The organism is Agrobacterium sp. ES01, assembly GCF_050320885.1.
Classification (GTDB): domain Bacteria; phylum Pseudomonadota; class Alphaproteobacteria; order Rhizobiales; family Rhizobiaceae; genus Allorhizobium.
The window spans coordinates 113651-169565 of record NZ_JBNQTH010000002.1 but is presented as its reverse complement, the minus strand read 5'-3'; the positions used below and the strand labels follow the sequence as shown (position 1 = coordinate 169565).

Sequence of the window (55915 nt, the reverse complement as noted above, 5' to 3'; positions counted from 1 at the left end):
AGCGTCTGGAACAGCGCACCCGCTACGATATCGAGATGATGGAGGCAACCGGTGCCTGCGCCGGCATCGAGAACTATTCGCGTTACTTGACCGGCCGCGCCCCCGGCGAGCCGCCGCCAACCTTGTTCGAATACATCCCCGACAACGCCCTGCTCTTCATCGACGAGAGCCATGTCTCCGTCTCCCAGATCGGCGGCATGTATCGCGGCGACTTCAGGCGTAAGGCAACGCTTGCCGAATACGGCTTCCGCCTGCCGTCCTGCATGGACAACCGGCCCTTGCGCTTCGAGGAATGGGACGCCATGCGCCCGCAGACGGTTGCCGTCTCGGCCACGCCCGGCAGCTGGGAGCTGGAAGAATCCGGCGGCGTCTTTGCCGAACAGGTGATCCGCCCGACCGGCCTGATCGATCCGCCGGTCGAGGTGCGCGCCGCCAAGACCCAGGTCGACGACGTGCTGGGCGAAATCCGCGACACCGCGGCCAAGGGCTACCGCACGCTGTGCACCGTGCTCACCAAGCGCATGGCCGAGGACTTGACCGAATACCTGCATGAACAGGGCGTGCGCGTGCGCTACATGCATTCCGACATCGACACGCTGGAGCGCATCGAGATCATCCGCGACCTGCGCCTCGGCGCCTTCGACGTGCTGGTCGGCATCAACTTGCTGCGCGAGGGTCTCGACATCCCCGAATGCGGCTTCGTTGCCATTCTCGATGCCGACAAGGAAGGGTTTCTGCGCTCGGAAACCTCGCTGGTGCAGACCATCGGCCGTGCGGCGCGTAATGTCGACGGCAAGGTCATCCTCTATGCCGACAAGATCACCGGCTCCATGCAGCGCGCCATGGACGAGACCGCGCGCCGGCGCGAAAAGCAGATGGCCTTCAACACCGAACACGGCATCACGCCGGAATCGGTCAAGGCCCGCATTTCCGACATTCTCGATTCGGTCTACGAGCGCGACCATGTCCGTGCCGACATTTCCGGGGCCAGCGGGGCCAAGGGCTTTGCCGATGGCGGCCATCTGGTCGGCAACAATCTGCAGACCCATCTCAACGCGCTGGAAAAGGACATGCGCGACGCCGCAGCCGATCTCGACTTCGAAAAGGCCGCGCGCCTGCGCGACGAGATCAAGCGCCTCAAGGCCGCCGAACTGGCCGCCATGGACGATCCCATGGCCAGGCAGGAGGCCAAGGCAGTGGAGAGCGGTGGAGGAAGCCGCAAGGCCGCCGCAAGCGCAACGAACGCCCTCCCCCCTGTGGGGAAGGTTGGCGAGGGGTCTGTCGACCAACCCCGCATCTCCCTGTCCGGCCGCTCCAAGAGCGGCAAGCCGCAGGCCTCGTCCTCCTATTTCGCCAAGCCCTCGCTCGACGATATGGGACCGGGCACCGACATGGCCAAACCCGCCGGCAAAAGCCTGTTCCGGAAAAACGATCTCGACGAAATGACCGTCGGCCGCACGGAAAAGCCGGTCACCGGCAAGGTCCCGGACAAGCCGGCAGGCACAACCAGCGCCCTCCCCCCTGCGGGCAGGGTTGGCGAGGGGCAGCCCGACGACCCGCGCCCGCTGGTGCGCGGCAAGGTGGGCACAGGCTCCTATGAGGACGAGGGCGACGCCAGGCGGCAGAAGCGCAGCAAGGGCAAGACCGGCCGGCCGGGACGGTGAGCCCCACGCGATACCGCCTCTCCCTTTGTGGGAGAGGTTACAAAATCAAGGTCTTGGCGCAGCCAGGTCTTGGATTTTGTTGGTGAGGGGGCAGGTCACGCCCGCCTCACATCCCCCTCACCTGCGATTTCTAGCACTTGGCTGCGCCAAGACGCAGAAATCGCTTCCTCTCCCACAAGGGGAGAGGTGAACGCCATCCACGTCACCATCCCCTCCTCTCCCCTTGTGGGAGAGGATAGTTCGCCCCAAGAGGCAAAGCTGATTGGCATGGCGAACTTGGTGAGGGGGCAAAGCGTCCTCCACCCACCATCTTGACGACAGTCGCCAAGCGCCCATAATCGATGCGACCGGAGGTCAGGCTATGAACCAAATTACCGTCGTCATCCCCGAGGAAACCGCCGCTCGCCTTGACCGGCTGGCAGAAAAGCTCGCGCGCAGCAGCGACAGTGTCGCCGCCGATGCGATCCGGGATTTTGTCGCACGCGAAGAATGGCAACTGGAAGAGATCGAGGCCGGCCTTGCCGAAGCCGAAAGAGGCGATTTCGCCTCCGATGACGAGGTGCATGCCGTTCTCGCGCGCTGCGGGGCCGACACCCGCGGCGCATGATGCCACGGATGCGCTATACAAAGCGTGCCCTTTCCCGTTTGCGCCAGATCGGCGAATGGATCGAAAAGGATAATCCCTCGGCAGCCCAACGACCCGCGCCCGCAGGTGCGCGGCAAGGTCGGCACGGGCTCCTACGAGGACCCTGCTGACGGCAAGCGCAAGGCAAGGACGAAGGGGAAGACGGGACGACCGGGGCGGTAGGTTATCTCCCCCTTTGCGGGGGAGAACAGAATTTCAGCATCTTAGCACAGCTAAGTGCTAGAAATTCCAAGAGAGGGGCATCCACGGCCACAAGGCAAGCCCCCGTAACGCTGCTCTCTGATATCCTGAGCTACATGACCGCCACGTGGCGCAACCGTACCCGCAGCGTGAGACGGCTGTTGCGCTGGGCGTAATAGATGAACTTGCGTTCAGGACATGCGCGAGAGTCGGCGGCGGGCTAGTGCAACACGATCGACAAAAGCTGACATGACATGGGTGTAGCGGGATTGATAGCAATTCATAAAAAGCAAAATGGGACTATCGCCCTTGCATCAAAGACTGCAACCGCAATAAGTGTTGCAGGCGAAGCGAAGTGCAACCCGTGGATAGACGTGAAACATGGACTTTGAACGAGAAATTGACGATTTACTTCCGAAGCACCGACGACTAACGGCCTCGGTTGAGAGCATACTCAAGAATTTAATTGAGCAAAATAAAATAGACTACCTGTCTGTTTCGGGCCGAACAAAAACAAAAGAAAGCATAACCGACAAAATAAAGCGAAAAAACTACAAGGATCCAGCGAAACAAATTACAGATATATCTGGAATTCGAATAATCCTTTTTGTTGAATCAGACATAAAATCTGTATCAGAAATCATAAGAAATTCATTTTCGATAGACGAATTGAACAGCAGCAACAAAGATGAAAAACTTTCTCTAGATCGAGTGGGCTATAGATCCGTTCACTTTGTCTGCGACATCGGAAATAATAGATCCGCCCTTCCAGAGTTTGAAGGGCTTGATAGCTTAAAGTTCGAGATACAGATCAGAACCGTGCTTCAGCACGCGTGGGCTGAATTGGCACACGACCGATCTTACAAGTTTCGCGGTAAACTTCCAAGTAGTATTCAGCGCAGCTTATATCTTCACGCCGGATTGCTTGAGATCGCGGATAAAGGATTTAGCGAATTAGCAACCGAGATCGATGATTATACTCAGAGCGTGAACCGAAGCTACCAGGCTGGAAACCTGGACATCGAGATCAACTCCATTAGTTTGACAGAGTTTATTGAAGGGTGGGTCCGACAAAATGACTATCCACTGGAAGAAATATCTGAGAACGTTAACGCACCGATTGCCGAGCTCGTCAAAGAATTGAATAATTTTGGGATCAATACTATATCCGATTTAAACAAAATAATTCCGGAAAAATTTGTAGAGATTTCGAAAAAGCTTAACTATAGGACTAATATATTTGGTTTCATTAGAACTATAATGATAATTAATGATGTTAATAAAATTATGAGTCAGAAAAATGTTAACTGGACTATATTTGATCCGAACGACTACGACGACGAGATGAGGTTTCTTAAGGCGCTATCATCCCCCGACAATTTTAAAGAAATTGAAAGAATAATGACTCAGGAAATGTATAGATTTGACGATGGCGAGGGTACATTCGATCAGCATGACCAAGATATTTAAGCGTGAACATTCGCCAAAGCGATGGGATGTCTCCCCCCAAGCGGGGGAGGACGGAAAATCGAAGGCTTGAGGTCCGCGTAAGCCGCCTAAACTTCAGATTTTCCCGGAGAGGGGCACGGTTCCGTAGGCACCCACGTCACCATGCCCCCCTCTTGCGAAATCTGAGGTTTGGCCCTGATCCGGCCAATTCCTCTCACAGCCTTCGCGCGGCGTCGCGCTCAGGCCTCCGTTCGCTGAATCGATTCACCGTATCGATTTCTGGCCTTCGGCCAGCGCTCGGGATTGGGGGAAGTCTCAAACCCCGGGTGCGCCAGGGTCAAGGGCGTCAGCGATCATGGTGTGCCCCCCCCCTAAAAACCCACGGGTTTTTACCCCCAACCCGTTGGACGTTTCTGCCAGATTTCCCAATGATTTCAACGCAGCCACCCCTAATTTTTCCACACCCGTAAAACCCGTGCGATAATGGCTCCGTTCCGCCATCGGATACACTGACAGGCGTGTCAGCGAGGCGGGGCCGGCGCTCGGGATCGGGGGAAGACGCATGTCCCGGTCTGCGAGGGTCCAGGGCGTGAGGGCCACGGCGGCGGGTGCAACACCGTCGTCCTTTAAAATCCGGCGGGCGACCGACAATCGCTAGAAAAGCCGCCGGACGAGGCATCGGGTGGAGCCGGTGTCAGCCCGCACCGAAGTTGCCCGGGACAAAAACCGCCGAACGGGGCGCCGAAAGGTGCCATTTATAATGTTCTATCGAGGCAGCTTCCGGCGCCCCGTCCGCCTCTCAAGCGAGAGGCCAGAACAGCAGACCATCCACCGGAGGGTTTTCGCCCGGCCGGCCGTTCGGCGTCGCCGGTCAACCGCACTCGCAAACGGGACTGGCAAACAGGACTGACAAACAGGACTGGCAAACAGAAGTGGCAAACAGGAGGAGCAAACAGATGTGTCTGGCAGCGCGGCGCGACAGCAGTCCCCATTCTCCCCCGCCTGGCGTGTCAGCCGAGCATGCTTTCCAGCACGGCGACGATCATGGCGTGGTCCTCGGCGCTGGCCAGACACGAAACGGTGATGGCGGCAACGACGCCCACGCCCCTCACCCGCACCGGGAAACTGCCGCCGTGATCGGCATAGTCGATCGGGTCGAGGCCGATCCCGGGGCCGAGGCTGCGGTCCTTGCGGGCGTTTTCCAGACCGACGGCATAGGAGGAGCGGTGGAAATGGAAGACCACATTGGATTTGCGCCGCGCCCACAGATCGTTGGCGGGGGCGGCACCGGCCAGGGCTGCGTGAAAGAGGGTGCGGTCGGGCGTGCGGATGTCGATCACCACGGGGGCCTTGGCCCTGCGGGCGGCATCGACCAGCCGGCAGCCGATCTCGAAGGCGGCGGCCTCGTCGAAGCCGTCGAAGACCAGCCTTGCCTCCTCGGCGGCCACCTTGCGTTCCAGGTCGGTTGCTTGCGTCATGATCTCGTCTCTCCCGCGCCGATCGGTTGTCCACCGCATCCTAGACCGGACCGGCGCCTTGGCGAAGAGGCTTTGTCCGGCGCCAGACAGTGTGATCGGCGCTTGCCGCGATCTCGTGTGCAAAATAGTGGGAGAGGCGTAATTTTCCATTCACCTTATCGCGGCAAAAGAACAAGCTGCAAGGGCTGCCTGAGGCGAATCGAAAGCGCGGGCGGCAAGGTCAAACGGGAGACATGCATGGCACTGATCGGTTTCAAGAACACCCACAACCAGGATGTTTACATCAATCCGGATCAAGTGCTTTACATCACCACCTTCGAGGAAGGCGTGTCGATCATCACCTTTGCCGTGGCCGGTGCCGGCGGCAAGCCGGCCGCCATCTATGTGCGCGGCAGTGTCGAGCTGGTGCGCGCGCGCATGGAAGGCAAGGTCAAGCCGAAATCGGCAAGCGAGGCCTGAGGCGAAGGCCCGGCGCCCGGCTCGGTCCGGCCAACCGCCCTACTCCGCCGCCTTGGCCTCGTCGGCGGCATCCAGTTCGTAGGAATAGCCCTGCAGCATGGTATAGGCCTGCTCGATCACCTCGATCTGGGTCTCGGCCTGCTTGATGGCATCGGAAATGGATTGCGAGCGGGCGCGCAGCATCGAGCCCAGCACATCGGTTTCCGGCTTGCGGCCCAGGCGGTCCATGTGCTTGCGCACCCGGGCCCGGTGGCGTTCCAGTTCCAGAATGTGGAAGCGGCTTTTCAGGATGTCGTCCGACAGCTTGCGGCGCATGGCGGCCACCGGATCGAAGCTGCCGGGTTCGCGCTCGTCGAGAATGAAGTCGTTGACCAGCGTCTCGATCATCATCAGGCCCTTGAGGTCCTTGGGATCGGCCAGCTGCGGATCGTAACCGGTGTCGTCATAGACGCGGCGGCGCACCGGATCCTTGAGCAGGTCGAAGGCCGTCTGCAGGCGCGCAAACTGTTCGGCATCGCCACCCGAATCGGGATGGGCCGTCTTGGCCGCCTTGCGATAGGCCGATTTGATCGCCTGTTCATTGGCGTCGCGCTCGATGCCGAGCATTTCGTAAGGGTCGATCACGCCGTTTTCCGTCATTCGTCAGTCCGTCCTGCAGCCCGCCCCAGACCTACCGCCCGGCGCCCTTCGCTTCAAGACGCCAAAGCGGTTTTCACCGACCAATCGCGTCCGCTCATTCACTCGGCCACGCACGGGGCGAAAATAAGATGCTCCCGGTCTGCGGTACCCGGCCGGGCGGCATGGACATGGGCATTGGCATGAGCATCGGCATGGGCATGCCGCTTGCGCAGCCTGCACGGGATTTGCGCGTAACGCATGCGAAAGCATCCCATGGTTGCAGTCTCATCGGGGTACACTTTTGTCGAGGCGCAACCTCAACGGAGCAAACACTCAAGGAGAACCGACATGACCGCATCGCCAGCGAAACCCATGGACTACCGTGTCAGTGCACGCCACATCGCCAGGTGCCGGGGGCGTCGACCGCCGTTCCTGTTCGTCAACATGACCGCCAACCTGCCCGAGAATTTCCAGGAGATCGTGGCCATTGACGACATCGACTATCTGAGCCAGGCGGTCGCCTTGACGGCGCTGTTCAACGACGCCATCGACACGGTGTCTGGCCGCTTCGACCAGGGCAAGGCGCGCACTCTGATCGCCAATTACAACGCCGCCCTTCCCATCACGGACAAGCGCTATCAGATCGGCATTTTCAACGTCTACCAGTCGACGCTCAGCCAGACCAATGCGCTGGTCTCGGGCATGATCAGCCGCATTGTCGAGGTGCTCAAGCAGGCGGTGGGCGTTGCCCTTGGCACGGCAACGGTCGAACAGATGACCGGGGCGATCACCGACGCCTTCACCGATCTGGAGACGCAATCGGGCGATGCCTGGATCTTCTGGGAAAAGAAGACAGGCAACAAGACAACTTACAGCTACGCCATCCTGTTTGCCATCCAGGATGCCTCGACGGGGAAGATGATGTTCGCCTTGCCGATGTCGATGGAAATCGAGGTCAACCAGGAGTATGAACGCGTGCTGTTCATCACCGTCTCCGACCGGGAAACCTATTCGGTCAAGCTGGACGCCATGAAGGTCGGGCAGATCCTGTTCCCCAAATCGCCGGGCAGCAACAGCCTGCGCAACGCGCTCGCGGCGCAGACCGGTGCCAACTCCGACGAGAGTTCCGACGACGCGCCAATGGTCGATCTCACGCCGGTCACCAATGTCATCGTCAGCAACTGGGCACGCAGCACAACCTTCGCCACGGCGGCCAAGGGGCAATATTCGAAGGACGGCACACTGGTTCAGCTCTGGGCCGAGGCCCCCGACATCCAGAACGCGGTCTACGAAGAGAACCGCTATGTGCTGTGCTATCAGCGCAACGGACGGCAGGAGACCATGCCGATGATCCTGAACTCCATCCTGCCGGACGAGGGAGCGCTGTGGTTCGTCTCCCAGTAGGCCGATCGCTGCCGGCATTCATGCCATGGCGGGCTAGTGCCGGCAGTGATCCAGCTGGGCCTGAACGGTCTCTGCAACGCTGGTCAGAACGTCGATGATGGGCGGCGGCAATCGCGTCGCCGCCTCGGACAGTTTGTCTTCGGACCTGGCGGGCATTGGATCGACATGCAAATCCATACGACCGCGGCCCAGAAGCAACCAGTCGGCCGAAATATCCAGCATCAGGCAGACCCGGACCGCATTGCCCACCGTCCAGCCGCGCCCCCGGCGCCAGCGACTGATCTGGCTGGCATCGACGCCGATGCGCGCCGCGAATGCCATCTGCTTGGACGCACCGCGGCTGGCGAGCGCCATTTGAAACCGTTCCCCGATCGTGCTCATGTGCCAATTGCTCCCTCACTTGTGCAGATACAGCGGTCGGGAACATGCCAATCTGGCCGCCAGTCCACTGCATAGCGCGAGCCATGGGCGCGGGACGCCGCTCCCTTGCGGGCGCGAAGACCGGCACCGACACACCGCACAAACCCTATTCGGCAGCGACCTGCAGCTTCGGCCCTGCCGCAATATCGACGGCCGCAAAGGCGCGGGCGATCAGTTCCGGCGAAGCATCGGGCCTGGTGCTGTCATTGGAGAGGATCTGGCGAAAGCGGCGGGCGCCGGCATAGCCCTGGAACAGGCCGACCATATGCTTGGTCACATGATGCAGCCGTCCGCCGCCGGCCATCACGCTTTCGCCATAGGCCATCATGGTGTCGCGCAAGAGATCCCAGTCGGGTTCCTGCGGGGTCTTGCCGTAGAATGCTGAATCCACGCCGGTCAGCAGCGTGGCGTTGTGGTAGGCCGCCCTGCCGACCATTACGCCATCCATCACCTCCATATGTCGGGCCGCCTCGTCCAGCGTCGTTATGCCGCCGTTGATGCCGACAAAGACATCCGGGTTTGCACGCTTCATGGCATGGACCAGATCGTAATCGAGTGGCGGAATCTCCCGGTTTTCCTTGGGGCTCAACCCCTTCAGCCAGGCCTTGCGGGCATGGATCCAGATCGCATCGGCACCGGCGGAAATCACGCGGGCGAGGAAATCCGGCAGCACCGTTTGCGGGTCCTGGTCGTCAACGCCAATGCGACATTTGACCGTGACCGGCACGTCCGACACCGCCTTCATGGCTTCCACACAGGCCGCCACCACATCCGGCGTCTGCATCAGACAGGCGCCGAATGTGCCCGACTGCACCCGGTCGGAGGGGCAGCCGACATTCAGGTTGATCTCGTCATAGCCGTAATCGGCGGCAATCCGCACCGCCTCGGTGAGCTTGGCCGGATCGGAGCCACCCAGTTGCAAGGCCACCGGATGTTCTTCCGGCGAAAAGGACAACAATCTCTCGCGCGGCCCATGGATGATCGCATCCGCCACCACCATTTCGGTATAGAGCAGCGCATGCGCCGACAACTGCCGATGGAAAAACCGGCAATTCCGGTCCGTCCAGTCGATCATGGGGGCGACGGCGAAGAGTTTTTCGCCGTTAAAATACTGCTTCTTCATTGTATTGTTCTGTCGTTCCTGCCGAGCGTACACGCCGTCTTTTTTCAAGATCGGCCACTGTCTAACACAGCCGCGCCGTTGAAACCACTCATGCGCCCGGGTCGCTGCATTGCGCGGCGCATCGATGATATCGCACCGGTCGATGCCAGCCTGCCGTCATCGTCGCGCCTGCAAATCCATGACGTGAGCCCTTATCCTGCAGATTGCAAAGCGCTGTGGATTGCCTTTTGCCCAGATCGCGATAGATGTACGTACACTAATCATTACATTGGCCTATCAATATGTTCCAGGAGGATAAAATCTTGGTCAAGACATCCGCAGCCGAGGCTGCGTCTCCCTATACTGCCGAAGAAACGCGGCACCGTATTTTCTCCATCATGGCGGCATCGTCGGGCAATCTCGTCGAGTGGTTCGATTTTTACGTCTATGCCTTTACGGCGCTCTATTTCAAAAGCTCGTTCTTTCCCAACGAAGATCCGACGGTTCAATTGCTGCAGACCGCAGGCGTGTTCGCTGCAGGCTTCCTGATGCGCCCGATCGGCGGCTGGATTTTCGGCCGCGTTGCCGACCGTCTGGGACGCAAGTCTTCGATGCTGATTTCGGTGTCCATGATGTGCGGCGGATCGCTGATGATCGCGGTCTTGCCGACCTATGCCCAGATCGGGGCATTTGCGCCGTTCCTGCTTCTGGTCGCCCGGCTTATTCAGGGCCTTTCTGTGGGCGGCGAGTACGGCACGACGGCGACCTATATGTCGGAGGTGGCGCTGCGCGGTCGCCGCGGCTTCTTTGCCTCGTTCCAGTATGTGACACTGATTGGCGGGCAGTTGCTGGCTGTGCTGGTCATCGTCATCATCGAATCCCTGATGTCTTCGGAAGAGATCACCCAATGGGGCTGGCGTATTCCCTTCATCATCGGCGCTTTGGCGGCCATCGTTTCGATCTTTCTGCGCCGCAGCCTTGCCGAGACGCAGAAGGCCGAGACCCGTGCCAACAAGAATGCCGGGTCGATCACGGAACTGTTTCGCCATCACACGCCGGCATTTCTCACGGTGCTCGGTTATACCGCCGGCGGCTCGCTGATTTTCTACACCTTCACCACCTATATGCAGAAATATCTGGTCAACACCGTCCATATGCCGGTCAAGACGGCCAGCTATGTGATGACCGTGGCGCTGTTTCTGTATATGTGCATGCAGCCCGTGTTCGGCGCCCTTTCGGACCGGATCGGTCGCCGCAACAATATGCTTCTGTTCGGAGCGCTGGGTGCGCTTTGCACCTTGCCGATCCTGACAACGCTCCAGCATGTCACAAGCCCGCTTATGGCCGGCATCCTGATCGTGCTCGCGCTTGCTATCGTCAGCTTTTACACCTCGATCAGCGGGATCGTGAAAGCCGAGATGTTTCCCCCGGAAGTGCGCGCCTTGGGTGTCGGTCTGGCCTATGCCATCGGCAATGCCATCTTCGGCGGTTCGGCTGAATTCGTCGCGCTGTCGATGAAGACGGCCGGTCATGAGCAGATGTTCTACTGGTATGTCACGGCGATGATGGTCATCGCTTTCCTGGTCGCCCTGCGCCTGCCGCGTCAGGGGCGTTACCTGCACAACGATCACTGAACTGACACACTGCAAAACTGGAGCGCGGGTATCGACGATGCCCGCGCTTTTTTGCGATCCGCGTGCCGCCATCAGGTGCCGCTGACACCCCCCTTCCACCCTGTGTTTCCAGGGCCTCATCGCCGAGGCGCTTGACTCCATTGTTGCATCGCAGCAATAATTGCATTGCGGCATTTTAGCGCACTGTGGAGTATAGCCATGGCTTTCACGGAAGTTCGCAAGCGGGAATTCATCGACGAGACCTTTCGGCTGCTTTCCGGGGCGCTGGGCGCCAGCCGACTGGTGTTTTACTCCGTGGATGACAATAATAACCTGCATAATTTTGTATGTTCGCGGGTCCCCTCCGAGTTCCTGAAAATCTACATCCGTGAGATGCATGCCCACGACCCGCTGCATGTGCGCCAGATCGAGCATGAGCAAAGTCCGGTGATCAATATGATGGATGCCGGGCGCTATGCGCCCGAAAGCGAGGTGGCCCTCTACCGGCAGTTCCTCGACGTCTTCCAGGTCAGCAACACGATAGAACTGATCTTTCAGCGCGACAGCCAGATCTATGCCGGCATCAGCGTGATGTGGACGGCTGACGACACCATGCCGACGGCCAATCAGTTCCATCTGGCCGATACGCTGCATCCCTACATCTCCTTCAATCTCCAGGAGGTGCTGCCGCGGTCGAAGGCCGGCACGGCACAGAAGGCCAACGCATTGCTGCACCTGACCCAGCGCGAGGCGGAGGTTGCCAGACTGCTGTGCTGCGGCCGCACCAATGCCGATATCGCCGAATGTCTGGGGATCGGGGTTGCGACGGTCAAGACCCACCTCATCCACATCTTCGACAAGGCTGGCGTCGACAATCGGGCCGGGCTTGTGTCGCGCATGATGCAGTTCAGCTGAACCAGCAACGCCCCCAAAATCCTCATGGACGATCCGGACAATGCCTGCTGCAGTGACGCTTCGCTGCCGGCTGCAGCCCCGGCTGCCCGGCGTTTCCGGCAAAGCCCGTTTTCTTTGACGGATGTCAACCGTTCGGTGGATGGACATTATTTGGGCACGCACAAATATTGAGCTCCAAGAGTTGACGAAGCGCAGGAATGACGCCTGCGGATGTCGACGGTGAAAACCTGAAATGGAGGATCGGCCATGAACGAGAGGCCCAATGTTTCCCTGCCCCTGCAAGCCTCGCCTGCCTTTGCGCATCCGCTCGACCCGCTCACGGCAGAGGAATTGATCAAGGCCGCGTCGATCCTGCGCGCCCACTTCGATTTCGGTCCTGCTATGCTGTTCGAGACGATCGAGTTGCTGGAGCCTGCCAAGGAGGTCGTGCGCGCCTTCGTTGCCGGCATGCCCATCGAGCGCAAGGCGCGGTTCAACGTGCACAAGCGCGGCAGCACCGGCGTCTGGCGCGGCCGGTTGGATCTCGGCACGGGGACGGTCACAAAGGTCGACTTTCTGGCCGATGCCCGTCCGATGATCTCGCCGGAAGAATTCATGATGATCGAAGATGTGGCCAAAGCGGATCCGCGCTTCCAGGAGGCCATCCGCCGTCGCGGCATCGAGAACATGGCCTATGTCTGCGTAGACCCCTGGTCAGCCGGCAATTTTTCCGTGCCGGGTGAGGAGAGCAAGCGTCTGGCCCATACCTTTGTTTGGCTGCGCATGTCCGAACTCGACAATTATTATGCCCATCCTGTCGAGGGGCTGAATGTCGTGGTCGATGTCGACAAGCTCGAAGTGCTGCGGGTCGACGATCACTCTGCCGCCTCCGGCACCTTCGTTCCAGTCCCCGACACCCCGATCAACTACGATGCCGAGCTGCTCACCGATTTTCGCAAGCCGCTGAAACCCCTGGACGTGGTGCAGAGCGAGGGTCCGAGCTTCACCATCGAAGGCAACAAGCTCACCTGGGACAACTGGGATGTTCGCATCAGCTTCAACGGCCGCGAGGGTCTGGTGCTGCAACAAGTCGGCTATACCGTGGACGGCCAGCGCCGGCCGATCCTCTACCGGGTCTCCATGGCGGAAATGGTCGTGCCCTACGGCAATCCGGACGGCGTGCATTACCGCAAAAACGTGTTCGACAGCGGCGAATACGGCTTTGGCAAGCTGGTCAATTCGCTGGCGCTCGGCTGCGATTGCCTCGGCCATATCCACTATATGGACGTCGTTCTGCCCGACATGATGGGCAATCCGCGCCTGATCCCGAGTGCCATCTGCATCCATGAGGAAGATGCCGGGCTTGCCTGGAAACATTTCGACTTCCGCTCGGAGCGTACCGAGACCCGTCGCATGCGCCGCCTCGTCATCTCCTCGATCACCACGGTCGGCAATTACGAATACTGCTGCTACTGGTATTTGTTCCAGGACGGCACCATCGAATTCGAGATGAAGGCGACCGGCGTCATCAACACCGCCGCCTGCGTCCCCGGAACCGAGCAAAAATACGGAACCGAAGTCGCCCCCGGCGTGGTCGGTCACATCCACCAGCACGTCTTCTGCATGCGGCTCGACATGGAAGTCGACGGCCCCGACAACACCGTCGTCGAATGCGACACCGTCGCCCCGCCGATGGGCCCGGACAATCCCATGGGCAATGCCTTCTATGTCGAGCAGACACCGCTCACCAGCGAGCTGAAGGCGAGGCGCCGGGTCGATTTCGAAAAGTCGCGCTACTGGAAGATCACCAATCCGAACGTCAAGAACTGGGTGGGAAAGCCGACGGCCTACAAGCTGGAAACCCCCTCGGCCATCCAGCCCTATACCAATCCGCAGGGACCATCGGGCAAACGCGGGGGCTTCGTCTACAACCATCTGTGGGTCACGCCCTACGACCCCGAGGAACGCTTTCCGGCTGGTGAATACATGAACCATTCCAGCGGCGATGACGGCCTGCCGGCCTGGACTGCCAAGGACCGGTCGACCGACAATACCGATATCGTCGTCTGGCACTCCTTCGGCCTGCACCACATCCCGCGCGTCGAGGACCATCCGGTCCAGCCCTGCGTGCTGTGCGGCTTCAAGCTGATGCCGGTCGGCTTCTTCAACGGCAATCCGCTCATCAACCTGCCGCCGGAAACCAACAAGGCCAGCAAATCCAATACGCAGGGCGCGAGCTGCTGCCACAGTTGAATGCATGGCGGGCCCTGCCCGCCGCCTGTCGCGCGATACCGATCTCGCAATAATCGTCGTCATCCAACCAGAGGGTCCATACATGAAGCATAGAAACCTCTTGCAATCCTTCAGCCAGTCCCGGCGCGCCTTTCTGCGCGACACTGTCTCGATCTCGGCAGGCATCGCCGCCGCCTCCATGATGCCGGGCGCGGCCTGGGCGGCGCGCGAAAAGGAAATGAATATCTATTGCTGGGAGGGCTACAATTCAGACAAGGTGCTCGACCCGTTCCGCAAGGAATTCGACTGTAACGTCAAAGCCCAGGGGCTGATCTCCGACCCGGAAGCCGTCAACCAGTTGCGCGCCGGCGATACCAAGGTCTGGGACATCATCAACCTCAACAATGCCTGGGGCCGCCGGCAACTCTACCCGGAAAACCTGATCAAGCCCCTGGACAAGGCGAAGTTCGAGCCGCTGTGGGACATGATGATCCCGGAATTCAAGTGGCCCTATCATTGGGCCATGTCCGACGACGGCGATGCATTGCTGGGCATGATCCAGCGCTATGGTCCGTCGGGCATGCTGATCAACACCGACAAGGTGTCGGCGCAGACCCTTGCCGACGAAGGCTACGACCTGATGCTGTCGGACGACTACAAGGGCAAATATGCCGTGTTGATGTATGACGACTGGGTCATCATGCATGTGGTGATTGCCGCCGGCTTCAACCCGTTTCGCGAATTGACCGAGGCGGAAATCGGCAAATACGAGGAGGTCATGCGCAAGCTGATCAACAATGCCGCCTTCCTGTCCGACGACATGAACGCCATTGCGCTCGGAATGATCAACGGCTCGATCGAAGGCTCCTTCCCCGGCAGCGTTTATTCCGTTTCGGCAGCCCGCTACGACGGCAACCCGAACCTGCGTTGCGTCGTGCCCAACAAGGGGCCAGAGGAAATGGGCGGAAAGGCCGGCGTCTGCTGGATGGAACTGACCTCGCTCGTCAACAACCCTCAGCTATCGCCGCGCGCTGAGGATTTCCTCGAATACTGCTTCCGTCCGGAGACGGCCAAGAACGTCTCGTTTGCCGAAGGGACTTACAATCCGGTTGGACAGATGGGCGACCCCAAAGTGCTGGCGCTGTTCAACAGCGAAGAACTGGACGCCTTCCAGTATGACACACTGGCCGAAGACATGGCCAAATGTGCCGACTTCGACATCATCCCCAGCTACGCCAAGCTGCACGAGATCTTCTCGGCCGCGGTGCGCGAAAAGGCCTGAAGGGCCAGGGAGACCGGCGCTCCCGGCCTCCCGACAGTTCTCAACGTGTTCAAGAGACAGATGGGACCGCAAGATGACAGCAGCCACCGGCAATATCGACATCGCATCGGCAACGCCCGTGCCCATTCTCCAACTGCGCGCCGTCGACAAGTTCTTCGCCGAATTCCCAGCCGTCGACCGGATCAGCCTGGATATACGCGAGGGCGAGTTCTTCACCATCGTCGGCCCATCGGGCAGCGGCAAGACGACCATGGTGCGCATGCTGGTCGGCATGGACAAGCCGACCAATGGCGATATCCTCTTGCGCGGCGAACGCATCAACGACGTGCCGGCCAACAAGCGTCCGACCTGCATGGTGTTCCAGTCGCTGGCGCTGTTTCCCCATCGCACCGTCGGCCAGAACATCGAATTTCCCCTGAAGATCCGCGGTGTGAAGGCCGCAAACCGCAAGGAACGGGCACTGGAACTGATGGCGCAACTGCGCCTGCCGGAAAGCTATTACGGCAAGGGCGTGTGGCAATGCTCCGGCGGGGAACGGCAGCGCGTCGCCCTTGCCCGGGCGCTCGCCTTCGATCCCGAAATCCTGTTCTTCGACGAGCCGCTGTCGGCGCTCGACTACAAGCTGCGCAAGATCCTGGAGAAGGAACTGAAGGACATTCACCGCGAGACCGGCAAGACCTTCGTCTACATCACCCATTCGCTTGAGGAAGCCATGGTGATGTCGGACCGCATCGGGGTGATGAACAAGGGCCGTTTCGTGCAGATCGGCACGCCCAACGAGATCTACGGCAATCCCTCGACCCGCTTCGTCTCGGAATTCATGGGCGAGGTCAACATTCTCGAGGTCGGTCCCGGCCCGGACGGCACGGTGATCGACCAGGTGACCGGCGCCAGCTATCTGGCACCCCCGATCGCCGATGCTTTCGCCGGTGGCTCCCTGGTCATCCGCCCCGAGGACATTCGCTTCCTGGACGATCCAGCCGCCCCGGCGGCCAACAAGCTGGAAGGCGTGGTCTATAACGAATATCTGCTGGGATCGCGGGTGCAGTATCAGGTCCGCGTCGGCGATGCGCAGGTCTTTCTGGTCGAGAAACTGCGCGAGCAGCAGCTGGCCAGTGCCCGCGGCGGCCGCGTGACAATCGCCTGGGACGCTGCGGATTCAACCGTCTTCCCGGCCGCCCGCTTTACCAACTGATTTGAGCAGCAGAGACGAAGGACGTCGCCCATGACGGATGCAAGCGAAACGCTCAGCCACAATGCCGCTCTGCCGCGTCGGGTCTCGCGCGCCGAGGCCTGGCCTGTGCGGCTTGGCCGCGGCCTGATGAAACCCGGATTTCTGGCGGCCCTGCCCGTCGGGATTCTGCTGCTGGTGGGCTTTCTCGGCCCGCTGACGCTGGTCTTCGTGTTTGCCTTCATGCCGCCGCAGACCTTCTCCGTGCTGCAGATGCCGACGCTTGAGAATTTTCGCACCATCTTTGCCGACAGCTATTACCTGTCCTTCCTGGCCTCCCTGCAGCTGGCCGCCTCCACCGTCGCCATCCTGCTGGTCATCTGCTATCCTCTGGCGATTGCCATGGCGCGGGTCTTTACAAGCAAGGCCGGCATTCTGGCGCTGATCCTGGCCGCTCCGCTGTTCGTCGCCGACAATCTGCGGCTGATGGGATGGATGCTGTTCCTGGTCAAGGGAGGCGTCGTCTCCGGCACCCTGCAGACCTATCTCGGCATCCCCGTCGATTCCATGCTCTACACCTTCAGTGCCACGCTGTTCGGGCTGGTCTACATCAATCTGCCGATGATGCTCTTTCCGATGATCCTCGGCGTCTCCATGGTGCCGGCGACGATGCGCGAAGCGGCCTTCGATCTGGGCGCCAGCCGCTTTCAGGTGATGCGGGAAGTCGATATTCCGCTCGCCATGCCCGGCATCATGATCGGGGCGCTGATCACCTTCATCCTCGCCGCCGGTGCCATCACCGAGGCCAAGGTGCTCGGCGGAACGGCTGTGGTGATGATCGCCCAGGACATCCAGAAGGAATTCACCTTCGCGCAGAACTGGCCGAAAGGCTCGGCCCTGTCGATGCTGATGATCGTGCTGGCAGGCTCTCTGGCGCTCGCCATGTTCAAACGCGTCGATCTCGACGCCATTTTCGGCCGCAAGGGATGAGAGGATCACGCTCATGAACGATTTCAGCCGCCGCGCCAGGATCGCCTATGGCAGCGCCATGGCCGCCCTCATCCTGTTCATGTATTTGCCGATGATCACGATGGCGCTCGCCTCGTTCTCGCGGTCCAAATATTTCAGCTTTCCGGTGCCGAAATATTCCGAAAAATGGTATATCGAGGTGTTCCAGTCCCTGTCGATCCGCGATTTCTTCTGGACCTCGACGGTCGTCGCCGTGGCCGTTGCCTGCCTGTCCACGGTGCTGGCCTTCTTCGGAGCGCTGGCCTTTGCCCGCTACGACTGGAAGGGCCGACGGCTGTTCCAGAAGATCATTCTGCTGCCTATCCTTTTTCCGCAGGCTGTGCTGGGTCTGGCCTTGCTGCTGTGGTTCACCGCGCTCGGCATCACGCCCACCTGGCAGGCGACCGTGTTTGCCCATATGGTCTGGATTGCCCCGATCGCCACGCTGGTGATCGCCATCCAGGTCTATTCCTTCGATCCGGCGGTGGAAGAGGCCGCCTACGACCTGGGAGCCAGCCGCTGGCAGGTGATGCGGGAAATCACCCTGCCCCTGCTGGCTCCAGGCATCTTTTCCGGCTTCACCTTCGCGTTCCTGTTGTCCTGGGCGAATTTTCCGCTGTCGATGCTCTCATCCGGTGCCGATTCGACCATTCCCGAGTGGGTCAGCGCCAAGCTGCAGTCCGGCTATACGCCGCAGGTACCGGCGGTGGGCACTCTGACCATCCTTGCCGCCGCCGTTGTGATGGCACTGGGCTACCAGATCTCGGCGCTGATGAAGCGCCGCCAAATCAAGGCCAGCTAAAACAGATGAGCAGGGAAAACCCAGCTGACGGCGGCTCGCCACCCGCTCGCCGGAGATCGGTCGAGGCCTGCTCTTTTCATGAGAGACGTGCCGGTCGAACCGGTTCCTCATCCCGTCGCACGGCCTGACGGATCAAGAATGCGCGGCTGACGTCAAGCAATGTGAATTGCAGCTTCGAGCCCAGGCGCAATGCTTGTGACCTTGTCGACAGCGGCACGCCAGACAAAGACGCCTGCCGACAGCATGTCCGGTGCCAAGAATGCGCTATGCCGTTGCTGCGGAATACATCCATGCCGATCCGGCAAGAACCAGCGCCATGCCGACGCCGTGCGAGAACCGGTTTTTCGCCACGCCCTTTTCCATGATCATGACCAAGAAGATGAGCGTCATGGCGACGATGTTCATCGTTCCCAGAACGATCATGGTCATCATCAGCGGCCCGTTGGACCTTGCACAACAGACAGAATAGCCAATGCCTGCAGCGAATGACGCGCATGTGCTCGAGGTAAAATCAGTTGCAACAATATTCGCGGTTGCGATGCTTCGCCGGGCCTTGTGTTTGAACGGTGTCCATTGAAAAGCCCCGGCAGCGACAACCGCGCCTGCAGCCACAACACCCGTGAGCCCCGCAGTGGAGACCAGGTGGGGACCGACCTCAATGGACAAGGTCATGTCGATGGTCGCGAGCACGAGGGAAAACAGGGTCCATATAAATCCGTAACCGAAGAGGAAGCAGAAGGCCGGGGCGGCGGAACAGCCGGCCTTGAGCATCCGCCAAGCAGGCGTGGCGCAGGGCAACATCATCGCCAGCGTCATCGTTGCACCCATTCCACAGAATTGGCTCCAGAGACCCCATGAGAAAACCGGCTTTACCTCCGCGATACAGAATGACTGCCAGAGTTCGATGGGGATCCCTTTCAGCATCAGGACAAGGCCAGCGGCGAGCGCCATGCCAGGGCCGAGCAAACCCGTTTCGGACGCGGAAATGGCCGTACCGAGCATATCGGCAATTGCCAGCCACCCGAACACGACAAGACTTGCCGCCAAAAGATAGGCCGGTCGTGCGCCATGCGGAAACGAAATTGAAGGTGAAAGGCGCAAGGAAGGCATTGCGGTCGTTCCTCTCGAGGCAGATCCATCTTGATCAGGCATTGAAGTCTGCGCATGCGGCAGTGGCCCTGCAATCAACCATATGGTGGAGGCTCTGATGCGACTGCGGGCAACCGATGAATGAAGCTCCCCCTGTCCGACGACAGCTTGATCATTCGGTTCTGCGGCAACGTTCAGACTTCGAGGACGTCTGTCGGGCTTGGTGCCGGCATCCGAGAGCGGCGTTGATCGTCGAGCATGAGCGGATCATCGCGCCCTTGTTATCCTTGCCCCACAGGATGCGGTCGGGGGCCATCTGGTTTGGCTGATAGCGCTTATAACCGTTGACGGTCGGTGTCGTCAGCAGACAACTCTCCTGGGCATGCTCCAGCAGACCGCGATCCAGCCGCTCGCCTCGGCCGACAGTGTCCCATCCGCCGCCGGCATGAGCCAGCCGCTCCTCTTCGATGCGCAGGACATAGAACTCGACATCAAGGCCGCCACGACCTGGCCGCCACCGTCATCATTGCGTCCCGAGCGGCCGCTGAAAGGCCGGGCGGGCCGCAGCCTAGAGAAGACCGAGTTCGGCGAGCTCGCGTTTCAGGTCTTCGGGCATTTCGGCCAGATCGTCGCCGGATTGGCTGAGATCGCGGGGGGCGGCGTCCGGTTCCAGATAGCGCCAGCCCTGGAACGGGCGGCGGGGTGCCGGTGCGGTTTCGATCACTTCCGGGCCCAGCACCAGTTCGCAACGGTTGATACCCTGCTCGTCGGTAAAGGACTTGATGTCGAGGAACTTCTGGCGTGCCGCGACCTGGCCCTTGATGATCCAGTACAGCGAGCCGCCATCCAGCAACTCCTCCACCCGTTTGGGTACCATACGGGTGACATGGCTGCTCTGGGGTTCGAGGCCGGCAGAGACAGCAGACAGCGCGCGCTGGGCCACCCATTGCCTGAGGTCATCGATGGAATCGGCGCCAACGCAAAGCTTGATCATATGCAGTGTCATGGGAGATGCAGATACTCTCTCAGGCGGCAAGGTCAAGCGTCAGGCAGGCAAAAGACGTCGGCCGTCAACACTCGACCGCATTGACAGCCAGGCCGCCGAGCGAGGTTTCCTTGTATTTCTCGCTCATGTCATTGCCGGTCTGGCGCATGGTTTCCACGCAGGCGTCGAGGCTGACGAAATGCTCGCCATCCCCCTTCAAGGCCAAAGAGGCGGCGGTGACGGCCTTGACGGCCCCCAGCGCATTGCGCTCGATGCAGGGGACCTGAACGAGGCCACCCACGGGATCGCAGGTCATGCCGAGATGGTGTTCAAGCGCAATCTCGGCGGCGTTTTCGATCTGCTCCGGCGATCCGCCCATGACGGCGGCAAGGCCGGCAGCGGCCATGGCCGAGGCCGAGCCCACTTCGCCCTGACAGCCGACTTCCGCACCCGATATCGACGCATTGGTCTTGATGAGGCCACCCACGGCTGCAGCCGTCAGGATATAATCGCGGATACCCTCCTGATCGGCGTCGGGATGGAAATGCAGATAATAGCGGACCGTGGCCGGCACGACGCCGGCGGCGCCGTTGGTGGGGGCCGTGACGACGCGACCGCCAGCGGCGTTCTCTTCGTTTACCGCCATGGCGTAGACCGACAGCCAGTCATTGGCGAGAACCGGGTTGAGGCGATTGGAGCGCCATTCCTGTTCCAGCTTTTCGTGGATGGAGCGGGCGCGGCGGCGGACTTTCAGACCGCCCGGCAAGATGCCGTCCTGACGCAGGCCCCTGTCGATACAGCCGGTCATGGCGTCCCATATGCGGTCGATGCCGGCATTGAGCTCGTCTCGGCTCATGACCGTCTCTTCATTGGCGCGCTTCATCTGGGCGATGGTGAGGCCGGACGCGCGGGCCATGTCGAGCATTTGCCGGGCATTGGCGAAGGGATAGGGAACCTTGGTCGAAACCGCCGTCTTCCTGGCGGCCTTGGTCGCTTCAAGCTCGGTGTCGGTGACGACGAAGCCGCCGCCTATCGAATAGTAGACCGTGCTGAGAATCACGCGGCCATCGCGATCGAGGGCTGAAAAACGCATGCCATTGGCATGGCCCGGCAGCGGGTTTTTCTTGTCGAAGACCAGATCCGTGTCCGGTTGGAAGGCATAGGCTGGATGACCCGGTGGCGTCACCTGGGCCTTGCGCTCGACCTCGGCGATCATGTCATCCATCCGGTCGGGATCGATGGTGTCGGGGGCTTCGCCCATGAGACCAATGATGACCGCCCTGCCCGTTCCGTGACCGATGCCGGTATAGGCGAGCGAACCGTGCAGGCTGACCTTCAACCCTGCTACTTGAGCACCAGCCGGTCTTGGCCAGTCGTCCGAAAGGATCAGATCGAGAAACCGGTTGGCTGCCGACATCGGCCCCATGGTGTGGGAGCTCGACGGGCCAACCCCGATCTTGAACACATCGAATACGGACAGAAACATGAAATGCGGCCCCTTGCCTGCTGTTTATGGTGGAACGCTAGAGGAGTGCGCGACAAAAGCGTAGCGGCCAACCGACATTGCCTTTCAAGGCAGCGACACGCGGTGAAAAGTCACGGCGTTCGTCAGCCTGAGATGGTGATTTTCTCCCCATCTATCAACAGATTTACCAAGCTTTGCATACAAAAACGGCGCGGTCTGGGAAGGACCACGCCGTTTTTGCAATACCGGGATCGATGATTTCAGATACGACCAAACAGATAAGCCAACGCCAAGATGCCTGCAAAGCCGAGCAGCGCGCGAAACGTGATGCTCCAGCAGGACTTCTGGATGCTTTCTTCCATAATGACTCCGAATTAATTCGCTTGTTGTAAAAGCTGTCCCCCGACCGCTTTCCTGATGCTCATCTATTAAAATTCGCTGCTCTTCGCAATCGCAAAATATGGCTTATGCGTGGCTTTTCCAACATGACAGCCATGTGACTATTGCATGGAACGTCGGGATATCAAAGATTTATCGAAAATTTGAGCGAAAACCACATTTTGTCGCCGCCCCAATTTGGCCCGAGAGGTTGACGGAAATTTACCTTGTCTGCGCAATCGCCCGTGGCCTAGAGTTTTGCCAGTTTCAATTCATGCGGGCGAATCGGTGACCATTACAGACATTATTGCTCTCTTATTGTTTGCCCTGCTGTGGATGCTGTTCTCCTGGGTCACGGGCATTGCGCAGGTGCTGCCGCGCAAGAGCCTGACACAGGCGATGGCGGAGCGTCGGCGCGAATGGCTCGAGAATTCCCTGACCCGCGATCTGAAGATGATCGATACGCAAATTTTGTCCGGCCTGCAGAATGGCACCGGCTTTTTTGCATCGACCTCGATCTTCGCCATCGGTGGCTGCTTTGCGCTGCTTGGAGCGACCGATCAGGTGGATACGGTCTTTCGCGACATTCCCTTTATCAGCCATAGCAGCCGGACCGCATTCGAGCTCAAGGTGTGCGGCCTGACGGCGATGTTCGGCTATTCCTTTTTCAAGTTCGGCTGGTCCTACCGCCTGTTCAACTATTGCACGATCCTGTTTGGTGCGGTGCCGATGATGGCACAGACCCGGGTCGATATCGATCAGGCCAGAATTGCCATCGACCGGGTGATCGAGATGAATGTCATCGCCGCCAAGCATTTCAATGCCGGCCTGAGAGCGATCTTCCTGTCCATCGGCTATCTCGGCTGGTTTGCCGGGCCATACGTGTTCATGGGAACGTCAATATTCGTCTTTATCGTGCTTGTGCGCAGACAATTCTTCTCCGAAGCACGTCGAACGGCTCTATCGACAACGCTGCCATGAAAAGGCCGAATTCGCCCTCCCATTGCGCGGACTGAACCGACATCGTCGACACGCCACAACCGCATTCAACGGGAATTGACCTTGGCCGCCCCACACTCTGCCCCCACAGTCGCTGCGTCCCTGCCCAGAATTGGCGTGCTCGACACCCTGCGCGGTATCGCGCTCATTGCCATGGCGTCCTACCATTTCGGCTGGGATCTGGAGTTCTTCGGCTATCTGGATCCGGGCGCTGCCTCCCACGGGCTGATGCGGATCTATGCGCGCGGCATTGCCAGCAGCTTTCTGCTTCTGGTCGGCGTCAGCCTTGTGCTGGCCCATTACCCGAGCATTCGCTGGCGCTCGTTCTGGCGGCGTTTGGCAATGGTCGTTGTCGCGGCGGTCGCCATTACCATTGCCACATGGTTCTTCACGCCGGACGCCTTCATCTTCTTCGGCATCCTGCATTGCATCGCGGCCGCAAGTCTTGTCGGGCTGGCCTTCCTGCGCCTGCCGTGGATCGTCACGCTGGTCGTCGGTGCGGCGGCAATCCTTTTGCCATTCTATGTGCGCTCGCCTGTCTTCGACCTGCCCTATCTGAAGTGGGTCGGTCTATCGACCGTGCTGACACGCTCCAATGATTATGTGCCAATGCTGCCCTGGGCCGGCGTGGTTCTGGTCGGCATCGCCTGTGGCCGGTTGATGCTGGCGCTCGGTCTGCAACACCGCCTTGCCAGTGTGCCCGCGGGTCCCCGGATTTTGCGCTTCATCGGTCGCCACAGTCTGGCGTTCTATCTGCTGCATCAACCGGTGCTGATTGCATTGGTCTATGCGATGAGCATGGCCGTGCCGCCCGCCGCGCGCGATCCACAGCAGGACTATCTGGCAAGCTGCCATGCCAGCTGTGTTCAACAAGGCAATGACGCGACGCTATGTACCCAGTTCTGCGCCTGCACGCTCGACAGGTTGCAAAATGAGAAGCTTTTCGCGCCACTCCAGTCTGGCGCAATCCAGGCGGGTCAGAATGCGGATATCACACGTATTGCGAAAGAGTGCACCGCATCCAGCTTCCCGGGGAACTGAGCCCATGAATGCGCATCGTCTGAAGCCTTCCCGTTTTCACTGGCCGCCCTTGTTCTATGCGGCAGCGATTGCCTTGGCGTTTCTGCTTGAACGTCTTTTCAACCTGTCGATTGCACCAAGCAGCCGCGACATCTTTCTTTTGTCCGGTGGGCTCATGATCGTTCTGGCGCTTGCGCTCGAGCTCTGGTCCGTGCGGACCCTGTGGCGCCATCATACATCGGTGATGCCGTACAAGCGGGCCAACAGGCTGGTCACGGACGGACCCTATCGGCTGTCACGCAATCCGAGCTATCTCGGCTACACGATGTTGACAATCGGCATCGGTCTGGTGACCGCCAGCCCGTGGTTTCTGGTGGCTGCTCTCACGGCTGCGTTTTTCACCACGTCGATGGCGATCCGCTGCGAAGAGATGCATCTGCTGAGCCGCTTCGGCGCTGATTTCGAACATTACTGCCAACAGACGCGGCGCTGGATCTGAGACAGGCGCGTCTGTTGGACGGAAAAGAGCATCAGACCGCAAGGGGCCGAACCAGCTTTCGCTGCAGACGCTTCAACATAGTAGAGACGATCAGTTTGTGGGCCGGACCGACAGGCAGCATATAAAGTCGTCCGAAGGCATTGTGCGTGATCACGGACGAGGTGATCGTCAGTCGCCTGTCTAGGATCTGGATGCTGGTCATGACGTCGAGGTGGCGATCGCGCTCCGTCAGCACGAGCGCATTCGGCTCGACATGTTCGACCAGAAAGAAATCCAGCCTGTCGCCAATGCTGACTGTTTCCCTTGGCACACCGGAAAAGCCGCCGATCCTCTTGACGCCAAACCGCGATGCGACGGCGTCGCGGATGCGAAACGCCGTTTTCATCAAGGGCAAAGGCTCGGCGATGATGAGGTTCCACGCCTGAAGGGCCGTCATCTCGACAGGCAGATTGGCAGGCAGATTGGCAGAGCGCGTGTCGAAGAAATGAAGTGTGCCCCTGACGTCCAGAATGAAGCCATCGGCGGTCGAAATCACCGTGCGTGCCGCGACGAACAGGTCACGTGCCGACGCCGATCTCGACCAGGCGGGTGAGACAGGCTTCCTCGGCCGTATCCAGCTCGGCGAGGGTCTCTTCGATATCGCGACGCTTCTGGCGCAGATCCTCACGCTTCTGATCGATGCGCGACATCATCAATTTGAGCTGGCCGATCTCGCCCGGCGGTTCCTTGTAGACATGGACAATTTCGCGAATTTCGGCGACAGTAAAGCCGATCCGGCGACCGCGAAGGATCTCCTGCAGCAGCCGGCGATCGGCAGCGCGATACAGACGCGTTCGCCCACGGCGCTCCGGATGGAGAAGACCTTCATCCTCGTAGAAACGAAGCGTGCGAGTCGAGACGCCGAATTCGCGTGTCAGTTCGGTGATGCTGTAGTGTTTTTTCACGATAAATCCGAGTTATTTCACGTCGGATCACTGTAAAGTCATTTACGTAAAAGTCAATTTTTTCTGACGTGCACGTCAACTAATCGAGAACCACCAGGTCGCCAATCCGAGGAAGGAGAAAAAGCCGGTGATATCGGTGACGGTGGTCACGAATACGGCCGATGCGACGGCAGGATCGATTTCGAGCCTGTCGAGCAGCAGCGGGATCAGGATGCCGGCCAGGGCTGCGGCGATCATGTTGATCAGCATGGCTGCGGCGATGATGCCGCCGATATTGACGTCCTGAAACCAGAATCCGGCGATCAGACCGATCAATAGACCAAACACCATGCCGTGCAGCAGCCCCACGCCCGCCTCACGTCGCACGACGCGCCAGGCATTGTGGATGCTGAGATTACGGGTGGCAAGCGCCCGCACCGTCACGGTCATGGTCTGCGAGCCGGCATTGCCGCCCATGCCGGCGACAATGGGCATGAGGACAGCGAGCGCGACGATCTGTTGAATGGTGGCCTCGAACAGCGAGATGACCGAGGCGGCGAGGAATGCCGTCAGCAGGTTGACTGCGAGCCATGGCGCACGCGAGCGGGAAATATCGGCGATATTGTCCGACAGTTCCTCGTCACCCACACCGGCCAGACGACGGATATCCTCGTCGGCTTCTTCGTGAATCACATCGACCACGTCATCGATGGTCAGCACACCGACCAGACGACCATTCTCATCGACGACGGCCGCGGAGAGAAGGTCGTATTGTTCGAAGATCTGCGCTGCCTCTTCCTGGTCCATCTCGGCCGGGATCGGGTGGTTGGTCTCGCGCATGATCGCCTCGACCTTGACCATGCGCTTGCCGCGCAAGATGTTGTCGAGATCGACGGCTCCGAGGAGCTTGAAGGTCGGGTCGATGACAAAGATCTGCGAGAAACTGTCCGGCAGGTCCTCGTCGTCGCGCAGATAGTCGATGGTCTGGCCGATGGTCCAGAACGGTGGCACTGCGACGAATTCCGTCTGCATGCGTCGACCGGCGGAACTTTCCGGATAATCCAGCGCCCGGCTTAGCCGCACCCGCTCGGTAAAGGGCAGTTGCGCCAGAATTTCATCCCGGTCTTCCTGCTCCAGGTCTTCCAGAATGTAGACCGCGTCATCCGAATCGAGATCGCCGATGGCCGCTGCGATCTGCGAGTTCGGCATCTGGTCGACGATCTGCATGCGGATCGCTTCGTCGACCTCGGTCAGAGCGGTCAGGTCGAAATCATCGCCCAGAAGGTGGACCAGCGCATAGCGCTGATCCTGCTGGAGAGATTCGATCAGGTCACCGAGCTCGGACTCGTGCAGTCTGGCGACGTTATTGCGCAGAAAGAGTGTGTCGCGGTCGGCGATGGCTGCGCCGACCATCGTGAGAAAGTCGGATCGCACAGAGCCATCTTCATCATAGATGTCGTGGCCGCTCTCTTCTGCAGCGGTGGCGCGGAGGTCTTCGTCAACATCGCTCATCGATCCGCCCCTTCCCCGGCCTCAGCCGCATGTCTGTTTCGCCGGTCAGACAATGGCGACTGAAAACGTATTGTCAACAACTGCATAGCAATGTCATGGAGACTATGCGCATTTGCGAATGTGGCTCGTGCTAGCCCATTCGCGCCGGAAGGTCCACCCACCGGACATCAGCATAACAACCGGCGGTGCCTGGCAGTTCCCACCGCCATCACGGAAACGCAAATGAAACGCGACCTCGTCTACTTTCCCGACAACAGGCTGACAGTGCCCTGTGCGCCTGTCACCCAATTCGACGCATCGCTGAAGGCTCTTGCTGACGATCTATACGATACGATGCGGGCGGCACCGGGTGTCGGGATCACCGCTGCCCATATCGGAATTCCTCTGCGTGTGGTCGTTCTGGAGCTCCCGGAGATCGGTGGGCGGCACGATTATATCAATCCGGAGGTGCTCAGCCATTCGGTCGAGACAACGAGCCATACGGAAGGCAGCGTCTCCATGCCCGGAGCGACCGAGACGGTGACAAGGCCGGCCAGCATTCGCCTTCGATACCAGGATCTGGACGGCCAGGTTCACGAACGCGCCATGGACGGCTTTGCGGCGATCTGCATGCAACACGAGATCGACCAGCTCAACGGCATCTTCTGGCTGCAGCGACTTTCCCGGTTAAAGCGAGAGCGGCTGGTGAAGCAATGGAAGAAAAATCGATAATCTCGCTCGATTGGTGAACCTTGCGGTGGCTTGCGCGTTGTCTTTTGACTGCAATCAACGCCGAGGTCACGATTATGATCGACAAGAAAACCGAATTCACCCGCGAAGAAGATTACCGCGACTTCGAGGCGCGCGATCTCAAGGAAGGCTGGCCTTACAGCGACGAGGCGGGTGCTGTGGCGCCGGAGGTTGGCAATGGTCCCTACGGCAAGGCAGAAGCGGATTTCGACCGCGAGCGCAACGAGGGCTATCGTGTGACCGAAGTCGAGGCAGACGGTTTCCAGCCGAAGCTGAAAAACAGCGTCCTGCCGGAGACCGATCGTCGCGAAAACAGCGACCAGGTCGAATCTGAGGTCAATGCGGCGCTTGAGGAGATCCGTGAAATCGATCTGATGGGCGTCGACATCCATGTCGACCGGCATGTGGTTACGCTTCGCGGCGCCGTGGACACGGCTGAAGAGCGCCGCAAGATTGAGCTTGTAGCCCTGGGTGCCAAAGGCGTGGAGGAGGTGCGGAACCTCATCAACACGCGCGGTATCGACACCCATATTCCACAGGACAACGACTAGACTTGCCTGAGGTCTAAAATGCAAAAAACCCGGCTCGAAAGCCGGGTTTTTGGTGCGGTCGAGAAGACTCGAACTTCCACGGGTTGCCCCACAGCGACCTCAACGCTGCGCGTCTACCAATTCCGCCACGACCGCATCGTGGTAGCGCCGAATTGCTCCGGCGGGGCAGCATGTAGCAAAAGGTTTTGAACCGCACAAGGCCGGTGTGACAGATTTTTGATAAATCGTTCAAAGCCTTCCGGATGCCCTGAAGACGGAAGGTCTGCAGGTCTTGAACTTCGTTGATATTCTTGCCACTTAGGCGCAGAGGTTCCCCTATGCTGCGCACTGATCTAGCTGTTGAAATGTATGCCAATGCCGGTTCTCCGCCGATCCGCTGGAGAATATCCGAAGGGCTCGTGCCCTATGAGGAGGCGGCGGCGCAGATGGAGGCGGAAGTGGCCGCCATCGCCAATGGCGAGGCGGACGAACTGGTGTGGCTGCTGGAACATCCGCCGCTCTATACGGCCGGCACCAGCGCCAATGCGGCAGATCTCCTGACACCGGACCGATTCCCTGTTTTCGCTACGGGACGCGGCGGTGAATATACCTATCACGGTCCCGGCCAGCGTGTGGCCTATGTCATGCTCGACCTCAAACGGCGGCGTCAGGACGTGCGCGCCTTCGTGGCGGCGCTGGAAGAAGTGATCATCCGCACACTCGATTCGATGAATGTGAAGGGCGAACGCCGCGAGGACCGCGTCGGCGTCTGGGTGCGCCGCCCGGAAAAACCCGCATTGCCAGATGGCAGCATGTCAGAAGACAAGATTGCAGCGCTCGGCATCCGCTTGCGCAAATGGGTGAGCTTTCATGGGCTGTCGCTCAATGTGGATCCGGATCTAACGCATTTCACCGGCATCGTTCCCTGCGGAATCAGCGCCTATGGCGTGACCAGCCTCGTTGACCTCGGCCTGCCGGTCATGATGACGGATGTCGACATACGGCTGAAAGAGGCGTTCGAGACAGTCTTCGGGCCGGTCACAAACGAGCCCGGCCTCCCGTCGTAAGCACCTGTCACTCCGCCATCTGTTCTCCGCGATAGCCCGACAGTCGACGTTGCAATGTGTTGATCAGTCGGCCGGTTTCTTCGTGGAGTTCCTTCAGGCGCATCAGGTCCGATGCCATGGCCTCCAGCGGGGCGTCGGCGTCACTGACACCATATTCGATCGGTCCGCCGCCGGCACCGGTCATCAGCCACATGGGCGATACGCCGAGAATGCCGGCAAGGTTGACGAGGCGCGAGGGACGTGGCTCGGAGCGGTCGGTTTCCCATGCCTGAAGGGTTTCGTGCTTGACGCCCAGCTGGTTGGCCAAAGCCTTCATCTCGATACCCGCCGCATCACGCGCAGAAGACAGACGGCCGCCAAGCGTGTCGTCACCGGCATCGCTGATCAGCATCTCGTTCTGTTTCTTCCTCATTCTTTCCGTCTCCAGACATTGTCTTGTCGTTTGCGCAGGACACCAGCCGCAGCGGCGGCATTCGCACATGGCCGCCGCAACGGGATCCTGCCAAGGGCCGGCCGAACTCACGGGGAGTTGCCGGCAAGAATAGGCGATATCATAGGCAGCGGGGTCGGCAGGTGCCACCCCGAAGGCGACAGAATTTGCCGGGGGCGGAGAATCACCTGGGCCGAATCGGTGCAAAAAGACAGTTGTGGCTCGCCGTCCACAGCTTCTTCCCGTATCGGTGATATGCTCACAGACCGCTTTTCACCCAAGGACATGCCCCAGAATGAAACAGGACAGCACAGGGTTACAGGGCACAGTCCTGCAGGGCATGGTGCTCATGGGTGGCTGCATGCTGGTGCTGCCGCTGATGGATGCGATCGCCAAATATATGGCTGCCTTCGAGGGGATGTCCCCGGGACAGATCACCTTTTACCGATTCTTCTTTCAGCTTGCCTGTACGCTGCCTTTCCTGCTGGTGCTGAACGGCAGCGCGGCACTCAAAAGCAAGCGACCGGGCTTCAATCTCCTTCGCGGCGTTCTGCATGGTGCGGCCAGTCTTTTGTTTTTCATCGCGGTTAAATACATGCCGCTGGCCGATGTGTTTGCGATCTATTTCGTAGAGCCCTTCATCCTTACGGCTCTGTCTGCCCTGTTCCTTGGTGACCGTGTCGGATGGCGGCGCTGGCTTGCCATCGTCGTCGGCTTTTCCGGGGCGATGATCGTTATCCAGCCGAGCTATGAAATCTTCGGCTGGACAGCGTTTCTGCCGGTTGCCTGCGCCTTTCTCTTTGCCCTCTACATGTTTCTCAATCGGGCACTCGGCGCGGCCGACTCGCCCATGACCATGCAGACGCTGGCCGGTATTGGCGGCTCTCTTTTCATGGTGGCAGCACTTGGCATTGGCCATGGTGTGGGTGACGCAGATTTCACACCATCCCTGCCCGCATCGCTGAAGGGATTGCATCTGCTGGTGCTGCTCGGGGCAATCTCCGGCTTCATTCACCTGCTGGTGGTGAAGGCCTTCCGCATGGCACCGCTTTCGGTGCTGGCGCCCTTTCAGTATTTCGAGATCATTGCCGCGACCGTGCTTGGTTATGCACTTTTCGGTGACTTTCCCACGGCCTCCAAATGGCTGGGGATTGCCATCATCGTCGGCTCGGGTCTTTTCATCCTGTGGCGGGAACATCGCCTGGCGAAACATGGCATTTTAACGAAAGTGTCGACCAGCGGGTAACCCTTCCTCTTGGTGAAATCGAAAGGCTTCGGCGCTAGTCCTCCGCCCAGTTTCATGAAGAAACGGAGTTTTGGATGAGCGGGTCTCGCTTCTCTCACCCGGCATGTCATTTCGCCGGTGCTACAACTGATGATAACGGTGCGGTGCGCGCGGTTTGCCGCAACGCGCTACCGGGTGGTGCATGCGCCATTCGTGACCTGATGACCCTGCACGCACTCTATGCGTCCACGTCTGACAGTTCACCGCTATCGCGCCCCTATTTCACCGACGCCCTGATGCATTTCATTGCCCGCGACTGCGCGAATGGCGGGGCGATCAACGATGCCTGTGCGCGCGGCATCACGTCGTGCGTGTCGTCTTCCGGTGCCGTCAACAGCACCGATGGAATAGACCTTCTCTTCCATCTACTGGAATCAGACAGCGAGATATCGGATGACCTGCCTCAATTTGTGCTCGAGCAGATCGCGCTGGCGCTTTGTGAAGACAAAGGTGCCTATGGCGACATGCGGCCGGTCAACACCCGCAGCGTCACCCAGAACGATCTGCGTTTCATCAATCGTGTGTTCAAGGCCATCATCAAGCGCGGACGCCAGACGCTTCTTCCCGGAGAACGCGCAGTGCTGCTGCGGATTGACGATGAAGTGCCGACCGGCGCGCAGCATGCGGCCTGGACAGACCTGATGGATCTGGTGCGTCAGGTGCCCGATGACGCGGTGTCTCCCCCGGTTCGCGAAAAACAACCCTGGCTGCGGCTGGACGACCCTCGGGACAACCGGATGCGGGCCGTGGGTTGAGGGCAGACGGCGAAGGACAGAACGCCGCCCGCCCGACCATCCCTGCCCCGGCCCGAGACCAAATGCCTATAGGCACATGATTGAACCCATCCCGGATTTGTGGCTTAAACGGCTGAAAGAATTGACGGAGGGGCGGGAGCATCATGTTCAAGAAGATATTGATCGCCAATCGCGGCGAAATCGCATGCCGTGTGATCAAGACTGCCAGGCGCATGGGCATCCAGACCGTGGCCGTCTACTCCGACGCCGACCGGGACGCACTGCATGTGGAGATGGCCGACGAGGCCGTGCATATCGGTCCGTCCGCTGCCTCCGAGAGCTATCTCGTTGCCGACAAGATCATTGCCGCCTGCAAGGAGACAGGTGCCGAGGCCGTTCATCCCGGCTACGGGTTTCTGTCCGAGCGCGCCTCCTTCTGCGAAGCGCTGGAAAAGGAAGGTATCGTCTTCATCGGCCCCAAGCCCAAGGCCATCATGGCGATGGGCGACAAGATCGAGTCGAAGAAATTTGCCAATGCGGCGAATGTCTCGACGGTGCCGGGCTATCTCGGCGTCATCGAAGATGCAGCCCATGCCGAGACTATTGCCGGCGACATCGGCTATCCGGTGATGATCAAGGCTTCCGCCGGCGGTGGCGGCAAGGGCATGCGCATCGCCTGGAGCGAGGACGACGTGCGCGACGGCTTCGACCGGGCCAAGTCCGAGGCGAAGAGTTCGTTTGGCGACGACCGCGTTTTCATCGAGAAGTTCATCGTCGATCCGCGCCATATCGAAATCCAGGTCTTGGCCGACTCGCATGGCAACACGCTTTATCTGGGCGAGCGCGAGTGCTCGATCCAGCGGCGGAACCAGAAGGTGGTGGAAGAGGCCCCCTCGCCTTTTCTGGATGAGGCGACCCGCAAGGCGATGGGCGAACAGTCGGTGTCGCTGGCCAGGGCCGTGGATTACCAGAGCGCCGGCACGGTGGAGTTCATCGTCGATGCGAACCGCAATTTCTATTTCCTCGAAATGAATACGCGCCTGCAGGTGGAGCATCCGGTGACGGAACTGATCACCGGCATCGATCTTGTGGAACAGATGATCAGGGTGGCGGCCGGCGAGACATTGTCGCTCAGCCAGTCCGATATCAAGCTCAATGGCTGGGCCGTCGAAAGCCGGCTTTATGCCGAAGATCCCTATCGCAATTTTCTGCCGTCCATCGGCAGGCTGACACGCTACCGGCCGCCGGCGGAAGGGCGCAACGGCGATACGATCGTGCGCAATGACACCGGCGTTTTCGAAGGCGCGGAAATCTCGATGTTCTACGATCCGATGCTGGCCAAGCTTTGCACCTGGGCGCCGACCCGCAAGCAGGCAGTGGACGCCATGAGCGATGCGCTGGACGGATTCGTTGTCGATGGCATCGAGCACAATGTGCCGTTTCTCTCGGCCCTGATGAAGCATCCGCGCTGGCGGGAAGGCCGGATATCGACCGCCTTCATTGCCGAGGAATATCCGGACGGGTTTGCGCCCATGCTGCCGGATGAGAGTGAGAGAGCAACGCTTTCGGCCATTGCCATGACTGCGGCACTGACGGAATTGAGCCGACGCGGGAACCAGGCCGACCGGTTGCGCCAGCAGATTCCACCGCTCAAGGAGCACTGGGTCGTCAAGATCGGCGAGGCCTATGTGCCGGTTCGTCTGGCCGAGGGCTTTGTCAGCATTCCCTTTGAAATGGACATGGCCATCGACGGCGCCGATGCGATGCCGGTCACCTGCAATTGGCGTCCAGGCACCACTGTCTGGAACGGCATGGTTGGCGAGACGACGGTGACGGCGCAGATCCGTCCACTGTTGAGCGGCATGCGGATCAACTGGCAGGGTCTTTCCGTGACGGCGCAGGTGTTGACGCCGCGACAGGCGGAACTGGACGCGCTGATGCCGGTCAAGCTGCCGCCGGATACGTCCAGGCTGCTGCTCTGCCCGATGCCGGGGCTTGTGGTCTCGATCAATGTCCAGGAGGGCCAGGAGGTCAAGACTGGCGAGACGCTGGCCGTCGTGGAAGCGATGAAGATGGAAAATGTGTTGCGCGCCGAGCGTGACCTGACCATATCCAGCATCAAGGCTGCGGCCGGAGAGAGCCTCGCAGTGGATGCGGTTATCATGGAATTTCAATAAATTAACCGCTTATCTTCAATTTTAGCAAAAGCTTGAACACTCTACTAAGACGGCTGCGCTAACTCTACCCTGCGCGCTCAAATTCTGCGGGGACCAGATCGTGACCCTACCGCTCCCGGCCATAATCCTTCTTGTCGTCAATCTCGGCCTGCTCTGGCTCCTGCTTGCCGCACCGATCGGCCGTCGCACGATCCGTCGTGACCTCCGCCTGAAGGGTGACGCTTCGGCCATCTTTGCGCTGTTGAAGCCCGACGGATTTGCGCAGTGGAACCCTTCGGTTCTGCGCAGCGAGTCGGTGGGCGGCAAAGGCAACCAGACAGAGGTGTATTTCAAGCAGCCGGACCGCTATGGAAAGCCGATCACACGGACCTTTCAGTCAGCGCTTGAACAGAATACGGCAGGACCGGATCTGACGGTCGATATGGAGATCGTGGCCGATAGCGCGCTGGACCAGAGTTTCTGGAAGAATTTTCATGAGCGGCGCTCGGTGCGCGCTGTTCCGGGCGGCGCGGCGGTGACGATCGAGCAGACCGACCGTTACCGTGGCCTTGCCTTTTATCTCTACCGCTATTTCCAGCTTGGCCGCGAGGCCTCAGCGCTTCAGGCGCATGTGGAGCATCTACCCCGGCGCACCAATGGGCTGTTAGAACATCCGGGCATGCAGATCATTCTGGCATTGCTGTCGACGCTTATCCTGTGGCCATTTTTCGGGCTGAACCGGGAAGGTCTGGCGATGTCGACCATGCTGACCATGGTGATCGTGCTGCACGAGTTCGGCCACATGGCCGCCTATCGCGCCTTTGGCCATCAAACCGTGCGGATGATCTTCGTACCGCTGCTGGGCGGCATCGCCATTGGGGGCCGGCCTTATAACAGTCAGTTCGAGGTGGCGACCTGTGCCTTGATGGGACCGGGGATGTCGGCCTTCTTCGTGCCGATCCTGGCGGTGCTCGGTCAATCGGCCCATGCGGGACTGGCACCGACGGCGACCGAAGCCCCGGCCATGGCGATGCTGCTCATTCTCGGCGCCTTCAACCTGTTAAACCTCCTTCCCATGCAACGCTTCGACGGCGGGCAGGTGCTCCGCCAAATCTTCCAGTCGCGCAAGGCGCTTGCGGTTACCAGTTTTGGCATTGCGCTCGCTATCTTGTGGACCGGCTGGCGCATTGGCATGCCCACCAGCGCATTGCTGGCAGCGCTTGCCATCTTCATATTGATGAGCCTGATGGGGGCCATCGGCGCAAAGCCCCGCCATGCGCTGGAAGAAATGACGGGCGCGGAACGTTTGCTGACCGGGTTCGGGCTCTATGCGGCCGTGCTGATCCACGCCTATGCGGTGGTGACGGCCTGTGACAGCCTGTTTGGCTGAGGCAAACCCTTCCATCAGGCTTGACAGCGGCGCCGCCAGCGGCTCCAAGTCGCGGCCATGGACACGAATAATCCCCCTCTCCCCACCGGCTATTCCCGCGTGCCGCCCGGCATGCTTGCCAATGTCGTCATCTGCCTGGAAATGTTGGCAAAGCCGCCCGTCAAGGCAGACCCTCCCGGTGACAGCCTTCGTATCGAGCGCTGGGAAAACGCCGATCCGGATGGCTATCGCGATCTCTTTCGCCGGATCGGCGAGGAGTGGATGTGGATGTCGCGGCTGGTGATGGCGGACGAAGACTTGACCGCAATCCTCCATGACCCGAAGGTCGAGATCCATACAGTGATGGATGGAGAAAGACGCGTCGGGCTGCTGGAACTGGATTTCCGGCAGGACGGGGAATGTGAGCTAGCCTTTTTTGGCCTGGCGCCTGAGGCAATCGGCTCGGGAACAGGGCGCAAGCTGATGAATGCAGCCATCGACAAGGCCTGGTCCATGCCAATCAAGCGCTTCTGGGTGCATACCTGCCATTTCGACCATCCGGCCGCCCTTGCCTTTTATCAGCGCTCGGGCTTCACGCCCTATGCTTCTTATGTGGAGGTGGACGAGGATCCGCGGTTGACGGGGCAGATGCGCAAGGATGCGGCGGCCCATGTGCCACTGATCGAACCAAAGTGACCCATCCCGTAGAAACGCTGAATTGATCGCATGGTCGCACCGAATTTGCGGAATTCGACCTTGAGCAAATCACTTTTGCTGTGCCAAGGTCGCTCACAAATCTAAAGACAATCAGGAGACACCCCATGGACGTTCGCGCAGCCGTAGCCGTACAGGCGGGAAAACCGCTCGAAGTCATGACCGTTCAGCTGGAAGGCCCCAAGGCCGGCGAAGTTCTGATCGAGGTCAAGGCGACCGGCATTTGCCATACAGACGATTTCACGCTGTCGGGCGCTGACCCGGAAGGGTTGTTCCCGGCCATTCTCGGCCATGAGGGTGCTGGCATCGTGGTCGATGTCGGCCCCGGCGTCACATCGGTGAAGAAGGGCGATCACGTGATCCCGCTCTACACGCCGGAATGCCGTGAATGCTATTCCTGCACCTCGCGCAAGACCAATCTGTGCACCTCGATCCGCTCGACCCAGGGCCAGGGTGTGATGCCGGATGGCACATCGCGGTTCTCCATCGGCAAGGACAAGATCCACCATTATATGGGCTGCTCGACCTTCGCCAATTTCACCGTTCTGCCCGAAATCGCAGTCGCCAAGGTCAACCCGGACGCGCCCTTCGACAAGATCTGCTATATCGGCTGCGGTGTGACGACCGGCATCGGTGCCGTGATCAACACGGCCAAGGTGGAGATCGGCGCAACGGCGATCGTCTTCGGTCTCGGCGGCATTGGCCTCAACGTGCTGCAGGGGCTCAGGCTTGCCGGTGCCGACATGATCATCGGCGTCGACATCAACCCGGACCGCAAGGAATGGGGCGAGAAGTTCGGCATGACGCATTTCGTCAATCCGAAGGAAGTGGACGGCGACATCGTGGCTTATCTCGTCAACATGACCAAGCGTCATGGCGACCTGATCGGCGGGGCGGACTACACCTTCGACTGCACCGGCAATACAACGGTGATGCGTCAGGCACTGGAGAGCTCGCATCGCGGCTGGGGCAAGTCGGTCATCATCGGCGTGGCCGGCGCCGGACAGGAAATCTCCACCCGTCCGTTCCAGCTGGTCACCGGCCGCAACTGGATGGGCACGGCCTTCGGTGGCGCGCGCGGCCGCACGGACGTGCCGAAGATCGTCGACTGGTACATGGACGGCAAGATCCAGATCGATCCGATGATCACCCACACCATGCCGCTCGACGACATCAACAAGGGTTTCGAGCTGATGCATTCGGGCGAATCGATCCGCGGCGTGGTGGTCTATTGAGCGGCGAAAACGCCTATGACGTGGACGTGCGGGGGCTCGACGAGTTCTCCGCACGCGACCTCTATGCGCTACTGAAACTGCGCGTTGACGTGTTTGTCGTGGAGCAGGAATGCCCCTACCCCGAACTCGACGGCAAGGACGCGCTGGCGCTGCATCTGCGCCTGCTGGACGGAGGCGTCGTGATTGCGGCAGCACGCCTCTTTGCGCCCGACGAACCGAATGGCGAGGCGCGCATCGGCCGCGTGGTGGTGGCACCGACACATCGCGGCAAACGTCTGGGCGAAGCGGTGATGAGCGAGGCGCTGACGGTGTGCGAAACACGCTTTCCCGGTCACCCGATTGCGCTTGCTGCCCAAAGCCATCTGCAGAAATTCTATTTGAGTTTCGGCTTTGAGGTCGTCTCGGATGAATATCTGGAGGACGATATTCCGCATGTCGACATGCTGCGCCATGCGCCCGGCCAGCCAAAGGCGGACTGAATGATCTATGTGGATGCCGATGCCTGCCCGGTGAAGCCGGAAATTCTGAAAGTGGCCGAACGCCACGGCATCGAGGTGACGCTGGTGGCCAATTCCGGTCTTCGCCCATCGCGCGATCCGATGGTGAAGATCGTGATCGTCTCGGCTTCGTTCGATGCGGCCGATGACTGGATTGCCGAACGCGCCGGCCCCGGCGATATCGTGGTGACGGCGGATGTGCCGCTGGCGGTACGCTGCGTTGCCACTGGTGCGCTGGTGACCGGTCCGACCGGACGGCTTTTCGACGAGACCAATATCGGCATGGCCAGCGCCATGCGCGATCTCGGCGCCCATCTGCGCGAGACTGGCGAAAGCAAGGGCTATAACGCCGCCTTCTCACCCCGCGACCGCTCGGCCTTTCTGGAAATGCTGGACAGGCTGTGCCGGCGGGTAAAGACTGCGGGCTGACGCCCGGATTTGAAAAGACCACCATCGGAGGACCGCCATGCCGCTCTATTCGCTTGGAAACCTGACGCCGAAGACACCTGAAGACGAGAACTTCTGGGTGGCACCCGATGCCCATGTCATCGGACAGGTGACGATTGGGCCGGATGTCGGCATCTGGTTCGGTGCGGTTCTGCGCGGCGACAACGAACCGATCACGGTGGGTGCCGGCTCCAATATCCAGGAAGGGGCGATGGTGCATACCGATCCGGGCTGCCCTGTCTCAATCGGCAAGGACTGCACCATCGGCCATCACGCCATTATCCATGGCTGCACCATCGGCGATAATTCGCTTATTGGCATGGGTGCGACCGTCCTGAACGGCGCGAAGATCGGCCGGAACTGCCTTGTGGGCGCCAATGCACTGGTAACCGAAGGCAAGGAATTTCCCGACAACTCCCTGATCGTCGGCTCGCCGGCGCGGGTGGTGAGGATGCTGGACGGCGATGCGGCCAAGGGGCTGACGACGTCGGCGGAGAATTACGTGGCGAACTGGAAGCGGTTCAAACGGGATTTGAAGGTGGTGTGATCTTTACGGGCGGAGGCCGATTGCAATGATGAGACCTGTTTCCGTCATTTTCGCCGTGCTCGGTCTCTTCGGATTGCTTTTCTGCTGGTGGGGGCTTGAGACAAGCACAGGGCGTCGCCAGTTTGATGAGATGGCCGGCATGATTCCGCTTTTCGCCGGAGCGATCGCAGTGCCACTGCTGCTTCTGGCGGCATTGCTGTTCTATCTTTCAGCCCGACGGCGCGAATAGCTCTTTGCCACTTGGCCCATCGGCCATCTCCTCGTAGTCGGTGAGATGCCGCAACCATTTGCGCTCGATCGCGGCCTCGATGTCGATCTCATTTGCACGCAGATAGAGAACCAATTGACCAAAGAGGTCGGCCGCTTCATCCTCCAAGGCGCCGCGCCTACCGCCTGAACCATCGGCAACGGGCCTTGCCAGACCATTCAGCAATAGATGCTCGGCCGTCAGTTCACCCAGTTCTTCGGTGAGCTTCAGAAGATACCAGTCCGGCGTTCGGTCAATACCATGCACGCCTGCATAGAGTTCGCCGACGCGGCCAATCCTATCGCTCAAATCCTTGAAGGTTGAATTCACTGGCACCTCCCCCGGCTTTACTTGGGACCTTGGAGTTCAAGCATAGCGGTTCTTCTTGACGCCCATGTTTCAATACAATCGCACTTCCGACAATTCTGCTGCTCGCCGCGAGGCCGCTTTCGGCGAATAGCCTTTCAGCCGCTTGAAGGCGACGCCGAAGGCGCTTTGGGAGGCGTAGCCGAGTTCGGCTGCGACGCCGGCAATCGCTTCGCCTCGCTGGATCCGGTCTTCTGCAAGCTGCATACGCCAACGCAGCACATACTCCATCGGCGGATGGCCGATAGCGGCGCGGAAGGCCTCGGCAAACGAGGTGCGTGACATTCCCGACACCAAAGCCAGACCCTTCAGCGTCCACCGGTGCTGCGGCTCGGCATGGATGGCGTTCAGTGCCCTTGCGAGGCGCGGATCGGTCAGCGCCCCGAGCCAGTCGTTGCGACGGCTATCCCGGACCTCCTTTCCACCAAGATCCTCCCGCCTGGAAAAGGCGCGCAGCATCTGGACCAGCAGCATGTCGGCCAGATGATGGCGCAGCAGCTGCGAGCCCATGTCCGAATGCGAGAATTCGACTTCCAGCATTTCCAGGGTGCGGCGCAATCCCGATGCCGACGGCGCATCGCGGGGGATGTGCATCAAATGGGGCAAGGCATCCGTCAACAGATGCTCGTGCAGGGCACTGACCTTGAAGGCGCCGCCCAGAAGAACGACCTCATCGCCACCCCAGTGACCGATATCGGATGCGTTCCAGTCGATCACTACCGCTCCGTCCACCGGCGGCAGTGCCGGATCGCTGGCCAATACATAGGCGGGCGTCTGGGATAGAAGGAAGACGTCGCCCGCTTCCATCCGGATCGGCTGGTGATCGGGGTGGATCATCCAGCATCCACCCCGAATGACGGCGGCAAACTTGATGGCGCGCTTTTCCGGGAAGCGCAGCGACCAGTCGCCGGCCGCCTCGAGCCGCGTGCAACGTGCGCTTTCCAGATCGAGCAATTCGAAGATGGTGCTTAATGCATCAAACATGTTGCGGACGATCTCAACAATAATCTGGCCTTAGCGATATAGAGTGTCCGTGCATCTTGTCATTATCCTGAGCGAGATGAAAGGAGGTGCACATGAAAGATATGGAAAACAAGGTCATCGCCATCACCGGCGCCAGCAGTGGCATTGGCCGCGCCACGGCCTTGCGGCTGGCAGGCGCCGGCGCGAAACTGATGCTCGGCGCTCGGCGCGAAGAGCAATTGCGCGCGGTCGCAGAGGAAATTTCATCCACCGGCGGCGAGGCCCGGATATGCCGGACGGACGTGCGGGACCGGGCATCGGTCCAGGCACTCGTCGACCAGACCTGCAGCGCCTACGGGCGCATGGATGTGCTGGTCTCCAATGCCGGGGTCGGACCGATATCGCGCCTCGACGATTTGCGCGTCGAGGATTGGGAGGCGATGATCGACATCAACTTTCGCGGCGTACTTTATGGGATCGCTGCCGCGCTGCCCGTCTTTCGAAGACAGGAGAGCGGGCATTTCGTGACTGTTGTGTCGACGGCGGGCCTCCGGATCGTGCCGACCCAGTCCGTCTATGCGGCGACCAAGAATGCGGTTCGCACCGTGCTGGAGGGCCTGCGCCAGGAGGCCGGGCCGCATCTGCGCGTGACGGGGATTTCTCCGGGCTATATCCGCACAGACTTTGCCAAGGACGCGCCACTCGACGAGGCTGCACGGGCCATGGCCGACAAGGCGATGGCAGAAATGGCAATCGATCCCGACGCGATCGCTCGGGCCATTGCCTTTGCGATCGAGCAGCCTGCCGACGTCGATGTCGGCGATATCGTGATACGCCCGACGGCGCAGGCCTAGCGATAGCTGCATGAAGAGAGAGGAAGTGGCGGGCAAATACCCGCCATTTCTATTTCTGATCGGTCTCTTCAGTGCGCGTTGGCGATCCCTTCCAGTTCCGCCATCGCATCGTCGGGCAGGTCGATCTCGGCCACCGCCAAATTCTCCCGCAAGTGACCACGTGACGACGTGCCGGGGATCAGGAGGATGTTGGGCGCGCGCTTCAGCAGCCATGCGAGTGCGGTCTGCATCGGGGTGATGCCGAGGCGGGCAGCGACCGATGTCAGCGTTTCCGATTGCAGCGGCGAGAAGCCGCCGAGCGGGAAGAAGGGAACGTAGGCGGTGCCTTCCCTGGCCAGTTCGTCGATCAGGGCATCGTCGTCGCGGTGGGCCAGATTGTACTGGTTCTGTACACAGACGATATCGGTGATCTTGCGGCCGTCAGCGATCTGTCTGGCCGTGACGTTGGAGAGGCCGACATGCTTGACCAGACCCTGACGCTGGAGATCCGCCAATACGGTCAACGGTTCTTCGAGCGAGCCTTCCGCAGGACCGTGAATATCGAACATGGCGCGCAAGTTGACGACGTCGATGGCGTCCAGTCCCAGATTTTTCAAGTTGTCGTGCACGGCCTTGGTCAGTGCGTCCCTGGAAAAGGCCGGGTTCCATGAGGCATCTTCGCCGCGAGTCGCCCCGATCTTGGTGACGATGACGAGATCCTTGCTGTAGGGATGCAGCGCTTCCTTGATGATCTGATTGGTGATGTGAGGTCCGTAAAAATCGCTGGTGTCGATATGGTCGACGCCGCTTTCCACGGCCTCGCGCAGGACCGCGATGGCCTCAGCCCTGTCCTTCGGCGGACCGAAGACGCCTGGACCGGCCAGTTGCATGGCACCGTAACCCAAGCGCTTTACGGTGAGATCGGCGAGTTTGAAGGTGCCGGCTCTTGCAAGATTGGTCATGGTCTTTCTCCTTTTTTCGTCTGCAGCGGATATAGGTCACTTTCCGTTTCGCGATTAGACGATACAATCGAGACAGGCTGTCCGTTTTTCCGGACAATGAATGATGGAGAGACTGTATGGCCGGCGATGCCGACATGGGGGATATTCGCGCCTTTCTGGCCGTGGCGCGGGCCGGCGGCTTTCGCGAGGCGGCGCGGGCCGGGCCATATCGTGCGTCCGCGCTCAGCGATGCGGTGCGGCGGCTGGAGGCGCAGCTCGGCGTGCGGCTTCTCAATCGCACGACCCGAAGCGTGGTGACCACCGAGGCCGGTCGCAGCCTGATGGAGCGCGTCAGCCCGGCCTTCGGCGAAATCGAAGCGGCACTCGACCAGGTGGCAAGCCTGAGCGGACGACCGGCGGGCACGCTTCGGCTCAATGTGCCGACGAGTGTGGCGCGGCTGGTCTTGCCAAGCATCGTCTCGCCGTTTCTGGCGGCCCATCCCGATATCCGGATGGAAATCGAGACGGATGAAAGCTTCGTCGATATCGTGACGGCCGGCTGCGATGCCGGGATCCGCTATGACGAACGGCTGGAACAGGACATGATTGCGGTGCCGATCGGTCCACGCGTGCAGCGATTTGCCTGCGGCGCCTCCCCGGCCTATCTCGCAGCCCATGGGCGACCGGAGCATCCGCGCGATCTGCTGCAACACAATTGTATCCGCAATCGCTTTGCCGGACGGGCGGTGTTCGATTGGGAGTTCGAGCGTGACGGTGAGGTGATCACGGTCGATGCGCCGGGTCAGCTGATCGTGCAGGCCGGTGGAGGCTCGGATCTCGGCGTCGCGGCGGCCATCGGTGGAACGGGCATCGTGGCGCTGTTTGAGGACTGGCTGAAACCGCATTTCGATAGCGGCGCTCTTGAACCGGTGCTGGAACCCTGGTGGGAGAGCTTTTCCGGGCCGTTTCTCTATTATCCCGGTCGCCGTCTGGTGCCAGCGCCGCTCAGGGCCTTCATCGATTTCATCAAGGCGATGAAGGCCGAGGTTTGAGACTGCGTGCCGGCTACCCTCAGGCGGCACATTTCTCGCAAATACCGCGGATCTCGATGGTGGTCTTTTCCGCCTTGAAGCCCTTCGATTTGCCCCAGTCTTCCAGCCGGTGATCGAGGGCGTGGTCGTGGAATTCGATCACGTGGCCGCAATTGTTGCAGATGGCAAAGGCGACGGTGGCATGGGCGTGGGTGCAGCAATCGTCTGAGGCGTGGGCGCAGGCGATGAAGGCATTGAGGCTTTCAAGCCGGTGAACCAGACCGAATTCGAGCAGTTTTTCCAGCGCGCGATAGACCTGCAAGGGTGCGCGAAAGCCATGGTCGCGCAGCTTGTCGAGAATGGTATAGGCCGATTGCGGCTGATCCGAACGCTCCAGAACGCCAAAGACGAGCGACTGGTTCTTGGTGAGTTTCTGCGTCATTTGCTCTCCTCCTCAACGTCTCGTCTGGGTGGTGGCGGCCTCATCCAGTCGCTTACGCCCGAAGGGGATCAGGCTTGCGATGAAGAGGATGAGGGCAGCGACCACAATCGAGGGGCCAGACGGCGTGTCGTAATGCAGCGAGCCGAACAGGCCACCGACAACGGCGATTGCACCGATGACGGATGCCAGCACCGCCATGATCTCGGGCGAGGCCGAGAAGCGGCGGGCCGCAGCAGCCGGAATGATCAACAGCGAGGTGATCAGCATGATGCCGACCAGCTTCATGGCGATGGCGATGACCAGCGCCATCAACAGCATGAAAAACAGGCGCGCTCGTTCCGGCTTCAGGCCCTCGGCTTCGGCAATCTCGGCATTGACGGTGGAGGCCAGCAAAGGACGCCAGAGCACGATCATGGCGACGACCACCAGCAATCCGCCGCCCCAGACCACCGCGATATCGCTCTTGGTGACGGCCAGAATATCGCCGAACAGGAAGGCGATGAGATCGATGCGAACCCAGCTCATGAAAGCCACCATGACCAGACCGATGGCAAGGGTTGCGTGGCTGAGAATGCCGAGCAGCGCATCGGCAGACAGGGCCTGACGGCGTTGCAGCACCAGAAGCAGCAGCGACACCAGAGCCGCGACCACGAAGACCGAGAGCATCAGATTGAGCGAGAACATCAAAGACAGCGCCACGCCCAGCAACGAGGAATGGGCCATGGTATCGCCGAAATAGGCCATACGCCGCCAGATGACGAAACAGCCGAGGGGACCTGCGGTCAGTGCCAGGCCGATGCCGGCGATAATGGCGCGCACGAAGAAATCATCAAGCATGGTGGTGATCCTTGTCGGCCTTGCCGTTCATATCTGTATGGCCGTGATCGGCGTGAGGATGATCGTGGTCGCCGTGGTGATGGCCGTCGCCGGCGTGGCAGTGATCGGTGATGCTGCCATCGGCATGCTGCACGCGGCCATCGGGCAGATGGGTATGGTCGTGATTGTGATTATAGACGGCCAGGGTGCTGGCGGCCGAGGCGCCGAAGAGTTTCAGATATTCCGGGCTCTGGCTGATGGTTTCCGGCGTGCCGCGGCAGCAGATATGACCATTGAGGCAGATGACGGTATCGGCTTCGGCCATGACCACATGCAGGTCATGGGAGATCAGCAGAATACCGCATTCGGTGCGGTTGCGGATATCGGTGATCAGATCATAGAGCGCGATCTCGCCGGCATAGTCGACCCCCTGCACGGGTTCGTCCAGCACGAGCAGATCGGGCTTGCGGGCCATGGCCCGGGCCAGAAGCGCTCGCTGAAACTCGCCGCCGGACAGATGCTGCACCTCGGCCCGGGCCAGATGCGCGATGCCGACGGATTGCAGTGCGGCATCGATCTCGCGGTCGGAAATCGACACCGTCAGTGTCATCAGGCGACGCACGGTGAGCGGCATTGTCCAGTCGATGGCGAGTTTCTGCGGCACATAGCCAACCGTAAAGGGGGTGTGGCGCTCGACGCTGCCTTCGCTTGGCCTGGTGACACCAATGGCCATTTTGGCGCTGGTGGACTTGCCGGAGCCGTTGGGCCCGATGAGGGTGACGATCTCGCCGCGGCTGACGGAGAAGCCGACACCGCGCACCAGCCAGCGGCCGTTGCGGTTGACGCCGGCATTGGTAAGCGTGACCAGAGGCTTTTCTACAGGTTTGGATAACACAGACATCGACGTCCTTTTTTGCTCTTGCACAGGCTAATGGCACACGTTATAGCATAACGCAATTGATGTAATAACATTACATCTTGATCACAAGCAGGAGCCTTCATGTTTCAACGTCCCCTACCCCTTCTCGCAACCGTCGCAGCCCTTGCCCTGATGCCAGCCGCCGCCTTTGCTGCGGCACCCAAGGTGGTGACCTCGATCAAGCCGCTGAACTCGCTGGTGGCGTCTGTGATGCAGGGCGTCGGCGAGCCTTCACTGATCGTCGACGGTGCCGCCTCTCCGCACACGTACAGCCTCAAGCCATCCAATGCGCAGGCGCTGCAGGATGCGGATGTGGTCTTCTGGACCGGCCCCGGGCTTGAACTGTTTCTCGAGAAGCCTCTTGAAGCGCTGACAGACAAGGCGACCGTTTCGGAGATGGACAAGGCGCCCGGCGTGGAAACCCTGAAGTTTCGCGTGGGAGGCCCTTTTGAGGCCGATGACGATGGCGATCAGGACACGCCCGGCGGCATCGACCCGCATCTGTGGCTCGATCCCATGAACGCCAAGGCAATGGCCGCTGAAATCGAGCGTGTGCTGGTCGCAGCCGATCCAGACAATGCTGCACGCTATGAGGAAAACGCCTCGGCCTTGATGGCGTCACTCGACGCGCTCAACACCGAGATCGAGGCTGAGCTGGCACCGGTGAAGGACACGCCATTCGTGGTCTTCCACGACGCCTATCAGTATTTCGAGCATCGCTACGGGGTGAATGTGGCAGGTTCGGTGGTTGTCGAGCCGGAAGCGATGCCAGGTGCGGAGAGGCTGACCAAGATCCATGAGAAGCTGGAAACACTGGGGGCGGCCTGCGTCTTTGCCGAACCGGAATTCGAATCCAAGTTGATCAAGACGGTCATGGAAGGGACGAAGGCGAGAACCGGCACACTCGATCCGCTGGGTGCCGATCTCAAGAATGGTCCGGACCTCTATTTCGAACTGATGCGCAATATGGCAACCTCGATGAAGACCTGCCTCGAAGGCTAAGGCCCGTTCAGGCCGCCGGGCGCCGCCAAGGTTAGCCCGGCGCAAGTCCCCTCTCCTACAGATTTTGGCGGCTGGCCGGGCACTCCCGTCCGGCCGCCTGATCTATTGAAAGAGACTGCGGGGTAGCACGTATCGTGGGGACGGAATTGGCGGATGCCAGGCGCCTGTTTGAGGCCCAAAGCTACAACGAGGCCGTGGAACTGCTGGGGCCGATCATTGCCGCCACCAATGATGCAGATGCAATTCACCTTCTGGCGGAGTGCTTTGAAAAGCTCGACCTGAAAGGCGAGGCTGGCGAGGTGTTCGAGCATCTGGCGAATCTCGGTGGCGATGAGAGTGCCGAACGACGTCGCCGCGCCGCACGACTTTATGCCGAGGCCGGACGTCGCGACAAGGCGATGGCGCTGGTCGTTCAGCTTCGCCGCGATGACCCGACCGATCCGGATGCGGCGGCCATTTTCGCCGCCCTGACGGGCCTCGGCGGCAAGCCGAAAAGCGTCGATGATGTGACCAACGAGCTGATTGCCAGCGACGATCTGGCCAAGCTCAGGCAGGCCTTGCAACGCATCGGCCATGACAATCGCGATATCCGCAATCTCACGCTGTTTTCCAAGCTGGTCGACAAGGTGCCGGACGATCCCTATCTGCGCGCCTCGCTGTCGGGCTTTGCGCGGGAATTTTGCGACTATCCCATTCTTGAGCGCGAAGAGGCCTCGATGCGCGCCGCCATCGCCAAGGGCGACTTCCATTTACTGAATGCCGAGACACCGCTGCACAACCTGATGTGGTGCAGTGACGAGGCGTTGAACCGCCAGGCGCTGAATGTTGCCGAGGTTTGCGCACCACCGGGTGATGCCGGCGCTCGTCGATTGAGCATGCCGCATCAGTGGGGAGACAGGCTGCGTATCGGCTATCTCTCCAACGATCTTTGGGATGACCACGCCACGATGCGGCTGTTTCAGAGCGTTTTGACGACCCATGATCCGGCACGCTTCGATGTGACGCTGTTCTGTTACACGCGCGAACGCTTCATCGGCTTCGATTCAGGCAATCGCAAGAGCTGGGGGCGGATCGTTCGCATCGATAGCATGAGCGACGAGGAGGCCGCATTTGCGATCCGAAGCCGCGGCATCGATATTCTGGTCGATCTGAAAGGCCATACCGGCGGGTCACGCTCCGCCCTGATGAACCATCCTATTGCGCCGGTCCATGTGCAGTGGCTGGGCTTTCCGGGAAGCTGCGTTCATGTGGATTGCGACTATGCCATCGGCGATCCGATCGTGCTGCCTGAGACGTCGAAACCGCATTATCACGAAAAATTCTGCCGACTGCCCGAGACCTATCAGCCCAATGATCCGGTGTTTCGGGTCCAACCGCAACCGGTTTCGCGCGCCGAAGCTGGATTACCGGAGGGGCGCTTCGTCTTTTCCGCCTTCAATTCGCAGCGCAAGAATTCGCTGGAAGGAATGGCGCTTTGGGCAAGAGTGCTGCGTGCCAACCCGGATTCGTTGTTCTGGTTGATGGTGGATGGCGAGCATGCGCGCGCGTCCACTCTTGCGCATTTCGAAAAGCTTGGCGTATCCAGCAATCGAATCCAGTTTGCCCCGAAAATGGCCTATGCCAATCATATGGCGCGCGTTCAGGCATCGGATCTCGGCCTCGACAGTTTTCCCTATAACGGCCACACAACCACATCCGACATGTTGTGGGCCGGTCTTCCGGTGATCACCCGAAAAGGCAGCAACTTTGCCTCGCGCGTATCGGAAAGCCTTCTCCATGCGGTCGGCATGCCGGAGCTGGTGGCAGAGGATGACGACGGCTTCGTGGCACTGGCGACCAGACTTGCTCAGGACGCTGCCTCGCTGGCCGGCGTGAAGGCCAAGCTGAAGGAAAACCGCTATACGACACCGTTGTTCGATGCCGATCGCTTCTGCCGGCATCTGGAAGATGCCTATGATGTGATGGCGGCGCGGGTAAAGGCTGGCAAGGCACCTGAGCATTTCGATGTGCCGGCGCGGCCCGTTTGAACTCAGGCAAGCTTGCCCTTGCGCGACAAGAGATCCAGCAGAAGGACAGCCCCCTGCTCGCCCGGCGAAACCTTGGTCTCAAGGCTTTGCCAGACAAAATCGAAACCTTCCAGCATGGCACGACGCTGCAACGTGTCTGAGGATAGTCGTTCGGCAGCCCGCATGACATTGCCGGGGCGCAGATAGTCGTTCAGATATTCCGGCACCACGGGATAATCGGCAATCAGATTGGGCAGAGCGCCTGACCATGTCTTGATGCGGTTGCTGTAAAAGCGGATCAGCCAGTCCATCTTGTAGCAGGACACAACTGGTACGCCTGCCAGCGCCAGTTCCAGGATCACCGTGCCGGAGGCGGCAATGGCGACATCGGCGTCGGCGAATGCTTGCCACTTGGCGTCGGAGCCCACCACGATTTCCGGTTGGACGGACCAGGACCGGGCCAGTTCTTGCACCAAGGCTTCGCGACGCGGAACCGTCGGCAGGACGATGCGGGTCGGCCCGTTGCGGGCGATGAACTGGGCTGCCGCCTCGCCCATGACCGGCATCAGCGGCTTGATTTCGCTGCCGCGCGACCCCGGTAGCAACATCAGCGTCTTTCGTTGACCTGATCCTGGCAAATGGCGGGCGGCGCGGGCGGCACGTGTGTTTCGAAGGTCAATGTCTGCTGTCAGCCGGTGGCCAATGAAATGCGTTTCAGGACCGCCAAGGTCCTGCATGACCTTTGGCTCAAAAGGCAGGACGGCCAGCACCATATCGACATAAGCCAGCATGGCCGTGGCACGGTATTCTTTCCACGCCCACACGCTCGGGCAGACATAGTCGATGACCGGGAGATCCGGCAACGCCTTGCGGACTTTCTTCGCCACGCGGTGCGTGAAATCCGGACTGTCGATGATCAGCAGCAAGTCCGGCTTCTGCTCAATAATCTCGCGTGCTGTCAGCTTGATCAGGCGGATGAATTTCGGCAGGCCCGCCAGAACCTGGCTCAACCCCATGACCGAGAGTTCGGAAAAATCGAAGAGTGGCGACAAGCCCTGGTCTTCGAGGGCTTCGCCACCCACGCCGATCAGGGAAATCTCGCCCTGATATTTCTGCTTCAGCGCGGCAATCAGATCGCCGCCCAGAAGATCGCCGGAAACTTCGCCGGCAATCACAGCGATTTTGAGTGGCTTGGCGCTCATAATCCCATTCCCGGCAAGCCAAGATCAAGACCGGCGACAAAGAGGCCGGCTTCATCGGCAGCTTTCAACACGGCGTCTCTTTCGATCACAAGCGAGCGCCCCGCTTCAACCGCAATACCGGCCAGTCCCGCTTTCAGAGCATTTTCAACGGTCGAACGCCCAATGGTTGGCAGATCGGCGCGGATATCCTGCTGCGGCTTGCACAATTTGACAAGCACGCCCTTGCGGCGGGGCGAGATACGCCCGTCGGCGCGCAGGCCGGCCACGCGCTCCAGCATGGCATCGGTGCCTTCAACGCCCTCGAGTGCGACGATGCGGCCGCCAATGCTGACGGCACCCTGTCCGACATCGAGACGACCGAGCACTTCAGCTGCATCGGCCGCGCGGGCGATATCGCGCCTGTCGTCATCGCTCGGCCGGGTAGAGCCGAGGGGACCGGTCGTTGCCAGGAGATCAGGGGCGATATCATGCGCACCGACCACGGTTGCGCCTTGTGCCTCAATGAGCCCGATCACCATCTTCAGAACGGCATCGTCGCCGCCGGCACGCAGGGTGCGTAGGGTGGACGGCAATTTGAGAATGGTGGCCAGATTCACATGGATCTGGCTGAAATTGGGACGTCGCTTGACCCCGCCGGACATGACGACGCGGTCGATGCCGCGGGATTTGAGGATCGCGGCCAGGCCCTTCATGTCGCCAACGCCAATGACGGCATTGTCGAAACCGCTCCAATCCTGGGCCGCCTCATCCTTGAGGGCCATGATGAACGGATTTTCACCCGCCAACCGGGCCGCATGGGCAACGTGGAGCGGCAATTGCCCCTCCCCGGCGATGATCGCAAGGCGGCCCTTCCTTTGGTGACCGACCTCTACCATCGGGTTCTAGCTCTTGCCCCGGAAGGGAGAAGACAGTGCCCGATCGCTTTCAACCGCGATGAAGTCGAAGATCTCTATTGCTTCCTTGCAATCGGTAAACTCGTCGCGGACCGCCGCGGCATTGGCACGAATAGAGCCTTCCTCACGGAAGATCTGCTTGAAGGCCTTGCGGACGCGGTGGATGGTTGCACGCTCGATACCGGCGCGGGTCATGCCGACCACGTTCAGACCGCCGAGAATACCCGGATTGCCGTTGAGCATGCCATAGGGAATGAGGTCATAGCTGACGGCTGACAAGCCGCCGACAAAGGCATGTTTGCCGATACGGGTGAACTGGTGGACGGCAGAACCGCCACCCAGGATCACACGATCTTCGATGGTCACGTGGCCAGCCAGCATGACATTATTCGACAGGATAATATGGTCGCCAAGCTGGCAGTCATGGGCGACGTGCGAATTTGCCAGGAACAGGTTGTTGTTGCCAACGACCGTCTTGCCACCGCCCTCGACGGTGCCGGCATTCATGGTGACACCTTCGCGCATGGTGCAGTTTTCACCCACCGACAGCGTGGTTTCCTCACCATTGTGATGAACGCTCTGCGGTTCGCCGCCAATAACGGCGCAGGGGAAAATACGGGTACCTTTGCCGATGTCGGTTCGACCGGACACGACGGCATTGGACAGCAATTCTACATTATCTGCGAGAACGACCTTCGGACCGACGTAACAAAACGGGCCAATGGAGACATTCTCGCCAATCTCGGCACCATCCTCGACAAATGCCTGGGGATGGATGCGCGCGCTGGCAGCAATCTTACTCATGGATTTTCCTTGCGCATGATCATGGCGCCGATATCGGCTTCCGCGACCAATGCACCGTCGACCTTTGCGTCACAGTGGAACTTCCAGATATTACCGCGCTGCTTTTGTTTCAAGACGTGGAACTCCACGCGATCGCCGGGAACGACGGGCTTGCGGAAGCGGGCATTGTCGATCGTCATGAAGTAGACGAGATTTCCGCCCTCACCGTGCAAACGCGCGCAGATTGCGCCAGCCGTCTGTGCCATGCCTTCGACCAAAAGCACGCCCGGCATGATCGGAGATTCGGGAAAATGGCCGGTAAAGTGTGGCTCGTTCGCCGTCACGTTCTTGATGCCGACCGCAGAATTGTCGCCATCGATATCCACGATCTTGTCGACCAGCAGAAACGGATAGCGGTGCGGCAAAAGCTTCATGATTTCAAGGATATCGGCAGAGCCGAGGCTCTCCTTCTTTTCGTCAGCCATTGTCGTTCCTCTTATCTTTTGTCCGCGACTCGGACTGGCTCATGATGTTTGCCACGTCGCGAAGAAAATCCTTCATGGGTCTGGCCGGTACGCCACCAAGACGCGCACCCGGCTCGACATCTCCTATCACACCGCTCATCGCGCCGATCTGGGCCCCGTCGCCGATGGTGATATGACCGTTGACGCCGGAATGGCCGCCGATCATGACACCGTCGCCTATGCGGGTGCTGCCGGCTATGCCAACCTGACTGACAATGCCGCAATGGCGACCGATCCGGACGTTGTGACCAATCTGCACAAGATTGTCGATCTTGGTGCCCTCGCCGATCACGGTATCGTCCATCGTACCGCGATCAATCGTCGTATTGGCGCCGATCTCGACCTTGTCCTGAATGATGACACGACCGACCTGAACGATCTTCAAAAGCCCAGTCGGACTTGGCGCATAGCCGAATCCATCCTGACCGATACGGGCGCCGTTGAAGATGATCACGTCATTTCCAATCAACGCGCACTGGATCGAAACACCGGAGGCAATCGAACAGTTCCGGCCGATTTTGACCGATTGTCCGATAATAGCACCGGCGGCGATATGGCTGCCCTCGCCTATCTCCACATCTGCGCCGATCACGGCGGTCGGCTCGACGGTGACGCCGGCTTCCAGTCTCGCAGTCGGGTGAACATAGGCGCCGGGCTGGATACCGGACTGATCGTCGGCAATGCCTTTCGGTCGCATGGCTTCGGGGTGAAAAATCGCCCCGGCGCGCGCGAATGCCACATGCGGATTAGACGACAGCAAAACCGGAATATGATCGGGAATCACCGAGCGCACCGCAGGCCTGCACAGAATGGCAGATGCCCGGCAGGTTTTCAGTTCATCTCGTGAGGATCTGGACAGGATGTAGCAAACATCGCCCTCTTTCGCCCGCGCTATGGGCGAAACGGAGCGAATAAGGATGCCGTCATTGCCGGCATCCTCTAGCTCTGCATCCAGTTGGGTTGCCAACGCACCCAATCTCACCCCTGCATGGGGTGGGAAGAATATATTATGCTCCATCGAACTCTGCCCCGGAACTTGAATTGTGTTGCGGTGCGGTCCGCCAGAATTAGAACTGGTTTGCCATCGAGAAGCGGAAATTCTGGACCTTGTCGAAGGACTGCTTGACGACCGGGACCGCGTAATCGAAGCGCAGCGGGCCGAAAGGCGAATTCCAAACGATACCTGCACCTACGGATGCACGCCAATCCATACCTGTTCCTTCGGCCACATCGGTGCCGATGATCGACACGTCGTTCCCATAGAGCGTACCGGCGTCAGCAAAGACTGCACCGCGCAGACCGAAGTCCTGCGGGATCACCGGCAGTGGGAAGGATGCCTCGGCAGACGCTGTCATATAGGTCGTGCCGCCCAGCGCATCGCCATTGGTGAGGCGCGGACCGATACCACCGGTTTCGAAGCCACGGATCTCCTTGCCGCCGATCGAAAACTGATCGTAGATATTCAAGTTGCCGTCGGTCGCTGCGACATAACCTGCGCTGACTGCAACGGAGCCGATGATATCAAGCTCATCCGACAGCGACTGGAAGTAACGGGCCTTACCGTAGATCTTGTAGAAATTGGAATCCCCACCAAGACCGGCATATTCATGGGTAATGCTCGCATAGATACCTTCGCGCGGCATCACGCGGTCATCGACCGTGTTGTAGACAATCGACTGAGACACGCTGGACTGGGTGTAATCGCCACCGGCGATCAGTGCCGCATAGGTATCGGACGGCGTCGATCCATTGCTGTCGTAGCTCAGCTCTTTGTAATTGTAGCGGAATGTCGTTGCCAGATCATCAGTGATCGGCGCTGTGACACGCAGAGTGCCGCCCTGTTCTTCGTAATCGTAGTCGTCATTGCTGCTGGTCGAGCTCTTGAACAGGTCGAAGCCGGTAGCCAGACGATAGCCGAGGAAATAGGGCTCGGTGAAGGACAGGTTGTAGGTCTTGCTGTCTTCAAGGCCACCACCAACGGCGACACGGATGAACTGACCGCGACCCAGGAAGTTCTTTTCCTCAACCGAGGCTTCAAGAACGAGACCATCACCACCGGCTGAATAGCCTGCACCGATGCCGAAGGAACCTGTCGGCTGGTCCTGAACATCGACCACCACGACAACACGGTCCGGCGAACTACCAGGGGCAGTCGAGATATTGACGCCGCTGAAATAGCCGAGCGCTTCAAGACGACGCTTGGCGCGCGAGATGACTTCCTGGTTGAAAGCATCACCTTCAGCGATATCGAACTCGCGACGAATGACATAGTCACGGGTACGCGTGTTGCCCCGGATCTCGATCCGCTCGACATAGGCGCGCTCGCCCTGATCGACGAGATAGGTCACACCGATGGTATTGGTGGAGAAATCGCGATTGCCGCGCGGCACGATGCGGGCGAAGGGATAACCTTCAGCCGAGACGCGGCGCGAAATGGCTTCCATCGACTTTTGAACATCGCTGGCATCGTAGGTCGCGCCCGTCTTGGTCTCGACCAGACGCTGCAATTCAGCCGGATCCACACCTTCAACGGTCGATTCGACCGAGATATCGCCGAACCGGTAGCGCTCACCTTCATCGACGGTGATCGTGATGGTGTAATCATTGCCATCGGAATCGAGCGACACGTCGGACGACACGAGGCGGAAGTCGGCATAACCGTGGTTGTAATAGAACTGGCGCAGCGCATCTTCATCAGCGCGCAGCTTGTCCTCATTATAGACATCCTTACGGGTCAGGAAGGACAGCATATTGGAACGCTTGGTGCTGATGATGGAAGCGAGACGGCTATCGCTATAGGCATTATTGCCGACAAAATTGATCTGCGTGATCTTGGTGCGATCGCCTTCATTGACGACGAAAGCCAGATTGACGCGACCTTCAGCGACCGGAACAACCTGAGTCGTCACTTCGATATCGCTGCGGCCAATGGCGGAATAGGCTTCACGGATACGTTCGATGTCAGCGTTGATAAGGCCCTGATTGTAAGGACCGAGCGCGCGCGTCTGAACGATCGCCTGAAGCTTTTCATCCTTGATCTTGCGGTTGCCGTTGAACACGACCTGGTTGACCAGTTCGTTCTCACTGACAGTCACAACGAGCGTGCTGCCGGATACGGACATGCGGACATCGGAGAAGAAGCCAGTGGCGTAGAGACGCTTCACCGACTCATCGATGTCAGAATTCGAGAAACTTTGACCGGGCTTGATCGTTATGTTGGAGCGGACTGCATCAGCGCCAACCCGCTGCGCGCCGCGAACATCAATGCTCCTGATGACAGCTGCTTCAGCAACTGAAGCGGATGCAAGAAAGGCGATTCCGGCTCCCGACGAAACAATCCCTGCAGACAGCGCAACCGCCGACACCGCGTTCAAAAATGTTGAACCAGCCTTCATGAGTACTTCTTACCTTTTTCCCGTTGTCCCGCAGTCATAAATCCCCGACTCCGGCCCGTCAGTCGTTTTTACCCGGTTTCACCCTACAAGCAAGTGTGGGGGTTAAATTCTGTTTACTTCGTTTGTTTCCGTGTCTCAATGGCCACTACGACTTTGAAACATCGTAAACAAATCGTATCTGAAATAGCAAGGAGCCCCCTAGCCAATCAGCCTCGAAATGTCGTTCCAGGTGGCAAAGACCATCAGCGACAGAATCATCGCAAGACCGATCCGGAACGCGATCTCCTGCGCTCCCGCGCCCACCGGCTTGCCTCGCAATGCTTCAAGCGCATACAGCACAAGATGGCCGCCGTCGAGTACCGGAACGGGCATCAGATTGAGAAGTCCAATCGAAACTGAAAGGACTGCTGCCAGTTGCAGCACAGCACCGATGCCAAGCGTTGCCATCTGGCCCGATGCCTGTGCCACGCGAATAGGGCCACCCAGCTGATCGGCATTCATCCGGCCTGTCACCAGATTC

Annotated in this window: 57 protein-coding genes and 1 tRNA gene (2 of these 58 cut by a window edge); 32 read left to right on the top strand and 26 right to left on the bottom strand. The window is 59.9% G+C overall.

The window, feature by feature from the left end; all coding sequences use genetic code 11:
• From uvrB to ACQQ2Q_RS08670, 3 genes are all read left to right on the top strand, one after another.
• Positions 1–1664, top strand: partial view of an excinuclease ABC subunit UvrB gene (uvrB, locus tag ACQQ2Q_RS08680; RefSeq protein WP_428186791.1) — the 3' portion only. 1369 nt of this gene lie to the left of the window's left edge; only the last 1664 of its 3033 coding nucleotides appear in the window; its start codon lies off the left edge, out of view; the stop codon is at positions 1662–1664.
• A 361-nt stretch (positions 1665–2025) separates the two neighbouring features.
• Complete coding sequence (locus tag ACQQ2Q_RS08675) at positions 2026–2271, top strand: CopG family ribbon-helix-helix protein (protein ID WP_428186663.1); 246 nt, start codon at positions 2026–2028, stop codon at positions 2269–2271.
• Positions 2272–2871: 600 nt separating this feature from the next.
• Positions 2872–3960: a GTP pyrophosphokinase gene (locus ACQQ2Q_RS08670; protein WP_428186662.1), complete on the top strand. Its 1089-nt coding sequence runs from the start codon at positions 2872–2874 to the stop codon at positions 3958–3960.
• Positions 3961–4949: 989 nt separating this feature from the next.
• On the opposite strand, the gene ACQQ2Q_RS08665 is transcribed toward ACQQ2Q_RS08670, so the two are convergent.
• Positions 4950–5417: a heme-degrading domain-containing protein gene (locus ACQQ2Q_RS08665; protein WP_428186661.1), complete on the bottom strand. Its 468-nt coding sequence runs from the start codon at positions 5415–5417 to the stop codon at positions 4950–4952.
• Between the two features lie 237 nt (positions 5418–5654).
• Between ACQQ2Q_RS08665 and ACQQ2Q_RS08660 the strand changes: the two genes are divergently transcribed.
• The gene (locus ACQQ2Q_RS08660) at positions 5655–5876 is read left to right on the top strand and encodes a hypothetical protein (protein WP_428186660.1); all 222 of its coding nucleotides are present in this window, start codon (positions 5655–5657) and stop codon (positions 5874–5876) included.
• A gap of 39 nt (positions 5877–5915) precedes the next feature.
• Here the strand turns inward: ACQQ2Q_RS08660 and ACQQ2Q_RS08655 are convergent, their stop codons facing one another.
• Positions 5916–6515: a J domain-containing protein gene (locus tag ACQQ2Q_RS08655; protein WP_428186659.1), complete on the bottom strand. Its 600-nt coding sequence runs from the start codon at positions 6513–6515 to the stop codon at positions 5916–5918.
• Between the two features lie 327 nt (positions 6516–6842).
• Here ACQQ2Q_RS08655 and ACQQ2Q_RS08650 point away from each other — a divergent pair, with 327 nt between their 5' ends.
• A complete protein-coding gene (locus ACQQ2Q_RS08650) occupies positions 6843–7898 on the top strand; it encodes a hypothetical protein (RefSeq protein WP_428186658.1) in 1056 nt (351 codons plus the stop codon).
• A gap of 33 nt (positions 7899–7931) precedes the next feature.
• Here ACQQ2Q_RS08650 and ACQQ2Q_RS08645 read toward each other — a convergent pair whose 3' ends face one another.
• Both ACQQ2Q_RS08645 and dusA read right to left on the bottom strand, forming a co-directional pair.
• Complete coding sequence (locus tag ACQQ2Q_RS08645; RefSeq protein WP_428186657.1) at positions 7932–8279, bottom strand: helix-turn-helix domain-containing protein; 348 nt, start codon at positions 8277–8279, stop codon at positions 7932–7934.
• 145 nt (positions 8280–8424) lie between these two features.
• Positions 8425–9441 carry a tRNA dihydrouridine(20/20a) synthase DusA gene (gene dusA / locus ACQQ2Q_RS08640; RefSeq protein ID WP_428186656.1) on the bottom strand — a complete coding sequence of 339 codons (1017 nt, stop codon included), beginning with the start codon at positions 9439–9441 and terminating at the stop codon, positions 8425–8427.
• Between the two features lie 281 nt (positions 9442–9722).
• Here dusA and ACQQ2Q_RS08635 point away from each other — a divergent pair, with 281 nt between their 5' ends.
• The 7 genes from ACQQ2Q_RS08635 to ACQQ2Q_RS08605 all read left to right on the top strand — a co-directional run bounded on the left by ACQQ2Q_RS08635 (position 9723) and on the right by ACQQ2Q_RS08605 (position 18422).
• Positions 9723–11054 (top strand): MFS family transporter, encoded by a 1332-nt coding sequence (locus ACQQ2Q_RS08635; protein WP_428186655.1) that lies wholly within the window; start codon positions 9723–9725, stop codon positions 11052–11054.
• Between the two features lie 198 nt (positions 11055–11252).
• Positions 11253–11948: a response regulator transcription factor gene (locus ACQQ2Q_RS08630; RefSeq protein WP_428186654.1), complete on the top strand. Its 696-nt coding sequence runs from the start codon at positions 11253–11255 to the stop codon at positions 11946–11948.
• Between the two features lie 246 nt (positions 11949–12194).
• The gene (locus ACQQ2Q_RS08625; RefSeq protein WP_428186653.1) at positions 12195–14180 is read left to right on the top strand and encodes a primary-amine oxidase; all 1986 of its coding nucleotides are present in this window, start codon (positions 12195–12197) and stop codon (positions 14178–14180) included.
• Positions 14181–14262: 82 nt separating this feature from the next.
• Entirely contained in the window at positions 14263–15441 is a 1179-nt protein-coding gene (locus ACQQ2Q_RS08620; protein ID WP_428186652.1) for an ABC transporter substrate-binding protein, read from the top strand.
• A gap of 73 nt (positions 15442–15514) precedes the next feature.
• On the top strand, positions 15515–16636 hold the full coding sequence (locus ACQQ2Q_RS08615) for an ABC transporter ATP-binding protein (RefSeq protein ID WP_428186651.1): 1122 nt from the start codon (positions 15515–15517) through the stop codon (positions 16634–16636).
• A 30-nt stretch (positions 16637–16666) separates the two neighbouring features.
• The gene (locus tag ACQQ2Q_RS08610; protein WP_428186650.1) at positions 16667–17602 is read left to right on the top strand and encodes an ABC transporter permease; all 936 of its coding nucleotides are present in this window, start codon (positions 16667–16669) and stop codon (positions 17600–17602) included.
• Between the two features lie 13 nt (positions 17603–17615).
• A complete protein-coding gene (locus ACQQ2Q_RS08605; RefSeq protein ID WP_428186649.1) occupies positions 17616–18422 on the top strand; it encodes an ABC transporter permease in 807 nt (268 codons plus the stop codon).
• 264 nt (positions 18423–18686) lie between these two features.
• Here the strand turns inward: ACQQ2Q_RS08605 and ACQQ2Q_RS08600 are convergent, their stop codons facing one another.
• The 4 genes from ACQQ2Q_RS08600 to ACQQ2Q_RS08585 all read right to left on the bottom strand — a co-directional run bounded on the left by ACQQ2Q_RS08600 (position 18687) and on the right by ACQQ2Q_RS08585 (position 21982).
• Positions 18687–19532 (bottom strand): DUF2182 domain-containing protein, encoded by an 846-nt coding sequence (locus tag ACQQ2Q_RS08600; RefSeq protein ID WP_428186648.1) that lies wholly within the window; start codon positions 19530–19532, stop codon positions 18687–18689.
• A 151-nt stretch (positions 19533–19683) separates the two neighbouring features.
• Entirely contained in the window at positions 19684–19875 is a 192-nt protein-coding gene (locus ACQQ2Q_RS08595; RefSeq protein ID WP_428186790.1) for a hypothetical protein, read from the bottom strand.
• 204 nt (positions 19876–20079) lie between these two features.
• Positions 20080–20517, bottom strand: a complete 438-nt coding sequence (locus tag ACQQ2Q_RS08590) for a DUF1489 family protein (RefSeq protein WP_428186647.1) — start codon at positions 20515–20517, stop codon at positions 20080–20082.
• A gap of 64 nt (positions 20518–20581) precedes the next feature.
• Positions 20582–21982 (bottom strand): L-serine ammonia-lyase, encoded by a 1401-nt coding sequence (locus ACQQ2Q_RS08585; RefSeq protein ID WP_428186646.1) that lies wholly within the window; start codon positions 21980–21982, stop codon positions 20582–20584.
• A gap of 645 nt (positions 21983–22627) precedes the next feature.
• Here ACQQ2Q_RS08585 and ACQQ2Q_RS08580 point away from each other — a divergent pair.
• The 3 genes from ACQQ2Q_RS08580 to ACQQ2Q_RS08570 all read left to right on the top strand — a co-directional run bounded on the left by ACQQ2Q_RS08580 (position 22628) and on the right by ACQQ2Q_RS08570 (position 24857).
• Positions 22628–23320: a DUF599 domain-containing protein gene (locus ACQQ2Q_RS08580; RefSeq protein WP_428186645.1), complete on the top strand. Its 693-nt coding sequence runs from the start codon at positions 22628–22630 to the stop codon at positions 23318–23320.
• An 81-nt stretch (positions 23321–23401) separates the two neighbouring features.
• Entirely contained in the window at positions 23402–24379 is a 978-nt protein-coding gene (locus ACQQ2Q_RS08575) for a DUF1624 domain-containing protein (RefSeq protein WP_428186644.1), read from the top strand.
• A gap of 4 nt (positions 24380–24383) precedes the next feature.
• Positions 24384–24857 carry a methyltransferase family protein gene (locus ACQQ2Q_RS08570; RefSeq protein ID WP_428186643.1) on the top strand — a complete coding sequence of 158 codons (474 nt, stop codon included), beginning with the start codon at positions 24384–24386 and terminating at the stop codon, positions 24855–24857.
• Between the two features lie 31 nt (positions 24858–24888).
• On the opposite strand, the gene ACQQ2Q_RS08565 is transcribed toward ACQQ2Q_RS08570, so the two are convergent.
• The 3 genes from ACQQ2Q_RS08565 to mgtE form a co-directional block, all read right to left on the bottom strand.
• On the bottom strand, positions 24889–25392 hold the full coding sequence (locus tag ACQQ2Q_RS08565) for a DUF2867 domain-containing protein (RefSeq protein WP_428186642.1): 504 nt from the start codon (positions 25390–25392) through the stop codon (positions 24889–24891).
• Between the two features lie 22 nt (positions 25393–25414).
• The gene (locus ACQQ2Q_RS08560) at positions 25415–25801 is read right to left on the bottom strand and encodes a MerR family transcriptional regulator (RefSeq protein ID WP_428186641.1); all 387 of its coding nucleotides are present in this window, start codon (positions 25799–25801) and stop codon (positions 25415–25417) included.
• 75 nt (positions 25802–25876) lie between these two features.
• Positions 25877–27292 carry a magnesium transporter gene (gene mgtE / locus ACQQ2Q_RS08555; protein WP_428186640.1) on the bottom strand — a complete coding sequence of 472 codons (1416 nt, stop codon included), beginning with the start codon at positions 27290–27292 and terminating at the stop codon, positions 25877–25879.
• A 222-nt stretch (positions 27293–27514) separates the two neighbouring features.
• On the opposite strand from mgtE, the gene ACQQ2Q_RS08550 reads away from it, so the two are divergent.
• The gene (locus ACQQ2Q_RS08550; protein WP_428186639.1) at positions 27515–28003 is read left to right on the top strand and encodes a peptide deformylase; all 489 of its coding nucleotides are present in this window, start codon (positions 27515–27517) and stop codon (positions 28001–28003) included.
• A 74-nt stretch (positions 28004–28077) separates the two neighbouring features.
• Positions 28078–28572: a BON domain-containing protein gene (locus tag ACQQ2Q_RS08545; RefSeq protein ID WP_428186638.1), complete on the top strand. Its 495-nt coding sequence runs from the start codon at positions 28078–28080 to the stop codon at positions 28570–28572.
• Positions 28573–28622: 50 nt separating this feature from the next.
• Here the strand turns inward: ACQQ2Q_RS08545 and ACQQ2Q_RS08540 are convergent.
• Positions 28623–28707: transfer RNA gene (locus ACQQ2Q_RS08540), tRNA-Leu, on the bottom strand.
• Between the two features lie 182 nt (positions 28708–28889).
• Between ACQQ2Q_RS08540 and lipB the strand changes: the two genes are divergently transcribed.
• Positions 28890–29618: a lipoyl(octanoyl) transferase LipB gene (lipB, locus tag ACQQ2Q_RS08535; RefSeq protein WP_428186637.1), complete on the top strand. Its 729-nt coding sequence runs from the start codon at positions 28890–28892 to the stop codon at positions 29616–29618.
• A 7-nt stretch (positions 29619–29625) separates the two neighbouring features.
• Here the strand turns inward: lipB and ACQQ2Q_RS08530 are convergent, their stop codons facing one another.
• Entirely contained in the window at positions 29626–30030 is a 405-nt protein-coding gene (locus ACQQ2Q_RS08530; protein WP_428186636.1) for a helix-turn-helix domain-containing protein, read from the bottom strand.
• Positions 30031–30343: 313 nt separating this feature from the next.
• On the opposite strand from ACQQ2Q_RS08530, the gene ACQQ2Q_RS08525 reads away from it, so the two are divergent.
• The 10 genes from ACQQ2Q_RS08525 (at position 30344) to ACQQ2Q_RS08480 (ending at position 39261) form a co-directional block, all read left to right on the top strand.
• Positions 30344–31294 carry a DMT family transporter gene (locus tag ACQQ2Q_RS08525; protein WP_428186635.1) on the top strand — a complete coding sequence of 317 codons (951 nt, stop codon included), beginning with the start codon at positions 30344–30346 and terminating at the stop codon, positions 31292–31294.
• A gap of 74 nt (positions 31295–31368) precedes the next feature.
• On the top strand, positions 31369–32088 hold the full coding sequence (locus tag ACQQ2Q_RS08520) for a hypothetical protein (RefSeq protein WP_428186634.1): 720 nt from the start codon (positions 31369–31371) through the stop codon (positions 32086–32088).
• A gap of 143 nt (positions 32089–32231) precedes the next feature.
• On the top strand, positions 32232–34244 hold the full coding sequence (locus tag ACQQ2Q_RS08515) for an acetyl-CoA carboxylase biotin carboxylase subunit (RefSeq protein ID WP_428186633.1): 2013 nt from the start codon (positions 32232–32234) through the stop codon (positions 34242–34244).
• A gap of 100 nt (positions 34245–34344) precedes the next feature.
• A complete protein-coding gene (locus tag ACQQ2Q_RS08510; protein ID WP_428186632.1) occupies positions 34345–35613 on the top strand; it encodes a hypothetical protein in 1269 nt (422 codons plus the stop codon).
• A gap of 57 nt (positions 35614–35670) precedes the next feature.
• Positions 35671–36288 carry a GNAT family N-acetyltransferase gene (locus ACQQ2Q_RS08505; protein WP_428186631.1) on the top strand — a complete coding sequence of 206 codons (618 nt, stop codon included), beginning with the start codon at positions 35671–35673 and terminating at the stop codon, positions 36286–36288.
• 125 nt (positions 36289–36413) lie between these two features.
• Positions 36414–37541: an S-(hydroxymethyl)glutathione dehydrogenase/class III alcohol dehydrogenase gene (locus ACQQ2Q_RS08500; protein ID WP_428186630.1), complete on the top strand. Its 1128-nt coding sequence runs from the start codon at positions 36414–36416 to the stop codon at positions 37539–37541.
• Positions 37538–38020: a GNAT family N-acetyltransferase gene (locus ACQQ2Q_RS08495; RefSeq protein WP_428186629.1), complete on the top strand. Its 483-nt coding sequence runs from the start codon at positions 37538–37540 to the stop codon at positions 38018–38020. The genes ACQQ2Q_RS08500 and ACQQ2Q_RS08495 overlap by 4 nt, the downstream gene beginning before the upstream one ends.
• Positions 38021–38467 carry a YaiI/YqxD family protein gene (locus tag ACQQ2Q_RS08490; protein ID WP_428186628.1) on the top strand — a complete coding sequence of 149 codons (447 nt, stop codon included), beginning with the start codon at positions 38021–38023 and terminating at the stop codon, positions 38465–38467.
• Positions 38468–38504: 37 nt separating this feature from the next.
• The gene (locus ACQQ2Q_RS08485; protein ID WP_428186627.1) at positions 38505–39032 is read left to right on the top strand and encodes a gamma carbonic anhydrase family protein; all 528 of its coding nucleotides are present in this window, start codon (positions 38505–38507) and stop codon (positions 39030–39032) included.
• A 25-nt stretch (positions 39033–39057) separates the two neighbouring features.
• Positions 39058–39261 carry a hypothetical protein gene (locus tag ACQQ2Q_RS08480; protein ID WP_428186626.1) on the top strand — a complete coding sequence of 68 codons (204 nt, stop codon included), beginning with the start codon at positions 39058–39060 and terminating at the stop codon, positions 39259–39261.
• Here ACQQ2Q_RS08480 and ACQQ2Q_RS08475 read toward each other — a convergent pair.
• Positions 39241–39609: a hypothetical protein gene (locus tag ACQQ2Q_RS08475; RefSeq protein ID WP_428186625.1), complete on the bottom strand. Its 369-nt coding sequence runs from the start codon at positions 39607–39609 to the stop codon at positions 39241–39243. The two genes, ACQQ2Q_RS08480 and ACQQ2Q_RS08475, sit on opposite strands and share 21 nt — an antisense overlap.
• Positions 39610–39678: 69 nt before the next feature.
• A complete protein-coding gene (locus ACQQ2Q_RS08470; RefSeq protein ID WP_428186624.1) occupies positions 39679–40629 on the bottom strand; it encodes an AraC family transcriptional regulator in 951 nt (316 codons plus the stop codon).
• Between the two features lie 92 nt (positions 40630–40721).
• Here ACQQ2Q_RS08470 and ACQQ2Q_RS08465 point away from each other — a divergent pair, with 92 nt between their 5' ends.
• Positions 40722–41462, top strand: a complete 741-nt coding sequence (locus ACQQ2Q_RS08465; protein WP_428186623.1) for an SDR family oxidoreductase — start codon at positions 40722–40724, stop codon at positions 41460–41462.
• A gap of 68 nt (positions 41463–41530) precedes the next feature.
• Here ACQQ2Q_RS08465 and ACQQ2Q_RS08460 read toward each other — a convergent pair whose 3' ends face one another.
• Positions 41531–42403 carry an aldo/keto reductase family oxidoreductase gene (locus ACQQ2Q_RS08460; protein ID WP_428186622.1) on the bottom strand — a complete coding sequence of 291 codons (873 nt, stop codon included), beginning with the start codon at positions 42401–42403 and terminating at the stop codon, positions 41531–41533.
• A gap of 116 nt (positions 42404–42519) precedes the next feature.
• Between ACQQ2Q_RS08460 and ACQQ2Q_RS08455 the strand changes: the two genes are divergently transcribed.
• Entirely contained in the window at positions 42520–43434 is a 915-nt protein-coding gene (locus tag ACQQ2Q_RS08455) for a LysR substrate-binding domain-containing protein (protein WP_428186621.1), read from the top strand.
• 19 nt (positions 43435–43453) lie between these two features.
• Here ACQQ2Q_RS08455 and ACQQ2Q_RS08450 read toward each other — a convergent pair whose 3' ends face one another.
• Genes ACQQ2Q_RS08450 through ACQQ2Q_RS08440 form a run of 3 tightly spaced genes read right to left on the bottom strand, consistent with a single transcriptional unit; the run spans position 43454 to position 45572 of the window.
• Positions 43454–43855 (bottom strand): Fur family transcriptional regulator, encoded by a 402-nt coding sequence (locus ACQQ2Q_RS08450; RefSeq protein WP_428186620.1) that lies wholly within the window; start codon positions 43853–43855, stop codon positions 43454–43456.
• Between the two features lie 12 nt (positions 43856–43867).
• On the bottom strand, positions 43868–44692 hold the full coding sequence (locus ACQQ2Q_RS08445) for a metal ABC transporter permease (protein ID WP_428186619.1): 825 nt from the start codon (positions 44690–44692) through the stop codon (positions 43868–43870).
• Positions 44685–45572 carry an ATP-binding cassette domain-containing protein gene (locus ACQQ2Q_RS08440; RefSeq protein ID WP_428186618.1) on the bottom strand — a complete coding sequence of 296 codons (888 nt, stop codon included), beginning with the start codon at positions 45570–45572 and terminating at the stop codon, positions 44685–44687. Before ACQQ2Q_RS08440 ends, ACQQ2Q_RS08445 begins: the two co-directional genes overlap by 8 nt.
• Positions 45573–45671: 99 nt before the next feature.
• On the opposite strand from ACQQ2Q_RS08440, the gene ACQQ2Q_RS08435 reads away from it, so the two are divergent.
• Together ACQQ2Q_RS08435 and ACQQ2Q_RS08430 are read left to right on the top strand one after the other, a co-directional pair.
• The gene (locus ACQQ2Q_RS08435) at positions 45672–46592 is read left to right on the top strand and encodes a zinc ABC transporter substrate-binding protein (protein WP_428186617.1); all 921 of its coding nucleotides are present in this window, start codon (positions 45672–45674) and stop codon (positions 46590–46592) included.
• A gap of 146 nt (positions 46593–46738) precedes the next feature.
• Entirely contained in the window at positions 46739–48619 is a 1881-nt protein-coding gene (locus ACQQ2Q_RS08430; RefSeq protein WP_428186616.1) for a hypothetical protein, read from the top strand.
• Between the two features lie 2 nt (positions 48620–48621).
• Here ACQQ2Q_RS08430 and lpxB read toward each other — a convergent pair whose 3' ends face one another.
• The 7 genes from lpxB to rseP form a co-directional block, all read right to left on the bottom strand.
• The gene (lpxB, locus tag ACQQ2Q_RS08425) at positions 48622–49800 is read right to left on the bottom strand and encodes a lipid-A-disaccharide synthase (RefSeq protein WP_428186615.1); all 1179 of its coding nucleotides are present in this window, start codon (positions 49798–49800) and stop codon (positions 48622–48624) included.
• Positions 49797–50675, bottom strand: a complete 879-nt coding sequence (locus ACQQ2Q_RS08420; RefSeq protein ID WP_428186614.1) for an LpxI family protein — start codon at positions 50673–50675, stop codon at positions 49797–49799. The genes lpxB and ACQQ2Q_RS08420 overlap by 4 nt, the downstream gene beginning before the upstream one ends.
• 6 nt (positions 50676–50681) lie before the next feature.
• Positions 50682–51497 (bottom strand): acyl-ACP--UDP-N-acetylglucosamine O-acyltransferase, encoded by an 816-nt coding sequence (lpxA, locus tag ACQQ2Q_RS08415; protein WP_428186613.1) that lies wholly within the window; start codon positions 51495–51497, stop codon positions 50682–50684.
• Positions 51494–51961, bottom strand: coding sequence for a 3-hydroxyacyl-ACP dehydratase FabZ (gene fabZ / locus ACQQ2Q_RS08410; RefSeq protein ID WP_428186612.1), 468 nt, complete (start codon positions 51959–51961; stop codon positions 51494–51496). The genes lpxA and fabZ overlap by 4 nt, the downstream gene beginning before the upstream one ends.
• Complete coding sequence (lpxD, locus tag ACQQ2Q_RS08405; protein ID WP_428186611.1) at positions 51954–53018, bottom strand: UDP-3-O-(3-hydroxymyristoyl)glucosamine N-acyltransferase; 1065 nt, start codon at positions 53016–53018, stop codon at positions 51954–51956. Before lpxD ends, fabZ begins: the two co-directional genes overlap by 8 nt.
• Positions 53019–53067: 49 nt before the next feature.
• A complete protein-coding gene (gene bamA, locus ACQQ2Q_RS08400; RefSeq protein ID WP_428186610.1) occupies positions 53068–55395 on the bottom strand; it encodes an outer membrane protein assembly factor BamA in 2328 nt (775 codons plus the stop codon).
• Positions 55396–55593: 198 nt separating this feature from the next.
• On the bottom strand, positions 55594–55915 hold the final stretch of the coding sequence (gene rseP / locus ACQQ2Q_RS08395; RefSeq protein ID WP_428186789.1) for an RIP metalloprotease RseP. Its footprint extends 800 nt past the window's final position; the window shows 322 of its 1122 coding nt (coding positions 801–1122); the start codon falls outside the window, past its right edge — the gene reads right to left on this strand; it ends in the stop codon at positions 55594–55596.

What these genes read in the sequence shown, in the direction of transcription:
- ACQQ2Q_RS08675 (WP_428186663.1), top strand. Translation starts at nt 2,026, where the DNA reads ATGAACCAAATTACCGTCGTCATCCCCGAGGAAACCGCCGCTCGCCTT.
- ACQQ2Q_RS08670 (WP_428186662.1), top strand. Translation starts at nt 2,872, where the DNA reads ATGGACTTTGAACGAGAAATTGACGATTTACTTCCGAAGCACCGACGA.
- ACQQ2Q_RS08665 (WP_428186661.1), bottom strand. Translation starts at nt 5,417, where the DNA reads ATGACGCAAGCAACCGACCTGGAACGCAAGGTGGCCGCCGAGGAGGCA.
- ACQQ2Q_RS08660 (WP_428186660.1), top strand. Translation starts at nt 5,655, where the DNA reads ATGGCACTGATCGGTTTCAAGAACACCCACAACCAGGATGTTTACATC.
- ACQQ2Q_RS08655 (WP_428186659.1), bottom strand. Translation starts at nt 6,515, where the DNA reads ATGACGGAAAACGGCGTGATCGACCCTTACGAAATGCTCGGCATCGAG.
- ACQQ2Q_RS08650 (WP_428186658.1), top strand. Translation starts at nt 6,843, where the DNA reads ATGACCGCATCGCCAGCGAAACCCATGGACTACCGTGTCAGTGCACGC.
- ACQQ2Q_RS08645 (WP_428186657.1), bottom strand. Translation starts at nt 8,279, where the DNA reads ATGAGCACGATCGGGGAACGGTTTCAAATGGCGCTCGCCAGCCGCGGT.
- dusA (WP_428186656.1), bottom strand. Translation starts at nt 9,441, where the DNA reads ATGAAGAAGCAGTATTTTAACGGCGAAAAACTCTTCGCCGTCGCCCCC.
- ACQQ2Q_RS08635 (WP_428186655.1), top strand. Translation starts at nt 9,723, where the DNA reads ATGTTCCAGGAGGATAAAATCTTGGTCAAGACATCCGCAGCCGAGGCT.
- ACQQ2Q_RS08630 (WP_428186654.1), top strand. Translation starts at nt 11,253, where the DNA reads ATGGCTTTCACGGAAGTTCGCAAGCGGGAATTCATCGACGAGACCTTT.
- ACQQ2Q_RS08625 (WP_428186653.1), top strand. Translation starts at nt 12,195, where the DNA reads ATGAACGAGAGGCCCAATGTTTCCCTGCCCCTGCAAGCCTCGCCTGCC.
- ACQQ2Q_RS08620 (WP_428186652.1), top strand. Translation starts at nt 14,263, where the DNA reads ATGAAGCATAGAAACCTCTTGCAATCCTTCAGCCAGTCCCGGCGCGCC.
- ACQQ2Q_RS08615 (WP_428186651.1), top strand. Translation starts at nt 15,515, where the DNA reads ATGACAGCAGCCACCGGCAATATCGACATCGCATCGGCAACGCCCGTG.
- ACQQ2Q_RS08610 (WP_428186650.1), top strand. Translation starts at nt 16,667, where the DNA reads ATGACGGATGCAAGCGAAACGCTCAGCCACAATGCCGCTCTGCCGCGT.
- ACQQ2Q_RS08605 (WP_428186649.1), top strand. Translation starts at nt 17,616, where the DNA reads ATGAACGATTTCAGCCGCCGCGCCAGGATCGCCTATGGCAGCGCCATG.
- ACQQ2Q_RS08600 (WP_428186648.1), bottom strand. Translation starts at nt 19,532, where the DNA reads ATGCCTTCCTTGCGCCTTTCACCTTCAATTTCGTTTCCGCATGGCGCA.
- ACQQ2Q_RS08590 (WP_428186647.1), bottom strand. Translation starts at nt 20,517, where the DNA reads ATGACACTGCATATGATCAAGCTTTGCGTTGGCGCCGATTCCATCGAT.
- ACQQ2Q_RS08585 (WP_428186646.1), bottom strand. Translation starts at nt 21,982, where the DNA reads ATGTTTCTGTCCGTATTCGATGTGTTCAAGATCGGGGTTGGCCCGTCG.
- ACQQ2Q_RS08570 (WP_428186643.1), top strand. Translation starts at nt 24,384, where the DNA reads ATGAATGCGCATCGTCTGAAGCCTTCCCGTTTTCACTGGCCGCCCTTG.
- mgtE (WP_428186640.1), bottom strand. Translation starts at nt 27,292, where the DNA reads ATGAGCGATGTTGACGAAGACCTCCGCGCCACCGCTGCAGAAGAGAGC.
- ACQQ2Q_RS08550 (WP_428186639.1), top strand. Translation starts at nt 27,515, where the DNA reads ATGAAACGCGACCTCGTCTACTTTCCCGACAACAGGCTGACAGTGCCC.
- ACQQ2Q_RS08545 (WP_428186638.1), top strand. Translation starts at nt 28,078, where the DNA reads ATGATCGACAAGAAAACCGAATTCACCCGCGAAGAAGATTACCGCGAC.
- lipB (WP_428186637.1), top strand. Translation starts at nt 28,890, where the DNA reads ATGCTGCGCACTGATCTAGCTGTTGAAATGTATGCCAATGCCGGTTCT.
- ACQQ2Q_RS08530 (WP_428186636.1), bottom strand. Translation starts at nt 30,030, where the DNA reads ATGAGGAAGAAACAGAACGAGATGCTGATCAGCGATGCCGGTGACGAC.
- ACQQ2Q_RS08525 (WP_428186635.1), top strand. Translation starts at nt 30,344, where the DNA reads ATGAAACAGGACAGCACAGGGTTACAGGGCACAGTCCTGCAGGGCATG.
- ACQQ2Q_RS08520 (WP_428186634.1), top strand. Translation starts at nt 31,369, where the DNA reads ATGAGCGGGTCTCGCTTCTCTCACCCGGCATGTCATTTCGCCGGTGCT.
- ACQQ2Q_RS08515 (WP_428186633.1), top strand. Translation starts at nt 32,232, where the DNA reads ATGTTCAAGAAGATATTGATCGCCAATCGCGGCGAAATCGCATGCCGT.
- ACQQ2Q_RS08505 (WP_428186631.1), top strand. Translation starts at nt 35,671, where the DNA reads ATGGACACGAATAATCCCCCTCTCCCCACCGGCTATTCCCGCGTGCCG.
- ACQQ2Q_RS08500 (WP_428186630.1), top strand. Translation starts at nt 36,414, where the DNA reads ATGGACGTTCGCGCAGCCGTAGCCGTACAGGCGGGAAAACCGCTCGAA.
- ACQQ2Q_RS08490 (WP_428186628.1), top strand. Translation starts at nt 38,021, where the DNA reads ATGATCTATGTGGATGCCGATGCCTGCCCGGTGAAGCCGGAAATTCTG.
- ACQQ2Q_RS08485 (WP_428186627.1), top strand. Translation starts at nt 38,505, where the DNA reads ATGCCGCTCTATTCGCTTGGAAACCTGACGCCGAAGACACCTGAAGAC.
- ACQQ2Q_RS08480 (WP_428186626.1), top strand. Translation starts at nt 39,058, where the DNA reads ATGATGAGACCTGTTTCCGTCATTTTCGCCGTGCTCGGTCTCTTCGGA.
- ACQQ2Q_RS08470 (WP_428186624.1), bottom strand. Translation starts at nt 40,629, where the DNA reads ATGTTTGATGCATTAAGCACCATCTTCGAATTGCTCGATCTGGAAAGC.
- ACQQ2Q_RS08465 (WP_428186623.1), top strand. Translation starts at nt 40,722, where the DNA reads ATGAAAGATATGGAAAACAAGGTCATCGCCATCACCGGCGCCAGCAGT.
- ACQQ2Q_RS08460 (WP_428186622.1), bottom strand. Translation starts at nt 42,403, where the DNA reads ATGACCAATCTTGCAAGAGCCGGCACCTTCAAACTCGCCGATCTCACC.
- ACQQ2Q_RS08455 (WP_428186621.1), top strand. Translation starts at nt 42,520, where the DNA reads ATGGCCGGCGATGCCGACATGGGGGATATTCGCGCCTTTCTGGCCGTG.
- ACQQ2Q_RS08450 (WP_428186620.1), bottom strand. Translation starts at nt 43,855, where the DNA reads ATGACGCAGAAACTCACCAAGAACCAGTCGCTCGTCTTTGGCGTTCTG.
- ACQQ2Q_RS08445 (WP_428186619.1), bottom strand. Translation starts at nt 44,692, where the DNA reads ATGCTTGATGATTTCTTCGTGCGCGCCATTATCGCCGGCATCGGCCTG.
- ACQQ2Q_RS08440 (WP_428186618.1), bottom strand. Translation starts at nt 45,572, where the DNA reads ATGTCTGTGTTATCCAAACCTGTAGAAAAGCCTCTGGTCACGCTTACC.
- ACQQ2Q_RS08435 (WP_428186617.1), top strand. Translation starts at nt 45,672, where the DNA reads ATGTTTCAACGTCCCCTACCCCTTCTCGCAACCGTCGCAGCCCTTGCC.
- lpxB (WP_428186615.1), bottom strand. Translation starts at nt 49,800, where the DNA reads ATGAGCGCCAAGCCACTCAAAATCGCTGTGATTGCCGGCGAAGTTTCC.
- ACQQ2Q_RS08420 (WP_428186614.1), bottom strand. Translation starts at nt 50,675, where the DNA reads ATGGTAGAGGTCGGTCACCAAAGGAAGGGCCGCCTTGCGATCATCGCC.
- lpxA (WP_428186613.1), bottom strand. Translation starts at nt 51,497, where the DNA reads ATGAGTAAGATTGCTGCCAGCGCGCGCATCCATCCCCAGGCATTTGTC.
- fabZ (WP_428186612.1), bottom strand. Translation starts at nt 51,961, where the DNA reads ATGGCTGACGAAAAGAAGGAGAGCCTCGGCTCTGCCGATATCCTTGAA.
- lpxD (WP_428186611.1), bottom strand. Translation starts at nt 53,018, where the DNA reads ATGGAGCATAATATATTCTTCCCACCCCATGCAGGGGTGAGATTGGGT.
- bamA (WP_428186610.1), bottom strand. Translation starts at nt 55,395, where the DNA reads ATGAAGGCTGGTTCAACATTTTTGAACGCGGTGTCGGCGGTTGCGCTG.